The organism is uncultured Bacteroides sp. (assembly GCF_910578895.1).
In the GTDB taxonomy this organism is placed as follows: domain Bacteria; phylum Bacteroidota; class Bacteroidia; order Bacteroidales; family Bacteroidaceae; genus Bacteroides.
This window is the reverse complement of record NZ_CAJTSC010000024.1, coordinates 1-51,680: the sequence shown is the minus strand read 5'-3', so window position 1 is coordinate 51,680 and position 51,680 is coordinate 1. Positions and strand designations below refer to the sequence as shown.

Genomic DNA, 51,680 nt, shown 5'->3' with positions numbered 1-51,680 from the left:
TAGAATTAGGAAGTTTAGCTCCTTTAATATTATATACAATAATCAAAACTGTCATAAAAATATCACCGCAATGCACTTATAATCAGTATATTATAAAATGATTGATTTTTATTAAGAAACAAAACAGAAACAAAATTGTACGTTTATGTATTTTCCTGTTTTTGGATTTGCACTTTGTTCTTTTCTTTTCATTTACTTGTCTTGGGGAGTGCATTTCCTATTATTTTTCCACGACTAATGTTCTCAGGTTTGAGAATCTGAATTGTTGCAGCCAAAAAAGAAAGTACAAATTCTCATTTTTCAAGTTGAACTCACTCTTTCACAAAGATACAAATTTTCACACAGGTATCCAAATATACCTGCCAATATTTAGTTTAATTTAATTTAGCATATATATGAGCTAACAAACTAAACTAAACTGGATTTTCATGTTATCTTTACCATTTTACCATTCACTTTAAAACGCACAATCAAACAGAAGCCTATTTTACCGTATCTTTTATCTTTTCGCTGTTATCCTTTTTATATACTGATTAGCTCCAACATCCTTGCATCCTTACTTTCGGGCTGCCCGATATGAATTGTGTCGCAAAGGTATCTGTCATGTCTTTCTTGTATGCAAGGTCTGTTGCCTGACGGTTCACGACAAAATCTCCACCTCCGGCTTACAGAGGTTGTATTTAGCAGTGAAACCCTGCATAAAGAGCCATGACACCTTTTGAAGCGACATAATTAAATCAAGCCCGGAAGTAGCTGACAAGCTACAAGAGGGAAAAACTAAAAAAATTACATTATGGCTAATTGTGCAACAAACATTTTCCACGCTACGACAGCGAACAAACAAGACCTCGTTAAAATGGAGGCATTTCTGAAAGATCATGTTAACGGTATTGCCAATCAGTACGGTGAGATTATCGGTTTATCCTGTACGCTGCTCATTCCCTATAAAGGTTATACGGAGGGAATAATTGTCGGCGATTTTGGCAACAAAATCGTTGTACGTCTCACCAATGGCAAAGAGATTATTGAATACCGTGACGAAGTAATTATCTACGATTAAAAACATAGAAATCATGAAACAGACAGCAACGAAATTCGTCCAATGGGACGTACCTGAATTAGCAAAACTGAAAGATAGCAAGGTTTACAAATTGAGAGAACGTCTTAATAATGGTGACAAGTTAAGCCGGGAAGAAAAGAACTGGCTCACCCAAAGCGTGAAAAAATGTGGCTATTTCAACAAAGGCATTGCTCTGATGGGTTACCATTTTGACTTTTCCGATGTCCTAAAACGGTATTTCGTAAAACAGTATGGACAGATTAACGAGTATTACGCCATTGACAAAACCGCACTCCGTTCCGTCTTGTCTGGTCAAATTGAAGATATAATTGAGGTAAAATAAAAAAGAATATGAACGTAACAATAGAATACAGTTTTTGCCCCTATTGTGACGAGGTGACAGACCTCTATTTCCGAATCATCAACACAATTCTTTTTTCAAGCAATGAAACGGAATTGCGTGAAAACATGAAGTTGTTGGAGAAAAAAGTACCGTTTGACAAGTATTTTACATACGGTTATGGCGCACACCACCTATGGATCTGCCAAAGACGTCCCAGCGATAAGAACAAAATATTCAAACACCGTATTATGATGGTTGAATTTCAATAACAGACAAATGTCGCTACCGCGAAATAGCATAATAATCGGCTGGTTGGAATGGTACCGTCCATTTCAGCCTTGCCTCGTTTTCCTTTTATAGCTTTCTCTCTTTTAGCTGCGCCATTCCTTTTATAAAGCAGCCATTCGTACAAAGCAACCCGTTGACAGCTTTGTGTACAAAATGCCAACTTTTCGTCATTCCTTCTGTCTTTTCTCTTGTTACCCTTTTTTCGATGTGGATACAGCTATCTCATGATGCTGGGGTCGCTTACGTCCCTATTCATTCTTGACCAGCACGCTCCTATGTGGCAATCTCTTTTTGGGTCGGACGATGTTTCATTTATTGCAGTCTCGACTCAAGACAAGATATGCTGTTTGGGTTTGCCATTCTTCTTTACTGACTTTCAGACGGATATGCTACTATACTTGTGTAGACATTCAGGTTGGATCTTTCCTTTATCTTCCCGATTACTTGCTTTCAACTTTTCATAATCGCTTTTCATCGAAGTAATCATCATTTTTTCGATGCAAAGATAGTATGCAGCCGGGAGTGACTTCTGCAAGTCTTGACCAATGGTATCGCTGTACAATCTTCCTTTATCAAGCCCCAGATTTTGCCTACAGTCAAAAATAAAGCGTATTATATCAGCTATCCCTTGGTGCATCCCTTAAACAGCATCTACTTTTTGTGGCAACGTAAAAATTGATTTAATAACTTCTAAAAGCAATTCAACATGAAAAAGATTGAAAACACTTTCACAGTAACCGGATTTGTAGGTAAAGACGCTGAAATTCGCCAGTTCACCACCGCCAGTGTAGCACGTTTCCCCTTGGCTGTAAGTCGACAGGAAAAGAACGGAGAAAAAACCGACCGCACTTCTGCCTTTATGAACATCGAGGCTTGGCGCAAGAACGAAAACATCGGGGCATTCGACCAATTGACCAAGGGTACAATGCTCACCATCGAGGGCTATTTCAAACCCGAAGAATGGATTAAAAACGGTACAAAGTTCAACCGCATCGTGATGGTAGCCGTCAAGTTCTATCCACCCATCGAAAAGGAGGAAACTCCTAAAAAAGTGACAAAATCAACAAAGAAACGTAAGAAATAGTTCTCGTCTTATCATAACAAAGCGGCCTTTCGGTCGCTTTTGTTTTATTCATGGTCGAACCATTGCCACCATTATATCAGTTATCGGCAACTTCCATCTATATACGAAATTTCGCTTCTGTCTTTTCCATTCACATACATTTACTTTCCTTGTGCCCCATTCCGCGAACCATGTTATTTTTTCTGCAAAGGTCGATTGACGATTATCGCTTCCTGTCAAGGACCACTTTTGTTGGCTGTCGAAAAATCTTCCTCTATGACACATCATAGAGCGTATTTTCCGCACTCTCCTTGCCCGAACCGTTCATCAATTCTGTAAGCAGAAAAATAACCAACCTTCGGTACTGGAAGTATCGGAGGGAAAATAATAAACTTAATTAAATGAATATGAAAGCAACAAGTCAATCAACAGGAGAAATGGCAATAGGCGAAGTTATGCAGCGGGATTTAGAATTTAGATATCTATTATTAGGGCGTTTGCAAGCAGACTGCCAATACTACCTTGGCTATGGGAACAGAAATACCAAACGTTTGTGGGCAGGTAATGAAACGAAACAAATTGAATTGATGATAAAACTCTACAATAGCTTCAAAGAGGATGAAAAGCCGACGTGGATTACAATGGATGAAATTATGGAGTATAGTCAAGAAATGACTACAAAAATGAAAATAGAAACAACAACATCCTGCTTCATTGTCGTATAAATAAACCGTGCAAAAAACGATAGTGAAGGCTAAAATAGAGATTTTGACGTATTTAGGACATAGGAATACAGGACACACAGAGATATCCTGTATTCCTATATCTGGAAAAACGTTTAACCTTTTTTATCAATGCAACTGCACAATTTACTTATCATCTTTGAAACTACTCTTGCTGAATCCGCCAAACACACCTTTCAATAACTTACCCACAACCCAACATACCAGTAGTACAATTATAACATCTTCCATTATTCTTACATTTATACTGTTAATAATTCAATTAAAAACACGAAAAATAGCCGATAAAACAAATTCAAAAATTAGTAATTCCGTCAAACATCACTTTCTTCCGCCTCGTCTTCTTTCGGTTTGGCACGTGGTCCACTACTCCGGCCCCGATCAAGTTTCACATTGTATTTATTCAAAATACGCCAAATCGAGCTTTTACTATTGAAGCCACTGGCAGCATGGATGTCATCAAAAGAATGTCCGTTAATATACATATCCACAATTACTTTATCCCGCTGTGCTTTGGTCAAGACCTGTGGTGTCGTAGGAGCTTTGATGTTCTTTCGCAGTTTTTCTATATGAGCGGAATACTTTCGCAAGGCAGCAATCTCTTCCGGAAATGCTCCTATTAGCCACAGCACATCAGTAATGGTTGTATTTGGGAACAATTCCCCTTGAGTATCTATTTTGTCATGGATAGAGATAATGCGTACAATCTTTATCCGGCATAGTTCAATGAATACAGCCAACTCTCTCAAACCGCGCACAGCATTGCTGAACTTGGTCACTACAATTTCATCACCCCGTTGCAAATTTGACATAAGCTGTTTCCACATCGGTCGCAATGTTTCGTGTTCGAATGTTTCCTCGATGATTTGTACACAGCCATATTGCTGCATCCATTCCATCTCTCTGTCAAAACTGTCATTATTCTCTCTGAATATATAGCCGACTTTTGCCATTTGAATATACACTATTTGGATAACAAGTGCAAATATAGCACTTTCATTTGGAAGCAAAATCATATCAAGTCAAAAATGTGATAAAAAACTTTTTTTAGTCACATTTCTTTCACTTGTTTTCATTGAAAATCATATTGTTAAATATGATAGTACAAAAGATGCAAAAACCTTAACAGAAGAGGTTATGTATTGAAAATTATATATAGTTTTGTGCCATTAAATATAATAACATAAATATGAAAATCTCAAAATCATATTCTAAAACAACATTACGTATGACCGGAATATATGCCGTTTCATTTGTCATGTTTACATTGGCATCATGCGACAGAGAAAGCGGCAAATCAATGTTAGATGTTCAAAGCGAGACAGCCGGAACATACAGAAAGTACCTGTCCGATATACGATGTTTGGAAAAGCCCTCATTCAAAGTATTGACCGAACACGTCCAGCAGTGGCAAATCATCAAAGATTCCGTTTTTACGCGCCTGAGACGGGACACACTCAACCAATCCCACACCGGACTTCGCGAAGAGTGTTACCGCCTGCACGATTCCATCTGCATTGAGTTCTCACGTTTGGTTCTATCAAGACCACGAACCTATCAGGAACTCTTGTCTTTCAAAGGACAGTTCTCATCCTATAATGATGACAACGAATTGCACCATACCGCCGAAGGTATTCGTCCATTCTTTACATCACTGGATAGTTATCCTCCCCACAAGGGCGACAAAGCTCAGATTCTATCAGCATATCGTGCATTACTTGCCAAAACCATCCAAGATGGCATACACAGTCGCGATGACCTTATGGCATACATCACCAAGGAGGATGTCCTCTTCCGGGCATTCCTCACCCATTTACACAACCTTGGCGGCACACACATAGCAGACATAACACATGATACAGAACTGTGCTGTTCGCAGATATTCCTTGCAGCCAAACGTAAAGAGATTACATACCGAGAAGCCATGCTCTATTTGTCAATGCGCACCAACCGTAGACAAATTCAAAATATGCAAACCTGCATCAATGATGTTCGAAACAAGAAAATCAGTACCCCTTCACAGGCACATGCCTATATTTGGATGCTCATACAGCCTTATACCCTACTTGACGGCTTTTCTATGACACTACTTTCCAGTGAGGAACGGAAACAGCTTGATAGAATGGCGGCACAGACCCCTGAAACATTCAACTCCTTAAGCCTTCTCATGCAATCCGAAAGCAAACGACTCTCCGAACTACCAGGAATGCTTATGGAAATCTTTATACACACCCTATAAACCAACCAAAGAGCAATGAATATGTTACGCCACTTTTTTGACGATTTTATGACGTTTATTCCTCTTCAACTGCCGCAGTTGCTTAATGTAACGACAATGGAATCTCCGCAATTTTATGGCGACTATGCCTTGTTGACCTTTCCGTTGAGCGATCCATACGAGTTGGAGGAAGTGATGGATATGTTCGAGGACGACATGGAACTAATAACGCTTTATCATCATATCCCCACACCTGTAGACAAGTTCGGTCATAGTACCTGTGCTTACTCCAACCCTGCATTCGGACAGATGTTCAAAATGAACTGTAAGACGGATATCGATGGCAAGGTAAACAGCATCCTTGTTACTATTTATGATTCTATGGAGCAGATGTATGGGGATTTATGTCTCGATTTGAGGTTACATTCCAAAAACGGCACGTTTAAGTATAAGAAAAACAAAGACGATATCCTATTGAATTTTATATAAATGCAATACCATGCGTAACACATTATACAGACAAATGGTCTATTGGATTAAAGAATACCGTACATGGATAGAGGTTGTTGATGACAATCTCTACAAAGAGTACGCCTTATCAAAAAATGGGCACATCGACTATGTTGCTGTCCGCACGTTAGTATTGCGGGCTTTCAGGGACAGAGGTGCTTATACCAAGGGAACGACATGGACGGTTCCAGAGCACGAACTGGACAAAGCTCTGGCTATCTATCGTAAGCAAGACCATACATTCAGGCAACGTATCAAGAAAGCGGCGATGTACTTCTCACCGCGGGATGCTGAATCCATTATCCTGTTAGCTACCCATAATGTTGTTCGGTTGGAGCTGGTGATACGCCCCATTTTAGTACGCGAAAAACCTTATTACCTATGATTTGGAATATATTACAATATGTTTTCTGCACAATGCCTTTTGTATTACCACTGGCATTGTACAAAAGCCGTCGTCCTTTTATGACAGCATTCTATGTTGCCATGACTCGTAGTAACAAGGCACGCAAACTGTATGTACAGGTATGTTTGATTCTACTGTTACTCTTCCACTACATTTACACGTGTGGACATTCCGGGCAGTTCAGCATCCTGCTCTCTACCACTGTTTGTGCCGCCATGTTCTCGTTTAGACTGACAGATAACTGTTTGCGAAGACTGCAGAGTAGTCCTCGTGCATTTGTCACAATTGCTTTGGCAGTATTGCCTACCATCTTTTCCTCATACTTGCATACGACGGCAGTAACAGCATCCTATCTTCTTTTGGCTGCTATGTTCTATCCCTCTGTTCGAATAATGGCCAGATGTAAACAAACGGATGTACTTTCCGAGTGGGCGAAACATCCCGAACTATTGTCCGAAATTTATCACGACCATCATCACGCAAAGTTGCCGCATGACGCGGACAGCGGCAACCCTGTTACATCCGCGTAATAGTAATCATTAAAAACAGAATAAAAATGAAAAACAAACAAAAGATAGCTGTCCCCATATTGGCGGATAGAGAAGTTTTCGACTATCTCAAAGAAAAAATTGGTGAACGCAAAACAAAGACCGAAGCCTATTGTGACCTGTTGGACAAAGCCATATCAGGTTTTGTTTCCCCTTTTTTAAGAAAACATGACTATGACCTTCTACCCAATCAATGCCATGTGACCGTTTCCGATCTCGCTTTAGAGTGGCATTGGCACCGGGCTACTGTCCGTTCTTTTTTGGATACAATGGAAACGTTCGGTTTACTTAAACGCATCAGACTTCCCAAAAGTGTTGTCATTACCATAACAGTACATTCCGGATTGTCTATAGACTCTTACAATGCTCATAATCATACCAGCGTTTCTGAACAGTTCCGTGATATGTTGTCCGATTGGGTGATTGGCAAAGCATCTGCTACCGATGTTGGCGCAAGGTACGGACAACTCGTGCGGCAGGTGATAACTGCGTCAGCCGATAATGAAGTTTGGCACTGTCCGGACAATCCTCTTAATACAGAACCGGTATATACAAGTAAGAAGGTTACCGACATTCAAAAAATTGCCTTGAGTTGTATTATTCATGCCGCCCTACAAAAAATTTTACGCAAATCAAGATTCGATAACGAATTGCCCCTTGTTGATTTTTTCTGTCATGACCTTGCTGGTGAATGGGCAGATTTCATTGAGGCATCCAAGGACATTGCAGGGCTTATTCTTGATACCGAAGCGAACACTGCGAACATTGCCACGGATGAAGATACAGAATGCCTAAAATCGCTTCGCAAGCCTTTTTTATCGTTTTTAGCAAAAGCGTGCGAGACGGCGGATTGAATCAGTAATCGGAAACAAATTGTATAACTGCGCACAATCCACCTTCGTCCCATTACAGGTATCCTGCCGTTTATAGAAGGCATCCGGGCTTGCCCGTCTGCCACGAAACAAAGGGAAGGGGGAGCCTAATACCCCGACCGACATTCGTCGGCGGGAGCGGTGTCTATACAAGCAGCAAGCTGGGACACGGAGAATTGTCCGCAACAACACGAAAAGAGTATGGCAGATCAAAAACAGGTGCTTGATGTTCAGGTCTCAAAAGGCATCACAGCAGCGCAAAGTAACGAACATATGCGTCAGCGCAGCGAACGGGCAGAAAAATATGCCATGGACAAGGGCAACTATGACCCTACGCGCAAACATCTGAATTTCGAGATTACGCCTGGCGGCAATGTACGTTCTATCGACACGAGCCGCAATATTCCCGAACGAATGGCAGATATATTGAGCCGTCGCGGAATCAAAGACCCTAACGAGGGGCTGGCAGAACCGAAATACCGCACGGTGGTGAACATCATTTTCGGCGGTTCCAGAAGACGAATGTGCGAACTTGCTTTCGGCACGCAGGAAGTGGATTTCAAAAAAGATGCGGACAATACCCACATCAAACGGAAAAGCGAAATAGAACGATGGGCAAAGGACGTTTATTCATTTGTGAGCGGCAGATATGGTGAACAGAACATCGCCGCTTTCATTGTACATTTGGATGAAGTGAATCCGCATATTCACTGTACGCTTCTGCCAATCAAAGATGGCCGTTTTGCGTACAAGGAGATATTCGCCGGAAAGGACAAGTTTGAATATAGTGCGAGGATGAAACAACTTCATACAGACTTTTTCGCCGAAGTCAATACCAAGTGGGGAATGTCGAGAGGAAGCAGCGTATCCGAAACAGGCGCACGTCACAGGTCTACTGAGGAGTATCGCCGAATGCTGTCCGAAGAGTGTACAACCATTGAGGAAAATATCGACCGGCACCGGAAAGCACTCTCGGAGCTTCAGTCAGACATCCGTTTGGCAGAACGCCGGATTAAGGGGCTTACTACAATGGTCGATAACCTTGAAAAGTCGAAAGCTGAAAAAGAGGCTCTGCTGTCGGCAGCAGAGCATGACCTGAAAGCGAATAGCGGTAATGCGGCAGAACTGACAACACAGATTCAAATGTTGGAAAAAGAACTGGGCGATATCAATAAGCAATTGGCAGACAAACAACAGAAACTGCAGGTCGCTGACCAACAACTTGCCGACCTCAAGGAAAACATGGATGCCATTGAGGGGCGCACCGAAGAACTCAAAGAGGAAGCCTATAAGTATTCGCGTGATGTTCACTCCAAAGTGGACACATTGCTCAAGGACGTATTGCTGGAAAGTGTGGTCGGTGAATACCGGAATGTTTCGGCACAGATGGACGTGTCGGAACGGCAGCTATTCGACGGTTCGCTCGTGCAGTCTATCGCGGAACAGGGCGCAGATGTGATGCACTGTGCAACAATGCTTTTCCTTGGAATGCTCGATGACGCCACTTCATTTGCCGAAACACGTGGTGGCGGAGGCGGTGGAAGCGACTTGAAGTGGGGACGCGATGATGACGAGGACAATCGTGCATGGGCACTCCGCTGCATGAGGATGGCGAGCCGTATGATGCGTCCGGCTGTTGGCAAAAAGCCCAAACGCTAAGTGGCACACACTTACGATAAAAAAATGTACGACTAATAAAAACTATTGGAATATGACGAAACAACTCATTTTTATTTTCGCTGTGCTCTGCTCGTTGCAGGCACACGCAAGTGTACAATCAGCACAGGGTGATACTGTACGATCCCTATCATTCTATAATGTCACGGAGGAGCTTCAACCGATACAGCCTGTTTATCTCGACGGAGTGACACTTCCGGCATCCCAGACTGGCAACTGGTTTGTCAGCATAACTGGAGGCGCGATGGCTTTTCTCGGCACACCGATTGGTTGTGAAGACTTGTTCGGACGCTTGAAACCTTCGTACAGCCTTGCCGTCGGTAAGTGGTTCACACCATCGGTCGGTGCGCGTATCAGCTACAGTGGCTTACAGTTCAAGGATGGTACTCTGTCCACTCAGGACTACCATCATATCCATGCGGATCTGCTATGGAATATACTCGGCCGCAGGTATGCCCGGCAAGAGCAGGTGCGTTGGCTTTTTGCGCCATTTGCCGGAGTCGGACTCCTGCATAATGTCACCAACAAGCACAATCCTTTGGCTGTTTCCTACGGGCTACAAGGACAATACAATATTTCCAAACGAGTAAGTGCCATACTGGAACTATCCGGTACAACCACCTTTCAGGATTTCGATGGCTACGGACACCCAAACCGTCTTGGAGACCATATGCTATTGCTGACCGCCGGCTTCACGTTCCATCTTGGAAAAGTCGGCTGGAAACGTACAGTGGATGCAACACCTTATGTCCGTCAAAATGAGTGGCTCGTGGATTATGCCAGCTTTCTATCAAAGGAAAACAAGCATTATGCAAATCTAAACGATCAGAATCATCGAACGTTTGTTGAATTGAAAAAGATTCTGGAAATTGAAGGGTTACTTGATAAGTATGGCCATCTTATCAAAGAGGACAATACCAACGGACACAAAGGCTATCCCATGAATAATTATAGCGGACTGAACTCACTCCTGGCAAGATTAAAGAATCGGCATTGGAATGGCAATTCACCACTTGATTCTATAAATATCCAATCAGGCAATAACGGATGTTCTTTCGCAGAATCGGCTACAATCGGTTCGGGAGGAATGATACCTATGCCGGCTGAAAAATGTATCGGATCACCCGTCTATTTCTTCTTTAACTTGAATACTGTACACTTGACGGATGCTTCACAGATACTCAATCTTGATGAACTGGCTCGTGTGGCGAACAAACACGGGCTGTCCGTGCGAGTAATCGGTGCGGCAGATAGTTCAACAGGAACTCCGGTCCTCAATAATTCATTGAGTATGTCGAGAACAGACTATATCGTTTCTGAATTAGGCAAACGCGATATTCCAACCGAACGGATTGTCAAGGTAAGCAGAGGTGGAATAGCCGATCATATACCAGTTGAAGCCAACCGACACACGAAAGTGGAGTTGTTCTTTGCCGAGTAACAATACTCATATTGCTAAAAAGAGTGCTGATAATCAAATCGGCACTCTTTTCATATAGTAGATAACGGATACAGTAACTTGGATTATTACTTATTCTTGCATCGCTATTTACTATCTTTCACCAAAGGATTATCTATAAACATCCAGGACGAAGATACCCATACAGAATATTCCCCTTTGTTTACAAACTGTCCTTCATTCGTCACTTTGGCTTTTCCGTTCTCAAATTGTATATATTCAAGAATTTTACTTCTGTTATAAATGGCTTCGTTTGTCCTTTTTAACTACAGACTGTTTTCAGACCTCATATATTTTCTGTGTCATTTGTCCTTATCACATTCTTCGCAATTCTTGTCGATTAAGATTTTATATGCAAAAGTACAGAGTCCGGCCGAACGTCAAGTACCGCTACGCTAACGGTTCCCGGATGTTCCCAGCAGCCTTCCGCAAATCACAGATTTGGGTATTCCGCTCCATCACGTACACTGTTTACTGGTCTTATCGTCCTTTTTCCTCTGTTAATCAAGCATAAAAATCATTCCCGACGAGAAACCGAAAAAGTTTCAAGAATAGGGAAACAAAACAATGTTTAACAAACCATTAAAAATTACGATTATGCCGAATTGGTGCAGTACGTCTTATGTAATAGAGGGAGACGCGAAAGAAGTAAAAAACCTCTATGAGTTGATGGCAGATTTACAGGAACGCAAAGAGCCGTCCGTTCCAAACGGCTTTGGAACAACATGGCTGGGCTGCCTCGTGAACGCTTTGGGTGGCGACTGGAAAGAAATCCGTTGTCGAGGGGAATGGAGTGACCTTGAAATGGACGACGGCATTTTGAAATTCACTACTGAAACAGCTTGGGGACCGTGTGATGAAACATTCATGCTGGTATGCAGGAAATTTCCGACCCTACGTTATTTTTATCAGTCGGAAGAGCCGGGTATGGCAGAATATTGGACGAATGATACGGAAAGCAAATATTTTACCGACAAATACATTGCCGACTTATGTACACCTGATGACAAGTGGTACAAAGAATATTTCTCTAAAAAGGAAGATATGTTCAAGTGGTTTAAGGAAATCAGTGGTCACAACGTCAAGTCGGTAGAGGAAATCCTTGCTGTTACCGAAAAGTGGGACAGCCAAAACCCAGATGCTTTCTGCAACATCTACGAATTTTCTGTATCGGACTGATTCGGGAAAATACTGAAACTAAAATGACGATATGCAGAGCGCATTCAGCATTGAATCATTATTTCATAAGTCCCTCCAATCTGTATAACAGGTTGGAGGACTTTGCTTTTTGCGTAGCCGCCAATCCTTTTATATAAAAAATCCTTTTATATCCCCGATTCGGGTATCTCCTTATCTCACCATCGGCACTCTTTGCCGGTGGAATTTTATATGCAAAGGTACAGCGTACGGACTGTCGCCAAGTACCGCTGCGCTAACGGTTCCCGGATGTTCCTGGCAGCCTTCCACAAATCATAGATTTGGGTATTCCATTCCATCACGTACACTGTTTACTGGTCTTATCGTCCTTTTTGCTGTCTGTCCTGCATAAAAATCATCCCGTCAAGAAGCCGAGAGTTTCAAGAAAAGGGAAATAAACAATGTTCAACTAATTAATATCAAAATTATGCACAGTAGGATTTTCCAAATTTCAACAATGGAGATAGGGCAAGACAGCTATCTGAATGAAGACACACTTCTTCAAGGAGATTGCAGCCCTTATGATTATTGTTCGGACATAGACGATGAAACACGCAAGGAGGATATTGCCTATCTGGTCAATCATGCTCTACCCAAAGGGATGTTCGAGCTTATATCTGAAGATACCATGCGCTATAATGGTGGTATAGAGCAATGGAAAGAAGAATATGTCGCCAATATCCGAAAGAATGCGGAGGCTATCACAATGGAGAATATGCTGGAGTGGAGTATAACTTATAACCTACAAAAAGCAATCGAAAACCCATTGGATATCGCTTATCATTTCTATTTGGATGAAGATGGATGCCAGTCATTCGCCGAACAGTCCTTTGCGTTTATGGCGTTTGTTTGCAAACTGGAGCCAGGTACGATACTTTACATCGGAGGAGTTATTGATTATCACTTCTGATGTTTTCCAGCAATATTTGGTAGCCACCCGTTGTTGCGACGGGTGGTTTTATTCGTCCCCATATGGGAAGGTGAATTACTTTTATAACCATGTTCTGCCGAACACCTCCATAACTGGCTCCACTACCTTTTTTATCCATAGCGTTCCCCCAATTTTAACCAGTATAATCCTCTCGTTGCCCTGACCTGCGCCGCAGGTTTGTTTTGCGTGCAAAGGTACGGCAGACGAACACTATTCAAGTACCGCTTTCGCTACCCGAAATGAAATTTGACGGAACCTTCCGCAATCACAGATTACGGTATTCATAAAATTTCACTCCCGGTTACTTGCCTATTGTTCTTGCATCCACCGTCTGAAGTGCACATAAAACAACCCCTTTGGGCGAAGTCAAAAGGCTTCAAGAAAAGGGAAAATAAAAAAATCAAAAGACAATGGGTAAATACGATTACATCAAAAGTGGCAACCTCCTTTACTGTAAAGACCTCGACAATGGTAACTCTGACGGAACTTATAAAGTGATTTCCGCTCCTGAGAAAGTGGATAGTGACAGCATTATTTTGATTGCAAGCGGTTCGGCTGAAGCAGAGGTTCTTGCATCGGAATTATCCCCTATACCCACACCGAGAAGCCACAAAAAGGAGTTTCGGAGATGGAGGGCAAAGCAGGAAAAGGAAGGTATGGAGTTTTTTAACAGGCTGTCGGATGTTATGGAAACAGACAACGATTTGGCTGTAGGTGACATAGTTGCATTCACGAATGACTATGGCGTGGTATTCGGTCCCAAAGAAGTATTAGCTTTTGGGAAGCCGTGGAATGATAAAATATGTGTATATATAGATAGCGATGCTTATTGGTTCCCTAAACGCCCTGATCAACTCACAATATTAAGAAAAGGAGGTGTGAAATGACAGTGAACAACGCTCTTAAACGGCTTTGCGGCAATATAGCCGCAGGCCGTTTCAACTGGCGGAAATATATAGTGTTTGAAACATCGAAAACCGCCGGAATGAAACAGGATGAGAATTACCATAATTTCCGCATCACTCATACGGTTAGGCTTGTTACGATGCTTATGGGATGTATCCTTAATCATATATTTTTCTTGTTGGATAGCAAATTCCTTGCAAAAATCATCTGCCATACAATAAATCTCTGTAATCTTAGCCTCTGAGAACGATAGTGGTATCGTTTAAATGTTATAATTGGACACTATAATTTTAATACTTATATCACTATATTCCTAATATTCAAAAGGATAATTTTAATACTTATATTGAACTAACGTTAAATAACCAATAATAAAAAAACAATATGGCACAGAATTTTTATACCAAATGGCAATCTTCTATCCTTGCAGATGCAGGTATCTATGTTTCAAAGGAATACTGCAATTTCCAAACTGCTTTGGTGCGTGAGATTTCCAAATATGCAGAAGCCGTTGATGCAACGGTAGTATCCAATTCAAAAGGACATTACGACACCTCTTGTTTTGTTGAACGTAACGGCAAATTCGTTTATATCAGCCACTCATCCACATCCTCCCGAATGGGCAGTGGTGTAAGAATAGAACTCGATTCGTTCCTTATACGTACAGCCAAGCACGCAAAGGACTACACCGGCGGACGGAATCAATATTGTGACTTGTCAAACCTACAGTCAATGATTGACCGCTTATTAGACCAATAATATGAACAGCCTGCATCGTATCTATGGCATCGGTGCGGGCTATAAAAACGTGGAGCAGACTTTTATACAGTCCGCTCCACATCGCTTATACATAGCACTCTAACGCCGCATTCCACCGCTATACTCTGCCTCTTGTAGTTCTTCCTGATATTCCTCCATCTCGTTCAGTTTTTCATTTACCTTTTGCAGATTGGCATCCAGCCCGATATTATGGTCATAAGGGAAACGATGCTGTGCTATGATACCTGCATTGGCTGTCTGGCCGACATCCAGCGTATCGGATTCACGGCTATACCCGACATAAAGAACATCACCGTTAGGCATCTCGAACGCAGGAATCTTTTGTTGCGACATGGCGGAGAACTGTTCTGCAGCCATATCCTTGGCAACCTCTTTGATTGTCTCTCCGGCAAGATCGACACCGTAACGTCGGATATGGTCACGCACTTCCTGCTCCGTGAATTTCAGCATCACTTCGTATGTGCCCCCGACACTTCCGTTATATACGACGGCAAAATTTTTATCTTCGATAAGAAGGTTATCACCCCTGTTGTTCGTAGGTGACGGGTATGTATCCTTTTCGTTGATACCATTACCATCGTAATACTCCTTGGCAAGCGTCAACAGTCCCTCATAGTCGCCTTTGTCCTTGAGCTCATCGAGTTGCCTCGTATCATCCGCTGACTGGAGATACGCGACGGAAGAATAAAATATCTTCTCCTTTGCGGCAACTCCGCTTTCCTGTTTCTCACTGACGTCACGTTCCATGTCCTGTGCTATCTTATCCACTCTTTGCGTAATCAGCGATGTCGCTTTTTTCACATCGAGCAGCGTAGTCTTGATGAATTGCGGCGATTCCTTCAACTCATCAAGCCACCCTTTGAGATACGCGCAACTGTCATCCTTGATATGCTTGGTCATACCATAACGTTGGGCGACCAGTGCGCTGCCAAGTTCGGCCACCAGTTCCTCGCGTGCATATTCCGGAGAACCGAATGAAGTCGGCTTGAACCGGTCGAGCATACTTTCCGCACCGGTTGAGTGCGTCATTTCATGGAACAGAGTGCCATAGAACGCTTCTCCCGACTTGAACTGCTCCTTTTCTGGCACGATGATTTCATTCCTTGTGATTGAGTAGTAGGCATTATCCTGATGTTTCGGCGTAATCGGACAAATCCATAGGTTGTCCATTATCATCGTATCGACCGGAGCGAAGTTAAAATCCTCCCCATTCTTGATTTTAGGTTGCGAGTATTCCTGTTCCAGCTTTTCCCACATCTCCGGACGGGCCTCTTTCAGGTTGGTTTGCGCCACGTTGAACACCCTAAACACCTGCATTTTCGGATAGACATTATACTCATCCTTCTCTTTGTCGGACAGCTTCTTATAATCATCATACTTGATTTTCTCTTTCGTTTCTTTGTGAATGCAAGTAAACGTGGTCAGCATGACAGGAAAGGATTTCTCACCACGTAGTACGGAGACACGAGGCTGTTCCTTCCCGTCTTTACCGGGATTGTTGAGCCGCTGCACACAATCGAACGTACAGAAGCGAGGAATCTTGTATCCTTCTTTCTCACAGTGTAGAAGCAACATAAAAGCATTCATGCCGTTATATTCCCGCCCCGAAAGATTTTTCGGCCACTGCAATGCTCCCTCAGTGAACCAGGGTTTTTCCCAGTTTTTGTGGATGCTCTCGATTTTCTCAATCATCATTTCTGCAAAAAGGTCGAGAGCCTTGTCCTCACTGTTCGGCCCATCATTATTTCTATTTCTGTACCCAGCCATAAGTATCATTAATTATAGTTAGACGGCTCTGCTGCATATTCCGAAAGTTCCTCCACCCTGCAGGAGACATTAATCTTCCCATTGTGTGTCGATAGGTTCATTTCTCCTTTGACATCCACCTTCACACCAGCCTGCAACCATTCCTCACGCTCATAGCCGAAGTAGAAGAAGCGCACCCATTGGTACTCAAAGCCGTCAGAGACTTTCTCCGCACTGAATGCCGAGAACATCGTGTAGGGTTGTTCTTTTTTATCCCTCTTTTCCTCGATGTTCTGACCGACCTTGCCACGAAACACCAGCTCTCCTTTGATTACATCCGTATCATCTGCCGGGACATCGTATATTTCATTGGCAAACAGATTGAGATAGAGTTTGTCACCCCGACGTTTGAAGTACAATGTACCTTTTACTCCGACACGCGAGCCCTTCCGATGGTCTGTGGTATCTTCCTGATTGGCATCCTTGCTGACATCCACCTCTACACTCATGTCCTGACCGCCTGTTCCTGAAATCATAACTTGGAGTGGGAACATCAGAAACTTCTTTCCTTCTTTGTTGGTACGTATTGATGCGTCGCGACTGATAGTGCCGCATACTGTAACATTACATTTTATCATTTTATTGTCTTTTTAATGTGATACATAATCACCCGACAACTGTGAATATGGTTAATTGATTGTTGTTGAACTACTATATACCCATCCCTAATCGGGAGCGCGTATCATCGCCCAGACAAGCCATCCGGCGATAAATAGTTGCACGCCCACAATAGCAAGTGTCCCTATCCATCCGAATAGACGATAACAGAACAGGACGTGCAGGGCAAGAATGGAAATCCCAGTCAGACATTTGCATAGCTGTATCATCACGCATTTTACCATATCGCCATGCCTTTATCTTTTCAGGTTTTCTGCCTGTCCCTGCTGTTGGGACATTCCTTGCTCAAAATTCTGTGAGGCCGCTTCCGACAGTATAACCGTGTTCAGCATACCGGCTACACGCATCCGTCTGCTCTCTTCCGGGAGGGTATGGTTGTTCAGCGTGGCCGACAACCGACTCAATTCGGCGGCAGTCAGCTCACGCGAGACACGTAGTTCGCCATTGTCCACCCGTAGAACGACCTTACCATTGTCGCCGATGGTCAGTTCACAGTTTTTCATGTTCGGCAACAACGATTTCAGGTCGATGCTCCGAAGATCCATCGCGGCTGATACCGCCGCCTTCTGTTCTTCGTCGTTCTTGTTGTCTATCTGTACGGCTAAGAGCATCAGAGAGCTGAAAGCAGCCATAGCCATTTCTACAATCGGGTCATTGCATCCCGACAAGCCTACGCCACTGTCCTCCGAAGAAAGCAGTTTCTTCATCCATCCGTCAGGTGAAAGATTCTTTTCGGCAACAGTCTCTTCCGCTCCCTTATATTTGGCAAGCAGGTCATTCCCGTTGTGTAATACTTGCAGCCTGATATTGCTTTTCTGTGCAATTTCTGCCAAGTATGCTGCAGGATCTATATCACGACGCATACCGTCAGTATAGATACTCGACACTCCGAAATGCAGATGTTCACCCGTTGTCCGCGTCCCTGTATTACCCGAAGTGCCGAGCCTCCCGCCAGCTCGAACCGTATCACCGACCTTAACGGATACTTCACTCAGGTGCATATAGGTACACTGTACCTTGCTGCCGTCCGCACGGGCATACTCCACTGTGACAGACTTGCCACCGGGAGTATTCTTATTGTGATTGACGGTGATAACCTTTCCACCGTTCTCTGTTGCCAGTACACTTTCTCCCTTACACCGTATATCAATACCCTTGTGCATCTGCTGCTTCGTACCGTCCATCGGGTCTTGCCGCATACCGAAAGGTGAGGTCACGAAAAGGAACTCTTTGCGTTCAACTGGGAACGAATAGTCGTTTACGTTCGTCACCTCCCCGGATGCGCGGAGCGGATTGTTCTCCACCCCGAACTCCTTGCCTTGTGCCGCCATTTCCTGCATCACCAACTGGTCATATTGCTGCAAGCCGTTCTGTTCAATGATTTTCTGCAGGTTCTCGGCATATTTGCCTCCTGTGGCGTAACCGGCTTTCTCGATGCTTTGCGTCCAGCCCTTGTAATCGTCCGGAGACAGTTTGAAACAACCGGCATAGCGGCTGTTCTCCTTCAAAAAACGGGAATGGTGCTCGTATGAATCACTCACGCTGTCATAGCTGCAAAATTTCTCGTTGGGTTTGTCATCTGAATACAGACCATATCTGCCACCCTCTGCAATCCATGAGGGTGTGGCCTTGATGCCGAAATGGTTGTTCTCGTTCCGTGCCAGCCGGCTTCGTCCGTTGCTACTCTCCAAAATACCTTGTGCCAATGTCACCGAAGCGGGTATTCCGTACCGTCGCATCTGTTCCATCGCACATTCTGCATACTGTGCTGCATATTCCTGATTCTTGCTCATGTTCTTTATTGATTATCTACGAATACTCCGATGTGTTTCCTGTTCGGCTTCATTCTGTTCACTATTTTGTTGTTCGGTCTCCCGTACATTTTCCGACACCATATCACAGATGGCGACACGTTCACCCGCCCTAACCAGTTTCGGCAGGTAAGTGTCAAGCAGGCTGCTATGAAATTCCACCGAATCAGTGAATCCTTTCTGAATTTTGTTTCGATCTTCCAGTGCCAAATCCAATAACTCCGCACCGCGCACGGCATCCTCATTATAGAGCCGATACACATCATTCGTGCGGATTAGGTACAGGGCATCAGGATGTTTTTCTTTAAGCTCGTTCCATAATTTCCGTTGTGGAGAAACAGTTTCCTCTTTGACTTCTGCCTGTTTCTGAGCCGTCGCTTCACCCTGTCGTTGTTCATGCTCTTTCTCCTGTTTCTCGCTGGTGTGTTTCTCCTGCGACTGCCCTTTACTCAGCACATCAGCAAAGAGCGTAGCCGCCAAATGACGTTTGTAGTCATCGCGGTTTTCCGCAACCCACATACGTTGCCACTGTTGTGTGGTGACGCTCCTGGCCGGCTGTTTCTCACCGTCAATGGTCGCTACACACAGAATGCCATCCTGCTTGCTCTTGAATATGGAAATACGCTGAATACGGTTCAGGTCGGTTTCCTGTGTTTCACTGCCAAACAAATCCACCTTCAGGTCTGGCTTGACCTCGGCCAAAGCATAATATTTATGAGCCAGTTCCATCCGCAACTTATCTATGTTATCCATCGACTGCTTGAGTGTCGAGAAGAAGCGGTTCACATCCTCTTTGTCAGGATAAACGCTATAGCCGTTCCCATTTTCGGGTTTGATGTAAAGTGCCCACCGCTTTTTATCGTCCTGAATCATTTCCACTTTGTTGAAGCCAATTTCATTCGCCCGCTTGACTGCCGACTCCACATCCAACGTAGAGAGTTTTTCCATAGTCCAGTTTTTCAGTCGTGCCAATGTAATCATCTTCTCGGCAAAATAACTGTCATCGGGGCAGTATCCCAGTGCGCCATCCGTATTGTAGAAATGTACCTGATCAATACCCTCTTTCTGCAAGGCACGGATGATGCGCCCCTTGTTCATACCTGGTATCTCGTTATCTACTTCCGTTGAAGCCCCAGCCGGAAGAATCACATCCGCTGTTTTCGTCTGCGGGTCTATGACGACTACTATTTTTTTCTCCTCCCTGTCCGGATGTTGCCGTATCTCGTTCGCCACAAAATAATGTTTGGGCATTTGCTCCTGCATGATTGAAGTATCCCGCCGGTTACGCAAGGTGGCATATTCGAGCTTTTCGCCACGTTCCGCTTTGTTGATTACTTCGATGGCATTGTTCACATCGCTTTCGATGGCATCCATCAGGCACGGATTCTCTTTCAGTTCACGGCACCAGTATTCCACCGTTTTCAGACTTTCGTCAGACAGTCGTGCAGGCAGTCCTAACTCCAGCATTTTGATTCCCGAAGCAATTTCCACTACTAATCGTTCCTGTTTGACGGCATCCTCCGAGGGTGCTACACCGTTTTTCATTACCATACCTTCACGCGCCAACCGCTGCTGGTGTCCTGTGGCACTCACAATCTGCCGTAAGGCTTCATGTACATAGTCGTGGTAATGCTCGAACTCCCTTTGCCTCGGCATATAAACCGCATCTTTATCTGTTTCGTAATGAGGGACACCGCTTCCGTCCGAACGTACCGGGACAAGATTGTTTTTCATCTTCAAAAGGAAATCATTGAAGCGGATATGCAGTTGCCGTTCGTCTGCCTCTGTATATCCTCTTTCCGCAGCATTGCCATGTCGCCGTACCGACTCGTCATAACGTTCCTTATCCACATAAGGCAGTGTCGTTTGGTCAATATTGAACAGTGTCCGGATTTCACGGTTGTGCACACCCTTGTACGACTTTTGTTCATCTTCATCCAATTTCATGTAATCGTCCCGGCTGATGATTTGCTCCGGATTGTTACGATGTACATACTTGTTCCAATTGTAGAACAGGAACGGAACCCCCTGTTCGTGCTCACGCACAGCCGCACCTTGTATCTTGGCTTCGCTGAATAACGTGAACTGGTTTGTTTTGCACCCGTGTTTGTCAGAGTGCAATGCCATGAACAGCGCGTTGAACGGACTGACAGCAATACCTTTCGGATAGAAGCGCGGATACCACTTTCCCGATGCGTTGAGCCAGTGTCCTCTCGCATTCAAGGCTTCACTCAAAGCCGCAGAGAGCAAGGCTGTCTGCTTCTGTTCGGCATTCTTTTCGATTTTCGATTTCTCTTTCATATTGTATATTTTTTGATTACAGAATTATTGGATACCTCGTGTCCGTACAAAGGTTTCCTGTTGTCCGTTGTCATAGTTCTGCGCGGCGGTCTGACGGAGCTGGTCACTCTTGGCAAGCACGGCATTGGCCAATGTATTCAAGGGCAAAGTTCCGGTATGATAGGCCTCTGCTACTGTCGGCGGGAGCTGTATGGAACAAGGCACACGATCAATCGTGGCGATTAGCGTACTGCCTTGCAGCAACGGACTTATGATGCGCGGATTCAGCGGTTCATCTGCATAGCAACGGTACTGCACATCCTTTTTGCAAGTCCCTTGCAATTTCCCCTCCGTCCGTTCTCGTAAAGCCTCGTGCCCGGCCTTGTTCATCAGGTTTGCACCGCCAAGACCGATTAGCAGCATTTTCAGTAACGGATTACGCACGAACATACCGGCCACGATGCTCGCTATCGGTAACAGATTGTCCCCTAAGCGCAACGATTCTGACTTACCCGTAAACGCACCCAACAGCACATCGGGCAACATCGCCATCACATAGCCGAGATTACTTCCAACATCCCTCATGCCGTCCAACCCGAACAGACCAAGCAACCCGTCCCATCCGTTCATGTTGGCCTGTTCCGTCTGTGCTCCCTGTGGCTTTTCTTCGATGGGAAGAATGGTTTGCCCTTTCTCATTTTCCACCTCTTCCTTCTGTCCCTTTTCCGATTGCGTTTGCTCCTTCTCCGGTTTGACAGCCGCCGTACTTTTCTTTTTTGCCAAATCCTTCAGGTAGGCTTCTTCCTGTCCCGGCGCGACAATCAGCGGTACATTCTTGTACCGCGCATCCTTCTCACGTTTCTGTTCATTGAATCCGCTTACTCCAAGTTCACGGAAACCCTTTATCCCGAAAGAGGTGCGATCCTGGGAGTGCATCCACTCTGAAAAATCAAAATTCATGACAGGTATTTTCTTCTTCAACTGCTCATTGGCTCCTGCTATAAATTCACTCTTTCCCGTATGTATCTTTACAGCTTCTTTACGGAAAACATCGAACACATTCCGTTCGCTACCGAAAACCCCCTTACTGATGCACCGTTCTACAGACAGCGGTTCAGTTTTTTTCTGTTCAAAGTGCGATGTAACCGCCGAAACGGCCACATCAGCACCGATAAACCTTGCCAGTGAGACCCACGACCCGGCACCGCCCGTCATGACGGCATCCGCAGACACACCTAATACGCGACCTGCTCCTTTTTCCAGTTTGCCGGGACGGTAAGCTGCTTCGCCACGCGCTTCGATTTCTTCGGATAACGGTGAACGGTTCAACGTTTGTGACAATCCCAACAGGCTTGATTCGGCAGCCTTACGGATGATGTAATCGGCAGACGACTTAGGCATTCGCTCCTTCACCATTCTGTCTATCATCAGCTCTTCCATGCGATAATCCATGTAGGCGTATGCAAGGTCGCCGCCCAGTTGTCCGGATAGTTTGTCATACTGCGCACGGCCGATTTCCTGTATGACTGTATCTCGCCATTGTCCGGCGATATATGCAAGATCCTGTTGTATCTCTTTGGAACCGACAATCTCTGTCTTGCACATTCCGAGATAATCCTCCGTTGTCTTCGAGTTCCATTCACCCGTTACCTTAAGTGTTTGGTAAGGGTTATTCATCGGTTGCGCCGCAGACGCCATTGTGCTCAATATGCCACCCAAAGAGGTGGAATACTCCTTCATTTCCTCGCCCTGTCTTTTCGCGAGGTAAGCCTGTGTCTTTGACATGACGGGTGCGATGTGGCAATGGAAATAGTCACTCATGAGACGTTCCGTCTCTGCAAACCGTGCGCTATGTTTAATTCCATCCATAATATATCTATATGTTTATCCTATTCAACAATAATTGCTCTTTTGTCTGCTCGATGGCACTGTGGTACACCTCCATTTGTTTGGGGTAAAACTCTTCCAGCCATGCGTCTTTCTCTATATTGTCATTCAAAAAACGTATTGCCTGTTCCCGTTCAATCTCCACCGATGCTTCGCCCTCTTCACGGTTGTTGAACCATGCTTTCGTCCACCATCTGATTCCTGCACGGTCAGGATAGACCGTGACCATTCTTGGTATGTCAAAACTCTGTATGTCAATATCCAACTCTGCCAACGGGTCTATGACACCGCCATAGGTCAGGGCTTCGTCATAAAGTTTTTTTTTACGCCGCCACCGTCCACCGTGGGGAGGCACACCTCATGCCGCATGGCAAGGTAGTTCAGAAAATCCCCGATAAGTAGGTTCTGCACCTTGCAGGCAAGAGGCATGGCCTTGTGTCCCAGCCCGAGCGGATTCGCCATACTCGGCATACGCTCGTAGAAATACTCCTTCATTGCGCCCATTGTGAAGATGTTTCGGAGCGATTGCTCCGTATGTCCCGGCAATGTGTATGCGCCACGTTGCAGATCCTCCATATAATGTGGCAGGAAGCGCAGCATCAGTTCCTCTATTTCTCTCTTATCTTTTTCATAATCGGTCTGTAGCGTCATTTCCAAGTCGGAGAAACCGGCTGTGTCACGTCCTGCGGCCTGACGTATCGCACGGATATTTCCGTATAGCATCGTCAGAAATTCGATAGGGTTCAGTTCCTCCCCCTTGAAGCGGACTTCAAGATGCAGCCTGTCACCGCTCAGGGCAACCGTCTGTCCGGCCTTGACGCGCTGCCCGAATTGTGCAAAGACATTCGACAGGTGTCCGTATGTCACTTCATACAATCCATAGCGGATAGTCTGGCAGATACCGTGTGCCGGGTCGTTGCCCACACCCGACACGATACCGCTGGCTATGGCCGAAAGCATATAGCACCGGATGTTGAAGTCGATACCGTGATGAAAGAATTTCTCTCCTGTTGCCGGATCTGCCTGCTCGCCGTAACCGAGCGACAGTTCCACATCCTTGCCTTGAGGTTCCTCGAACGGCATACTGTAACCGCTCTCGGAGTGCAGTATCATTTCTTCTGTATATTTCATTTTTCGTCTGATATTGATGTTGTTACTCTATCTTTTCATCCCTCCGCTTCGGTTCTGTTCTTCCACCGGGATAGCCGAAGCCTGAACCTTTGGCGCGTTATCCGGATTCGAGGTGCGTAGCACATTATTGGCATTGTTGCCGATAAGCATCATACCGAGGAACGCGCCGGCAATCTTTCCTAACCACCCGAAACGTCCGAAGATAAGGAATGCAGCGGCAATCAGTCCTGCCATACTCAATCCCGACACGTTGCCGTTGCCGAGGTTACGGAAAAATCCCCCTAACATATCGGTGATACCTCCGTTGGATGCACTGTGCAGGAAGTTCGATACTCCGCTCAGTTTGTTGTCGAGACCGGCTACTGCGCCGCTCATATTGTCTAAGGCTTTACCGGCTTTGTCTTTCATTTCACGCACGTTGTCTGCCGTTCCTGCGAGGGTGTTCGTTACCGATTCGCCGACTACGGCGTCACTTACGATGCGTACCACACTTTTGTCGGTGGTCAGCTTTTCCCATCCCACATAGCCGACCGCGCCGCCGATGGTTGCCGTTTTGACGGCCTGACCTGCGCCGCGTAATGTCTGCGATGGGTTCAGCACCGCTTTTCCCATACTCTTGCCGGTCGCCGTTGTCGCTGTACCGACATTCTTTGCGGCCTTGCCGCCGTATTTCAATATTGTATTCCAAGCTCCCATATCATTCTATTTTTTTAAGGTCTTACATTCTTTCCTATCTGCCGCCAGCGTCTCTTGGAGGCTTCCACGATGTCCCGCTTGTCGATGATGGGGCGGGCACCTTCATCAATTTCTCTCCATATATCACCCATTGTGGTATATTTCACCGCTTTGGTCAATCGCTGTAGCTTCTTGTTCATCATCTTTAGCTTCGGCCGGATACCGAATACAATCTCCATGCGTTCCTTTTCCGTCATCTTGTTATTGGACAGGCAGGCAATACGGATATCATTCACAATCTCCACGCTATTTATAAGCAGCTCCCGGTAAATCCTGTTACGTTGTGTCGAGAGGGCGACGGCCAACGCATTTGCAGGGTTTTGCCCCAACTGTCTGGAAAAGTCCCCCATATTGTCCGTCATCCTTGATACCTCATAATAGAACCCGTAAGTTTGCGCCGCGTAGCACACTATCGAGCGGAAGGAGTCGAGATAATTGTTGAACTCTCGTTGCAGGTCGGTGGTGGCTTTCACTTCCTCTTTCGTCCACAGATGGCCGGTGGTCTGCATCAGCATGACCTTTTCCTGATTCTTCAGTTCCTTTTCCGCCTTGTTGGTGTAGAGCAGAATCATTCCTGCCAGCACAGGATCATTCTGTGCCTGTGCCTTGCCGATACCGATGTAGAACAGCAATACACCTATTCCAATAATCCGTTTCATATAATCTGATTGATTTTATCGGGCGAGGGCGGCAGCTCTGCGCCAACGAGACAAGGCTATGCGTGCCGCCTCTCCGTTGTTGCGGTCGAGCATCCCGGCCGTCACATTGTTCCACACGTCATTGAGGTTGTAATATCGTATGCTCAGGTACAGCAGGTGCAGTTTCCGGCTGAAAGCGGAAAGCTGGTCGTTGAGTGCCCACAGCGTCTTGCTGCGTTCGGCCCCTGTCAGCATATTCTCAGTGCCCCCTTTGGCTACTGCGTCATTAAGGAGCGTGAATACCGATACCAGTTCCGTTGCCGTTTCGATATACAGGTTGTTCATGCTCATTCCGGCGATGATGCCCTGCGGATTGTTCCTGATAGCCTTGCCTAATTTCCCCAGTGTGAGGAAGATTCTCACGCCGTCATTGTAAAGATGGGTGCAGGCTTTCAGCGACGAAGCATAGCCGCTTGCCGTCTTGAGGTAGCTGTTATACTGTTTCTCCCACTTGCGTATGCTGTTGAACTCTGCAGCGATGCTGTTTTGCAGCAACGCCGTCTGCGTCTGTCCCTTTATCTGTCTTTCTATCTGGTCGTTTATCAGTTCGTTACCCTCTGCCAATGCCATCCACTCCAAAGGATTGGATGCCGCGATCTGCGCTTTGCCGAGTTGCGGAAACAGACAGATGGCAACTAAAACCAGACTAATGATTCGTAATCTCATATATTCCCTTTTTTCGTTTATTGTATTCTACACGTTCACGGATGAGCGTCACGACATCGAAGCCGCGCCTGATACCTATCAGATCCAGCCGGGGAGTGTTCCTGTCCATTGAGAAGATGCGTACCGTTTTCAATCCGCAAAGCTGTTGCATAAGGCTCTGGTGTTCCACAAAATCCACAATGCGGTATTGCTCCATATAGTCCGTCTTTCGGGACAGTACGCCATGCTTGCTGATAATCTGTTCTCTGCCGATATAATACCGTGTCCGGCGCAGATAGACGAACCGGTACAGCAGCACAAGGGTGAGCAGCAGGGCAGCCGATATGGCGAATGCGGTGAATGGCCGTCCTTCCATGCCGCCGTAAATCCACCCTGCACCGCAGACCGCGATGGCAGGCAGCTCGTCAATGACGAACTGCATCCGTCGGGGTTGCAGCACGATATGTTCAAAATCTCTTATGGGCAGTGGCTTTGTCATCGGCGGAAACGTGCTTGGTGTTCTTCCTCGGATTGCTGTTCTCTCGCCTGCGTTTCATCGACCGATTCTTTCTGTTTTTGTTCAGCCAGCAGTTGCTCGTTCCAGTCCTTGTTGGGATGGGTCGGTTCCTCACGGACACAGGAACCGTCCTTTGCCCTGTCCAGACCGAGAAATTCCCGTAATCCGTCACGGAACTCCTCGTAATGCTTGTTCATGACATCCACTTGTTCCTGTATGTCGTCCGGATGGCAAAGGCCGCTCGAACGCATAGACATGGCTTCTTCCCAAGCGGATTCGTACTTTCCGTAAACTGACTGTAATTTGTCGGGCAACAGTTCGATTTCTCCGCTATCCAAGTCCTTGTCATTGCGGACAGTATCGAGATAGGGCTTCCGTTCGGGCGTTTCTTCGATAAAGGAACGAATCACCCGGCATTTCTCATCAATCAGGTTTTTGCTGAACTCCATTCCGGCCTGATCCATATCGAAGCATAGATGTTGCTTTGCCTGGAGTGAGTTTGCAAGCACGCCGCGCATCTGTTCCACCGTCGGATTTCCGCCTGTAGATATGAAAACCGCTTTTCTCAGCTCCTTTTTATCCTTCTGATACAGTTGGTAATAGGCCATTGCGTCGTATGCGCTCTCGAACCAGTAAACGTGTTTGGCTTCCAGGAGTGGTGTTCGGGCCGGACTGGCAATCCACAGACCTTTGCTCGAATTGCTGCCCTCTGCTTTGCCCTTATAGCTCCCTCCGTCCGTGCGTTGCCGTCCGCGTTCTTCAAACCCTACCACCGTGCCGTCCCCTTGTGGCAGAAGCATGGGAAACGACAGGTTGGTATAGGATGTGCCGTCCGCACGATGCTTTGTCGCCAGACAGAAGTCCCGGTGAAAGGCGTACTGCGTGTAAAGGTCGATGCCGCGATGCTTGAAAAAAGGATAAAATTTTTTCTGCGTACTCTTGTCCTGCGGATTGAACTTGTGGATATCGTAGTCCTCGATATTGAACGGCTTTATATCCCTTTTGGGCTGTATGATGCGTGTTTCACGTTCTGCGATAGGATGGTGCAGCAGCCTGTTGCAGACAAGGTTCACAAGACGGTCGGGCGAGACGCCTGCCCGGTATTCCGCGAAAAAGTGCGGATGCTCCTTGATAAAGGAGATGATGTTATATACTTTCTGCTGTTGCGGTTTGAAACAGCACTTGCCCTGCTGGGTCACGATGAACTTGTCGTTGCGGATGCGCCGTCCGTCGCTGTCCAGCCGGACATACGAGGGATAACGCAGTCCGTCACGCCGGTTCAGATGATAGCCTGCGTCGATAAGCACATCCTGAATGTTCAGCCTGCGCAAAAAATCGTCGTATGTAAGGTCTCCGTCTCTCATAGGCTTATCTCCCCCTTCTCATTTCATTAATATCTTGGTTCATTTGCGCTTCGAAGTTGCGGATGGCGACATCCCTCGGTGTGTCCACACCGGGCTTGAAGTACGGACGCGGCGAACCGCCGAACCGTTCGCCATAGCACTCCGGTGCATAGTGATTATGATGGTGGAAGCCGTGTGCGACATCCGAGGCGACCACCACACCTGCGGTAAGAGCCGCAAATATCTTCGTGCCGATGCCTCTCTGTGCTTCCGGACGTGTCTTCATATCCACTTCGCTGAAAATCTTCGAAAAGAGTTTCATCCGGTGATAATCATCCACTGCAAGGAATTTGTCGTAGTCCTTTTGGCTGATTTCGTGACTGATAACCTGTCCGTCGATAACGGCGGTCATCTTATATTTCCCCTCTGTTTGTGCCGGTTGCACGGCAATCTCGCCAACCTCGACCTCCCGGCCGTGCTTCTCTTCCCGATACCACCCCTTGCCCTCATTGAGCAGTTGCAGGTCACGCCCATCCACGGCCGCCCCGATATTTCCCTGTATGGTTTCCTGTTGCACCGAAGATTCCAATGGCACGAATACTTCCTGTTCCTGCCGTTGCCGTTCTTCCAAATCCTGTTGCACCTCGGGATGGAGGCCGATAGCGATGCGCTGTGCGCTATCAAGCTGTTCCATCGTTATTTTATCAGCGAAGTCCGTCCCGATAACTCCGTTCAGCAGTTCCACCCGCTTCTCTATGGATTGTTCCTCAATGGAAGCGGTAACCAGTTTTTTCACTTCCTCTTCCGTCAGGTCATAGACCATATCGGCATTGACACTTTCCGATTGCACGGTCAGCGTCCTTCTTTCCGCATCTACGATAAGACCGTGAGATTCGAGACATTCCGTCCATTTCTCATTGGAGAAATAGACAGGTGAGGCAATCAGCTCTTTGTACGGTCGTGCCGGTTCCTGACTGCGCGGACGGCTTACAAGCGGAGTGATAACCGCCTGCAAGTCCTGCAGCACATCCGTCTGTTGCCCGGACTGTACAGGATGTGTCCGTTGCCCTCCCTTGTAATAAAAGCCGTAGCCACCTGATTGCATTTCACCGGGTTTCATGCGTCCGTCGGGGCGTTCGGGAACGATGGACGGTCCCGGAAAGAAAAGCTGTCCACCGACCCTGCGCAAGTGGAATCCCCATTGCTGGCGCGGGGTCCAGCCGAGAAACGGCGGGGGCATCCCCAAACGTCCCGTATGTCCGTACTCGCCGATACCGATGCGGTAGCCGTGCAGCCCCATCGCCACGCGCCCGTTGGCATTGCGGGCATGGACAAAATTCTTCGGCAGGTGGAAATCCTGGCCCACAATACTTGTAAGCACATTGTAGGCTTTCTTGTTGGCCGCATTTGTTCCCCAGTCTGTCAGAGCCAACATCTGACGTTCGGTAATCGGATAAGTCAAGAGCGGCGAATCATGTCCCTGCACAATCAGCCGGTACCCGCCACCGTCAAACGCAACATGGGCTTGCAGCCCGTTGCGCATCAATATGTCGCGCAGTTCGGGTTGCAAATCCATTTGCCGGGGATTGGTATTTGTTCGTATCGCCATAATATGATAGTATAATGATTGTTTTCATTATGCGTCGCCGCGTTCCATAGCCGTCTCCAGTTGTTCGTCTTTGAAACGGACAAAACTGGCAGCGGAATCATCGCCGACCATGAGTCCTCTTTCCTCGCAATAACGGGCATATTCCTCCTGCCACTCGGCAGAGAAATGGTTCACGTAGTCAAGCCAGCCATATTCGCCGCTTTGCATTTTCTCAACAAGTACCTCTTCAGGATAAAAAGTAGGTTGTTCCATATTTTACAGGTTGAATGTTTTTACTTATGAAGGTTTGCCGCACGGTTACGCTCGCCGGTTTTCTTCTGTTCGTTCCACAGCTCTTCGGTGTATTCTTCTTCCGGGATATAATCAAGATTGCCGTCATCATCCATTACCCAGCAGCCATAGCAGCCAAAAGTGTATTTGTCCCACTCGCGCTTGGGTTGTTCTTTCCACTTCTGCGCATCACCATTGCAGAAGCGGATGCCTGTCTTGTTATGCAGGTCGATACCCACCGTGACGGGTTCGCCATCCACAGCTACCGTCAACGGGTCTCCATGCTGCATACCGTTTACTTCTATCGCTCCAAGGTGCATGACCTCGGCAAGCACCTTCAGGTTACGGGCAATGATGGGGGTAGGTACATACATCACCTGTTTTGTCCCATCGTCAATCTGCACGAATGCCTTGCTGTGCCGTCCACCCGCAGTCTCCACATCCGCAATGATTGCCTTGCCGTCGAGCAACTGTTTCTGTTGCCCCTCGTTATATCGATCCAATGGCGAGGATTTCAGTGCGGGATAGAATACCACATCCACCTCACCGTTATCCATACGGATAAGGGTGAACCGGCTACGGCTCTCGATTACTTCGCCATTTTCATCGGACACACGTATAGGCAATACCGGCGAGTAGCCTCCTTGTTCGATTTCATGGAGGACACGCATAGGCAAGTCTTCAATCATTTCTTGGGTAAGCCCGAAGCGGGTCAATGTCTGATAAGGCAGTTCATTGAACTCAAATTGTTCTTTTTTCATATTCTAAATAATATTATAAATTATATTCCGCAAATATAGATTGATTTCATTCGTATAAGCAAAAATGCACTTATTTAAGTGAATATAGAACGTGTTTTTTACGTTTAGAATATGATTTTGCACAAAAAATCATATTCTGAACAATAAAAATAATCATATTCTAAAAGAAAACAGTTGACGGTAGGAAAGTCTTAAAAAGAGTATGTTAACTTTGCCGTCATGAGAAAGGTTTTACTTACAGTCGTGTCGGGATTTTCGCTCTGTGCAACGTCCCTTCACGCGCAATTCAACACGATTGCACCGATACCGGTACGCTACAAGGTGGAAGCCTTACGTATGGATATGAAAAATCAGGAGCCGACACCCGAAAGTACGATTCCCATACAGGATACATCGGAGAATGCTCTTGCCTTGGCGACACCCTTCGATGTTCATAAAAAGCAATGGATCGAACGTTATCTCAGCGTTGCCTATCCGCTTCCTGCCATCAAGGTCACTTCTCCCTACGGATACCGCAAAGATCCGTTTACCGGAAAGAAGCGGTTTCATGGCGGTCTTGACCTGCGTGCACGCGGCAATAAGGCATTAGCGATGATGGAGGGTGTCGTTATAAAGGTCGGTCAGGACAAAACGTCCGGCAAGTATGTGACCATGCGGCATGGCGGTTACGTCGTCAGTTATTGCCATCTGTCGCGGGTGCTTGTTTCCACGGGGATGGTGGTACATCCGCGCGATGCCGTAGGCATTACCGGCTCTACCGGACGCAGCACGGGCGAGCACTTGCATATTACCTGTACTCTCGACGGTAAGAGCATCGACCCCTCAGTCGTGCTTGATTACATCAAATCCATCCGGCAGGAGTGTGTGGAAGCATTGGCAGAACTGCCTCGGCTCAGGATGTGAGGCACTTCCCCCAGACTCCCAGTTTTATCAGCCACAACGGCGGCATGGTAACGGTTTTGCCATAGAATATGGCTCCCGCCACCTTGCCGCCGCACTGTTCTATTTCCTCTTTATAATCGTTCACGCTTTGGCCGGTTGTCAGCACATCATCCACAATGATTACTTCTTTCCCTTTGATATTTCTGATGATGCGGTAATTACGCTCCAATACACGCTTTTCACCGTCCTTGGCTTTGTGCAGGCTCTCACGCGGTTCGAACACATCCACGTCATACAGTCCCGATGTCAGTTCCGGCCAGTGCGTACAGATATACCAGTCGAGCCGTTTGAAACGTCGCATATACTTGAACTCATCGCTGCAAGGCATGAACATGATATGATAAGAACGTCCGTCTGCTTGCAAAACATCCATGCACGCCTTGAAGAACTCGATACCGTGGATTTCGCCCTCCTTGAACTTGTAGAGCGAGCGGCAGAACGTCCGCTGTTCCTCATTGAGCAGTGTATCGTACCGTGACGGATAATAATATCCGTAAAATACCATTCGGATGCCATTCGACTTGAACGGCTTGAGTGGCGTATGATTCTCGAACAGGTCGGGACGTGAGAGACAGTACATCCGACACGCTTCCCGTTGACCGGCCATTACCGCCAGACGGCAGTACCGGTCGCGTTCTTCTTCCTTGTCGGCCATCCGCGCAGCAGCGAATGCCGCTTCCCCGGCTTTTCGCCGCCAGTAGCCGATGATATGGCACAATGCCCCGATGACACAGAGCAGAAGTATGAACAATAGCCTTGCACTCATCCCTGTTTTATTTGAATGAAACAGCCACCGTTAACCGGTCATTACAGTTTATGCCTCCGGTATGTCGTTGTTCCATTGCGTATTATCATTTCTGTTTTAAAACCGCAAAATTAGCAAAATTCCGGTATTCATTCAATTCTCTACTTGCCAGCCAGCTCTGCGACAGTCATATTTTCCGCAAAGTAAGCCGCCCTCACCAAACACCAAACCACCACTGTAGTTGGAACAAAAAATCTTCCTCTGACACGTCACAGTGTATTTCTTGTTCCCGGTTTGTCTGATTGGTAGTCTTGTGCGGCAGTTGATGGCAGAAAATATCCCTCCACAGGCTGAACAGCCTTCAAAAAGAGGGAAAAAAACAATCAGAGTTATGGCAAAGATGATAGACATTGAACTTCAAAAGCAGTTGGATAAACCGCAAACATGGTTCTGCAAATATTTCCCTGCACGCATACGCAACGTGGGAGAACGTGAGATAGCCGACCGCAAGATGGTATTTGATTTCAAGGATGGACGGGCTTACGAAGAAGTGGCACAACGCACGGCAGCCGCCATGACCGAACGTTACGGCACATCATGCAACAGTATCGTGTTTTCTCCCGTGCCTGCATCCACCGGCGAGAAAAACGAGATACGCTACAAAGCATTCTGTCAGAGGGTGTGCGAACTGACCGGAGCCATCAATGGCTACGACCATGTATCGGTATGTGGTGGGAGACTGGCCATTCACGAGAACCGCAAAGCGGAAAAAGAAGTCCGCAAGACTAATGTCGTTGAGTTTGACTCGGCTTTTTTTAACGGCAAGATAGTGGTAATCTTTGACGATGTGATAACCAAAGGATTGAGTTATGCCATCTATGCCAACCAGTTGGAAAATCTTGGTGCCAATGTACTCGGAGGTGTATTCCTTGCAAGAACTCATTACAAAGTGAAATAATATGACCCAAACAAAGTATGACAAGGCAGTGTCCGTCTGCTTCAGCGGACACCGTAACATTCCATTCCTGTATTGGAAGCAACTAAAGCGGCAATTAAAGGCAGAGATAATCAAGGCGTACACTGACGGTTACCGTCATTTCTACTGCGGTATGGCTATGGGGTTTGACTTGCTGGCAGCGGAAGTTGTTCTCTCGTTACAACCGGATTTGCCAGACCTGCAACTGATTGCCGTGATACCGTATCGCGGACAGACCGAACGGTGGAGCGATACGATGAAAGCCAAATATGATAACATCCTGCGTAGTTCGGATGATGTTCTCATTCTGAGCGAGCACTACTATCATGGCTGTTTGCTTCGGCGCAACGACTATATGGTTATCCACAGTTCGCGACTTATCACCTGGTATGACGGCAAACCTAAGGGCGGCACGTTTTACACTTGCCGTAAGGCTACAGCGAATGGACTGGCAGTGACAAACCTCTATGGCAGCCACCAAGAATCAAAGACCGTAAACAAAACAATGAAATAAAAGAATATATGAAAGATGAAATCAGACAGAATGGTATAACGGTGCTGTCAAGCACCGACGGATTTTCAATGCCCATGTTTTTCAATAACCTGTGCGGCAAGAACTTTTCAGGCAAAGAGTACCGTGACTATATCCGAAACATCGCTTTGGGAGAAATGGGCTTCAAGCCCGGAGAAATCTCATTGTACCGTAACGGCAAACAGGTCAGAACCGGCATCATTCCGAACCCCTGATATAGTATCGGCTGATAGCTCCCACAGTCTTAAAATTTGACTCAAAAAAAATAAGTCCCCAATGGTTGGGGACTTATATATGTGTCTGGAAGAAAATTAATCGTACAATCGTTGACGTATCATCCATTCATTAAGCCCATCCGGGTCCACACGGTCTGCGAAATTCACATTCTTGGATAAAAAGCCTGCTTTCTCACCTCTTAAGTAAATAACCGGTGGAGTTAATGTATTTGGATTATATGGGCTTAGGGATGAACCGGGACTGCCATATATGGAATATGGGTTTTTGAAGGATATGGCCGAATAGTCATTTCCATATATACCCTTATTGTTCGATATGGAATCCGGAACGGATGTACTCAATGACAATCTGCCTAAATACAAGCCGTCATTTGCCAATAGGAAAGATTCTTTCCCTGCAATTCTGATATCCAAATCTGTTTTATCCATTTCCTGCAATTCAATGTCCTTATTCTATTATACCATAACGCCTTTTAGTGACATTATCAAACACATCCGTCTCTTTCAGAAATTTTATCACTCGTTCCCTGTCTTCGGAAATCAGGCAACCTTTCAGTTTGCCGTTCTTCTCCGTGATTTTAGATTTTGAAAGTTCGAATATATCGGAACAGTCCAGCCAACTGTCATAATCCAGAATATCGCGATAATTGCGTACCATCAAAGGATACTGGCAGTTTAACAACTCCTCTGACCTCTTGGAAGAGTCTATCTCCGAATTTATCAGCAAGGCACCGATGGCAACACCTTCCGGAGTAAAGCCGATAATGACGATGTATTTATTACGGTCTTTATATCCGTCTTTCAGTATCAGTCCGTCCTCTTCGTCTAATGGGACATAAATAATGTCACCAATTTTGACTGATGACATATCTACTTGCTCAGCTTTGGCCATTGCAGCTTTCAGCTTCTCCAATGCACCGGTTTTATCGTCCATTTGATTTAAGATAAAGCGTTCTTGACAATCTGCTTTTCGCGGATATAATCTACCATGTCTTTGGTTGCTTTTCCTGCCCGGGCTATATCTATAATGGTAATAAAGTTCTTTTGAGGATCATCCTGAATGCGGGTCATCGCTTCTTCCCATGCCGAGTCATGCGACAAGTCGGACAAATCATAAGGGTCTGCATCCTTATATTTAGCGATAGCGGCATCCAGACAACGCTTGTTGGCACCAGATATGTAATCCATATCGGGAGTAGCGGAAGTATATACTTTCTTGTCACGAACCTCTATACCTGAAAGGAACGCGTTGAAATCTCCGTCCAAAGGTTTGCCTTCTGCTATTTGCAGAGCCTTATAGGTATAAGCAGGCACGGGACCGTGCTTCAATGCCCTGAAGGAATCATCGACAATCACCTTGCCATATTTCACAAGATGATCCTGTTGGGCAAAATAGAGTATTTTGAACAACTTTATGTAGTCCACTCCCTGAGTGAAACTCTGCATGATGTAGAGTACCACTGCTTTTATTTTTGCTATCTGTATAGAAGTCTTCATTTCATCCGTTTCTATGATTTCACAAAGATACAACTAATTTGCTGAATAATATGTTCATAACATTAAAAAAATACAATCTTCAACTATATTTCCCCGCTTCAGACCTGTCGCCGTCCCTTTTTACTTTGCCATTCCCTTTTATACCTTACGCCCCCGATATAGTGCGGACAGTTTGCCTCAAGCCGCTTGCGCATTTTGTGTAACACGTTACATAAAGTGCGCCAAGCCGCTTTTGCAAAAGGACGGACGCGGACAGACTTGGAGTTACGGAGGACGATATGAATATTGCCCTCCACAGTTCCAAGACAGTCCGCTGTGAAGTCCGTCCTGGCTGTCCGTTTCCCCGTTTTAGCACTCCGGTTATATTATTCCATTCATCCTTTTCTACTTGTTCCATTGACCGCTTTTCCGCAGTTGTGCAACCTGCCGGGGATTGAATTTTTCCGCAAAGGTAACCGGCCGTCCCAATCTTGCCAATGCCGGCATTCTGCCGCGAGTGAGGCGTAAAAATCTTCCTCTCCGTTGTCGAGCGTATTTTTCCGCTTCAGCATTGTCCGATTGCTCCTGCCACCTTAGAATGCAGAAAAAATCATCCCGGCGGTCGAACAAAGGGAAACAAAACAAGGTTAAATATGAGTTACGACAAGTTGAAATCACTGGTGGCAAATGTGGAAGCCATCGAAACTGCAATGAAAATCAAGATGCAGGGCAGAAAGGCCACCCAAGAGGAAAAAGCCGTACTATCCCGGTATTCGGGTTTCGGAGGCATCAAGGAAGTATTGAACATTGGCACAGACCGACCTATTGGCGGCAACATGGATGAACCAGTCCGTAGGTTGCAGGAGCTTATCGGCGCATATCCCTATTTCACTGAACCGATGCGCCAAGCCGTCACAGAGAGCATCAAGGCATCCGTCCTGACAGCGTTTTACACACCGAAATTCATTGTCGATGCAGTGGCAAGGCAGATACACACGACGTTCAAGCAAAACAATCTGCGAATGCACTCATTCCTCGAACCGTCCGCAGGGATTGGCGGTTTCCTGCCTGTGGCAATGTCAGATACGTATGATTACGCCATTGAGAAAGACCATCTTTCTGGGCTGATACTCTCGTTGTTGTATGACGATACGATAACAAGTACAGGCGGATTTGAGACAATCGGCGAAATGGATTTCGAGCATACGAAATTCGATGTCATAGCGTCTAACATCCCGTTCGGGAATTTCCGTGTGTTCGATGCGGAGCTTTGGAGGAAAGGAGGCACATACGAACAGGCAACCAAGACGATACACAATTATTTCTTTGTCAAGGCTATGGAGCTGTTGAATGAGGGCGGTCTGCTGGCTTTTATCACATCAAGGGGTATAGCGGACACGGCAGGCAACAAGTTCGTGCGCGAGTACCTCGTAAACAATGCCGACCTGATTAGTGCAATCCGTCTGCCGGACACGCTTTTCATGCAGACAGGCGGTATCGAGGTTGGCAGTGACTTGCTTGTATTCCAAAAGCATACACACAAAGCGTCATTGTCGCTCCGTGAGCGGTCATTTTTGCAGACCTATAAGGAAAAGGTCGAGACCGCAGGAACAATGACAGAGAACACCAACCGGATTTTCACCATGCCCAAAACTGCATTGGCGACAGGAAGCCGCATTGTGATGAACCAGTACGGCAAGTATGTACGCAAGTACCAGTGGCTCGGCGATGAAAATGCCATGTTTCAATACCTTTCGGCACTGCTCAAGCATGATTTCGACCGCTATTTCCGCAAAGGGCTTTTCATGGGCGGCGAAGCTCCGGCGCAGATGTCGCTTTTCGGCAGCATGGCTGTTGAGACAGCGAACAGAGGCAGACGTGCCTATACCGAACCAATGGCCGAATGGATGAAAGACGGCGCAATGGTGACGTTTGAGGGACAGGTGGGTGTTGTCAGTTTCCGCAAGTCAAGCCATTATGAAGAAGTGGCTGTTGATTTCGTGCCAGTGGACGAGGGCAAGGTAAACACGGACAGGGCAAACGACTATTTTCCCATCCGCAAAGCATACTTTGAACTGTCTGCAAAGGAACAAGCGGAACAAACGGAGCAACCGCATTTGCGTGAACGGCTGAATGCGTTGTATGACGCTTTTGTTGCCAAATGGGGCTGTTTCCATGCCAACGACAACAGGGAGTTTATTATGCTTGACAGTCTCGGAGTAGAGGTGTTTACGATTGAAATGCAGCTCGGCAAGGACATTCTCAAAGCCGACATCATGCGCGAACCCATAGCATTTAAGAGGATAGACACCGACAGGAAACTGACCCCTGCCGAGGCGTTGGCAAGCAGTCTGAACTTTTACGGCTGTGTGGATATGGATTATCTGATACAGACCACCGCACAGGACGAGGACGGGATTGTCGGCGACCTCAAAGGTGAAATTTTCTATAATCCCGTCCGTGACGCATGGGAACACAAAGGCAGTTTCCTTGCTGGCAATGTCATAGACAAGTGCAAGGAGATTGTTTCCTGTCTGCCCGACCTCTCGGACAAAAGAAAAGAGTGGACGGAAGCCGCCATTGAAGCGTTGGAAGCCGCCGTACCCGAACCGATACCGTTTGAAGAACTCGACATCAACATGGGCGAGCGTTGGATTGACACGGCTTTGTATGCTGAGTTTGCAGCGGAACTTTTCGGAACGGCAACCGATGTGATGTACTTCGATGTGAACGACACCTATTTGGTGCGTCTGCAAGGCTATTCCCCCATAGCCTACAACACCTATTCCGTGCGTAATTACAACGGTGAGGAATTGTTCGTACACGCCTTGCAGGACACCGTGCCCGAAATCACGAAAGAGATAGAGCGCAACGGTGACAAGGTGCGTGTTCCGGACGAGGAAGCCATACAGGAAGCGGCGGCCAAAATCCAAGAGATAAGAACTCGTTTCAATGAATGGCTTGATAACCAACCGGCAGAAGTACGCAACGAACTTGCAAGAGTGTACAACGAGCGTTTCAACTGCTATGTCCGTCCGCATTATGACGGTTCGGTGCAGACTTTTCCCGGACTTTCTTTCGAGCAGTTCCCATACGACAGCCTCTATCCCTCGCAGAAAGACGCTATTTGGATGATTAAACAAAACGGCGGTGGTATCTGTTGGCACGAGGTAGGCACAGGCAAGACGATGATTATGTGTGTCGCTGCCTACGAAATGAAACGTCTCGGCTTGGTGCGGAAGCCAATGATTATTGGACTTAAAGCCAATGTTCACGAGATTGCCGATACGTTCCGCAAGGCTTATCCTTCAGCGAAGATACTCTATCCGGGAAAAGAGGATTTTACCCCTGCAAACCGCAAAGAAGTGTTTTCCAAGATAAAAAACAACAATTGGGATTGTATCATCCTGACACACGACCAGTTCGCCAAAATACCCCAGTCGGAGGAAACGATGATTGACATCTTCACGGAAGAACTTCGCGATGTTGAGCGCAATCTGGAAGTTCTGGAAAAATCCACGATGCGCTACCGTAGCGGCAAGATGCAAAAGGGGCTGGAAAAGCGCAAGCAGAACCTTTCGGCCAAACTGCAGGGGTTACGGATGAAAATCAATAAAAAGAAAGATGAAACTGTGGATTTCCATTCAATGGGCATAGACCACATATTTGTCGATGAATCGCACTCGCACAAAAACTTGATGTTTCAGACAAGGCATTCAAGAGTAGCAGGTATCGGTAACATACAAGGTTCCCAAAAATCAATGAACCTGTTGTTCGCCATTCGCGATATTCAGCACCGCACAGGGCGCGACCTCGGCGCGACATTTCTTTCGGGCACGGTAATCGTAAATGCTTTAACTGAACTTTACGTGATGTTCAAGTACCTTAGACCACACGAACTGCAGCGTCAGCAGATTTCGTGCTTCGATGCGTGGGCGGCGATATTCACGCAAAAGACCGCTGACTATGAGCTGAACGTGACAGGTGCAATCAAGCGCAAAGAGCGTTTCCGCACCTACATCAAAGTGCCGGAACTGGCTATGTTTTTGCGGGAAATCACGGATTATCGCACTGCCGATATGATAAACCTCGATGCACCCGAGAAGAACGTGCGTTTCCTCTCTCATGCACCGACTATCCAACAGGAGGAAATGATTGGACGGCTGGTTTCCTTTGCACATAGCGGCCAGTGGGAAGATTTGGGTCTTGATACACCCGAGCCTGACAATCTCGATAAGGCGAAGATGCTGATTGCCACTAACGTAGCCCGAAAAATGGCTCTCGATATGCGTTTGTTAGGCGGTAAGTTCAGTGACGATGCCGGAAACAAGGCCTCCATTTGCGCAAATACCATCTATGATTATTATATGCGCTCGAATGCCAACCGGGGCACGCAGTTCGTGTTCAGCGACCTTTCCACGTACAAGCCGAACGAATGGAACATCTACAGCGACATCAAGGAGAAACTGGTGCGGTTGGGTATTCCGGCTGACGAGATACAGTTTATCCAGTGCGCCACGACCGAGCGGGCAAGGAAACGGCTGTTCGAGGACATGAACAACGGCAAGGTGCGTGTGCTTTTCGGCAGCACTACCATGTTGGGTACAGGCGTTAACGCCCAACAAAGGGCTGTGGCAGTGCATCATCTTGAGATACCCTGGCGACCTGCCGATATGGAGCAACGGAATGGGCGCGCAGTGAGAAAAGGCAATACGGTTAAACTATGGGGCGACAACGTGGTTGACATTATAATTTACGGCACGGAAAAGACACTTGACGCTTATAAGTTCAACCTGCTTAAAAACAAGCAGATGTTCATATCTCAAATCAACAACGGCACAATCGCAGTGCGCCGCATCGACGAGGGCGGCATGGACGAGAACAGCGGTATGAACTTCACCGAATTTATCGCTATCCTCTCCGGCAATACCGACCTGTTGAACAAGGCCAAGCTCGACAATAAGATTATGCAGCTTGAAAAGGAACAGGCTATTTTCAAGAAAGAACGCATCCGCGCCGAGCGTAAGATTGCCGCCTTTCGTGAGGATATTGAAAAAGCGAAGCGCACAAAGGATTGTTTCACAAAGGATTTGGAATACATTACCTCGTACAAGGGTACAAAGGCAACGATGCTTCTGAACCTGCCGCAAGCGACTGCCGAGGAAATCGGGCGTGAACTTCACCGTATATCCAAGACCTACCGAAGCGGAGCATACGGCACTGTCGGCACTTATGCAGGGCTTGACCTGTTGGTGCGTAGCGAGTATAATATGAATGGGGCATTCGAGCGTAACACGTTCTTTGTCGAGGGCATAAGCGGACTGAAATACCAATGCGGACTAAGCGGTGCATTACCTCTCGGCTTCGTGGATGCGTCACTCTATCCGCAAGGCGCATTGGGCAAATTGCCCTCACTTATCGAGAAGCAGCAGAAAGCGGTAGAGCGGGCTGAAAACGAAATCCCGGTATTGCAGGACATCGTTGGCCGCAAATGGGGCAAGGCCGAAGAACTGGCAAGGTTCAAACTGGAGTGCAAGGAACTGCAGCGAAAGATTGACGAAAGTCTCAAAGAGGCTGAACGCTCACACACCGCACCCGGAACACCGTCTGCCGGGTATGAGGATGCTCCTAAGGCTGCCTGATACAATTTATATTTAACCTTTTCCCTCTGTTTGGTTGTGACAACCGGACAGGGGGATTTTTCCGTTCCGGTCTGCCGACGGCCCTGTCCCGTTATAACTGCCCGATCCGCATTTATACCTGAATAGACATCCATTTTTACCATTGATTACTCAAGTATGCGTCTCCTATCATAATAATGTCGGCAGAAAACGTGATGGTAGAGTACATCTGACGTTTCCTGTCGACATTGAAAACTTCCTTATAGTGTACAATGTACGAATACTTGAACTCCACAACACGAAATACCGAATTGTCTTCAGTATTGTAATATATCACCTTGCCACTTATAGCCTTGAAGGGACTGTTCACCATCGCTTCAAGAAGGATGGTTTCTTTGGTCGATTCAATGGTGATGGTAATACGACCGCCGGTAACATTCGTCACCGGTCTTCCTTTTGTATCTGTCTTGCGACTAAATTCAATATGTGATGAAATCACTTCTATATCCTTTCCTTGCAAGCACACGGTTGCCCTTAATTCTGCCATGCTGTTCTTGGTATTTTATGGTGAAACCAAAACCATCGTCTTGGTTAAAGCAGCAGAACCGCTTTCAAGAGAAGAAGAAGGATATCATATTTCGCAAAAATAGCGTTTTTCCATGAACTTAACAAACAATCAATTAAAAATTTATAGCCAATAAATTAGAACAAAATCAATTTACAGGCTGTATTCTTTATAAAACGTCATTTCATGGGGTGTTTGTCGGATATGTGAATAACCCGAACAATGCTGATTGGGATAATGTCACATTCTGCCTGAGACTTACGATGAAGATACCGATACTTACCGCTATTCTGTGCATCCGGTAAACTCGTTATATGCGAAAGTGATGTATGCCGTAGCAATGTAAGGAGAATCTTCTAAATCGGAATATATCATTAAAGCGAGGCAATCACAATGGGTTGCTTCGCTTTAATGTATCGGATTTGTTGGCGGTTAGCAGTTCAACAGTTTGTTGATATTTGGCAACTATCTTTTCGTTTCATAGTATGCCGTCAATTTGACTTTACTGTATAGATGCCCGCTATATTTTAGAGGCTTTTTAGCAAAAATTGTCCAACTTCGCTCGCAAGTGCATTCAAAAACAGTGACATCAAAACTTCGAAATTCGCTTTTACACCGTACGTAATTCCGTGAAATTGTATGTCTACATCTGCTATAACTATGATTCACAGTTTACCATTTACCTGATTCACAAACATTAAGAAACCTATTCAGTACTATATCTGATTTTTTATCATTCCCTAAATCTATTGCAATTCTTTTTATATTTGGCAATTTGTCAGGAGTTAATTCCGACAAACATTGAATTTCTAATTTTGAGAGATTCCCAGATAGTTTAACAAACTCCATATATTCATTAAGTATAGGAAAATACTCCAGATTTTTCATATTATTTAGCCACAAACAACGTAAATAAACAAGATTATTTAAATCGGGAATTTTTTGAATATGACTCAATCCATCTATTTCTAAACAAACTAAACATACTAAATCCGATAGAAAATCAAGATTAAGATTTTTCGAAGACTTATGAATTGATAAAGTTTGCAATTGTGGCAATTTTTCACATATAGTTTTACCACTTTTTAAATTATAACACTCTAATTGTTTTACATTTGGCAATGGCATTAGTAAATCAACATCAAGACCTTTTACTTCTAAACCCTCTAACTGCTTTAAATCACTAATAAGCAGATGTTGACTTCTTGTCAAATTATTGTATAATAAGCATAATTCTTTCAAAGAATTAATTAGTTTAAGTTCAGATAAATCTATACTTTTACTATATAAATCGGTTATAATTATTTTTTTTAAATGACCGAATATAGAAATTCCTGAAATACTTTTTAATTCAGTTTTTCTATTGTATGATTCAATAGCAACAACATTGTCTTTTATACATTCAAATTGTTGATAATTTATGTTATTATCATCTGCTGCAAACACTAAGGTAATAGTAGTATTTGGATTGACAAGAGAATCTTTCAATATTTCAATTTTAATTGGATCAAGTTCATCCTTGATTATTAAACGAATAGTATTCTCAGGATTCTCTAAAGACTCAATTTGATTGCATCTATATTTGTTTAGATTTTCGATAACCATAATATTTTTGATATTTTAGAGCCTGTTTAAAAATGACTGAAATCTTTTTCTAAAGAGGTTTCCGTATCCGCCAGATTATTTCTTTCTATGAAGCGACCAAACTTAAAAAAAGATGTATCAGACAGATTTAACGGAAACCGAGTGGCAATATATAACAAAAGTATTGAACCTGCAAGAAAGAAAGCGAAAATATGATTTGCGATTGATTTGGAACGCTATATTTTACCTGGTAAAGACAGGTTGTCAATGGCGGATGCTTCCTCTTGACTTTCCCAAGTGGCAGTTGGTCTATTACTACTATCGCAAATGGGCCTCTCAATTGGATTTTGACTTGTTGTTAGAGAAATTGCGTGGGCATGTACGTGTGAAACGCGGTCAAAGCATGGAACCCAGTGTAGGAATTATGGACAGTCAAAGCGTCAGATGTGGGAACAATGCTTCTTTGAACGGTATTGATGGAAACAAAAAGGTAAAAGGCATAAAACGGCATGTCATAGTGGATAAGAATGGCTTTCTTATTGCCGTTATGGTCACCATAGCTAATGTGCATGACAGTAAAGCCGCTTATTTGCTGATGAGGGTTCTTAAGGAGATGTGCTCCAGTGTAAAAAACATTCTTGCCGATGGAGGTTACCGAGGAGAACTTGTCGATAACATAAGAAAGAAATTCGGATATGTCATTCAGGTTGTTATCAGTGCGTACAAGGAACAGGGATTCAGACCCATTCAAAAGAGATGGATTGTGGAAAGAACATTCTCATGGATGGATTACAATAGAAGGCTCTGCCGAAACTATGAACTAACATTCGACTCGGCAGAGGAAATGGTCAAATTAGCCACTATAAGATTATTATTGAGGAAAATTTAAACAAGCTCTTAAAAGCCAAAAGATTCATCAATGACGTTAAGCCAATCCTCTCCATATTGTTCCTTCATAACTTCTTTAGCTTTTTCTGTTCGATAGGTGTATTTATCCATATTATCTTTATATATTTTATTTCCTTTGGCATGAGCTGGTGAAACCGGATTATACTTGTTAGCCCAATAATCCTTACCCTTTTTTTCTATGCCTCGTTCATATATCAATTGCTCTAAACCTCTGGATGTATCATGGTTTAATCCATCAAATACGTCTTTCCCATCTGCTCCTTCTAAATCTTTGGAGGTATATCGTTTATGGATTCCATATTTTGCACTACCAACATATGGCTTTTCTGTTCCATCTCTTGCTCGTTTTTTTCTACTATATACAGTGTCAAGCCCCCAAATATCAAAGGAATTATTAGGGTTACTAACATATCCATAAAGTGTAGGATTCTTTCCTGCCAATCTAATTAAATCCTGCGAGATATACGCCCCTGTCTTCGGATCATAGTACCTGAACCTGTTGTACGCCAACCCCGTCTCCCGGTCATAGTACTGTCCTTGGAACAAGAACGGTATCATACCCTTATTGCCGGTCTCCTCAATGACGTTGCCGTCCATGTCGAGCACACGGCTCCACACCTCGTTACCCTCAGTGTCGTATGCCTCTGTCGGTGTTCCGAGCTGGTCGGTCAGTATCGAGTAGGATTTGCCGCCCCTGAGCATCGCCATTGGCACGAATGACTCCTCGTCGAAGAGCCACACCGTCATGTCGCAGCGTTCAGGGTCGGTGTGCCAACGGTTTTCCGCGAAAGAGTATTCACGGTACTCCCGCCACTGGTGCAATGGGACGTTGCCATTCCAAATCCACTGGGTGACAACCGCGCCGAAACTCTTGCTGAGCCTGCGCCCCAGCGCATCATACGTGAACTCCACCTCCCTCTTGTCGGGACGAATAACCTTTACAAGCGAGCCGTCGGCATTCCATCGGTATCTCCAACGCTCTTTCTTGCCGTCAAGCCATTTTCCGGTTCCACGGTATCGTTCGGTCAGATTACCGTCCGCATCGTACTCGCAGTGCCACTCGCCGTCCTGCTCCAGACGGCCGCCGCTCAGATACCGGCGCACCTTCATGTCAGGATCGGGGTACAGGTTGCCCAGCGCGTCGCTCTTTCGCCAACGCTCGCTGCCGTCAGAGTACACAGCCCTGTCAAGCTGACCAGTAGGGGTATATGAGTAGCGGGTCTCGCCATACTTACTGTCATCCACGGACAGCAGCCTGTCTGCGACGCCCCAGCGGTAGCGGCGCGTATGCCGCGTACGCGCGTCTTTGCGTGTGCGGACGTCCACGAGACGGCCGATGTCGTCGTATGCGAACGAACGCACGACACCGCCCGGGAGAATACGCTCCACCTCGAAGCCCAGCGTGTCGTGGCGGTGGGAGGACTCCCACGTGCCCGCGCCGTCGGCATCGGTTCCGTCCGTAGCGGAGAACCCCTCCAGTTCACCGTAGGAGTTGCGGGTATAGCGCAGCGAGGCACCCGACGTGCTCTCAAGCGTCAGTATCCTGCCGGTTTGGTCGTAGGTGCGCTGTATGGTATTGCCGTCGGCTGTCTCCTGTATCGGAAGGCCGAGGGAGTTGTAGGCGAACTCGACCGTGCTGTCTCCCCGCGAAGCCATCGCAAGCCTGCCGGAAAGCCCGTAGGCATAGCTTTGGGCGGGGGCGTCGGAGGTCGGGTAAGATACGTGCGTCACACGCGAGCAGGCGTCATAGCTGTATTCGCGCTCCGTGCCCGAAGGAAGCGTCTCCCGCACGACACGGCCCCCGCGGTCACGCAGGTATCGCCGCACTTCGCCGTCGAAGCCTTTCTCTGCTGTGACGTTGCCAATGGCGTCAAGGTCGAACTCGTAGGTGCGAAGACGCTCGTTGACCACGCCCCACAGACGTTCCTCACGGTCGTAGCGGAACAGGACGACCCCACGGGAATCGCGGCGGCGAGTCAGCTTCCACATACCCGAGTAGCCGTACTCCACGCGTTGCACGTTGTCACGGTACTCCGTCAAGTTATCTATCCCGTCGTAGGACAGGTGTATATCGTTGCCGTCGAAGTCAAGCACGTGCGTCACGCGCCCGATAAGGTCGTATTCCCTTTCCTGCACCGCGCCCTTGGGGTTGGTCACGTGCACGCAACGGCCGAGCAGGTCGTAGCCGTAGCGGGAGGTGTTGCCCCGGCTGTCGGTGGCTTCCGTCAGGTTGCCGAAACGGTCATAGGCGAGTTTCGTCACAACACCGTAGGGGTCTTTCACCGAGGAAACGAGGCCGTCACTGTAGGACAACTTCGTGACCGCCCCCTCCGGGTTGGTGCGGCTCACAAGGTTACCCGAGCGGTTGTACCCGAACTCCCACGTGCCCCCGTCTGGGGTAGTCACGGAGATAGGACGGTTACGCAGGTCGCCCTTCTTGGGATAGACGGCACTGACACTTCCACCGCAAGGATCGGAACTGTCGGTGCAATTGCCCCAAACGTCGTATTTGTACAGGGTGCTGTTACCCAACGGGTCGGTCTGTTCGAGGAGCTGGCGGCTGTCGTTGTAACGCCAAAGGTGCTCGCCGCCGTTGGCGTCCACCTTCTTCCACACAAGGCCGCTCCGGTGGTGGTACACCGTAAGTGCGTCGTGGCTGTCGAGCACCTCGGTAACACCTTCGCGGAAGGTCAGCTTGTGGTTATAGATGCCGCCGTCGCCCCAGGTGTGGACACAGCGAGAGCCGATGCCCGTGCCATCATACTCGAAGTACCACGAGAGGCCGTTGCGCCACGTCTCCTTCACGATAAGACGTCCGGCATACTCGTAGGACATCGCGTCACCCACGGCATTGCGCTGCCGGGTCATGTTGCCGTTAGCATCGTATTCGTAGGAGGCGAGGACAACCTCTTTTCCCGGTTCATCAGGGTGCGGCCCCCATATCTCAAGGATACGCCCGCTACGCGTGTCGGGCACGACACGCAACTCGCGCCCAGCACTGTCGGTGATGGACGAGAGCCATCCCTCCCGGGTGTAACCGAAGCGGATACCAAGCCCGTTACAGTCCGTGACACTTTCCAGCAGACGAACAGAGTCGTACTCGCGGCGAGTGAAGCGGTAGTAGAGATCTTCTGCCATATCCCACACGCAGTAGCCGCCGTCACCCTCCAGACGCGCCTCCTTGCGCTCGGACAGGATGAACGAAGGCTTGCCCGCAGTAGGCAACGGGAACGTCACGGGTATGCCGTCGCTCATGCGTAGCGTGAGCGTGCCCTCTTCAGGCTCCACCACGATACCCATGTCGTAGGCATGGTGCCAGCCGTTGCCGAGAGGCCCGCGGTAGTCGCTGCGGCTATACCACGTGCGTTCCCAGGAGAGCGGCACGGGGCCGTCCAGCCAGAAGTCTTCTTCGTCGGTGAAGAAAGTACCGCTTGCGACGTCTACGGGGTGTCCCGTAACGGTACAGATGGCCTTGTGGAGCATCCCTTTCAGGGAGCTGCTCTTTATCTTATTGTTGACCTTGCTGTGCAGTTTGTCTGCTATCTTCTGGGTCTTTTTCTTGTAGAACCGGCCCAACGCGCCCTTGCACTTGCGTGTGAGAGCGGCCATCGGGTTGACGGGCACGGGAACAGGGCTGGTGAGTATCTGTTTCGCGGGTGGTATCGGGTTGATGACACCCGTGGGCAGGAACAGGCCCGGAACCTTGTGTACGCTCGGGATGCCGAGATCGTTGCAGTCAAGGTGCAGATGCGCACCGCCGCCCGAGAGAGGCATACCATCGGCGAGCACCGTAAGGCTCCCCATAAAAGCGTGGCCGTTGTTCTTGGGAATCGCAGCAGAGGGAGCAGCCCAGCCGGCCCCCATCGGGATGTGAGGGACGCTCTGCGTAGGCGTGGAAGCCACGGCACGCGGGATGAAGCCTCCGATCTTGACGGTGGCTCCCAACATCCCCACCACCATGGTCAGTACCGTGTGACCGACCTCGGCGAGTTTCGCAGCGTCGGCACTGCCGGCCTCTTCCACCGTAGGGGGTGGAGGGATGAACGAAGACACTGCGGCAGCGATGAAGTCCTGCGGACGGAGAAGCACGCCCACATAGGGATGTGGCATAGGGACGACAGGAGACGGGGGGATGTTCACAAGATGGATGTCCACACCGATGACGGGATCGAGCTGCTTCGAAATGGGGAGGCAGGCCTGGCCCTTCATACCCATCGCTCCCAATAGGGGAAGCATGGCAGCTTCGCTCAAGCCGTCGGCAAGACCGCTGATGGCAGCAGCAGCCTTCACGCCCGTGTCGAGGGCGTTCACTGACGGAGAAACACCGGCTTCGGAGTTCGCCGTCACACCGTTTGCGATGCCCTCGGCTTGCGCACCGATGCCCGCCTTAAGATTCGCACTCACGCTATCGAAATAACCTGTGTCTGCCATAGCCGTCTTTATTTAAGTCGTTATTTAATCCGAAAATACAAATAAGTGGATGCAAGGATGGCAATTACGATTATGACCCCGAGCCAAAAACGGAACCCGGCTGGTCCTAACAGTTCAAGCAAGAAATTTCCTCCCCAGCTTCCGGGCCTGAAATAAGTCCATTTCCAGTCGAATATCAGCCCCGCAAGCCATACCAAAAGCAGGAGGATAACTACCAGGTATCCCGCCTTGGGATTCGCGTAGGTATATTCGGTCGCATCCGTGAACATCCTCTCAAGATTCCTGAATATGTTGTTCAGCCATACCATTGTATTTCCCTAAATTTCTTTTATACTCATATAAATAATTCTCCCATCCCTCTCCGAACATCCGGGTCAGCACCTCGTTTATCTCATCATCGCTGACCAGTTTGGAACGTTCCTGACAGTTCAGCAGGCTTAACAGCAGAAGAGGATAAGAAGAGTTCCTGACAAGCTCTGCGGAAAGTTTGTCGGAGAGCCTAAACCCTTCCACATAACACTCCGCAGCCAATGACTTTTCATAATTTTTCTCCCGGCACCAGCCGCTCAATCTCAGTGATTCGCCCTGCATCAGATAGTCGTTGCACTTCGAATAGGCTTCGGCACCGCGATAGTATGTCTCGGCGGCCTCTTTCCAATGCGTTTCCCGCACATAGATGGAAGCCTTCCCCAACAGGGTGTTGCCGAGCAATCTGCAAGCCAGCGAGGGGTCTAATTTCTCTGCCCCGATTTCGGCGGCTTCCACGGCTTTATCCGCAAAGTACATGGCCATCTTATAATCCTTACGGGCCAACTGGTCGGTATACAGGATGGTATATACGGTTACAAACTGGCTGATCCAGTGGATATCTCTCTTTACATTATCAAGAGCGATATCAAGGCACTGCTTGGCGAATTTCTCCGTCTCCGGCACATTCCCTTTTTTCACACTGTTCATCAGTTTGATTAACACCAGTCTGAAATTGGAAGCTGCCGGATCGCTTTTATCTTCATTCGCCGCTTGTTCGGCGAGTTGTTCCATCGCTTCGCCCAAATCAATCGGTGGATAAATGGACTCCGTGTCATCGGAGTGCCTGCCCATGAGTTTACCGAACTGTTCATAGCCCTTTATATCAGATATGCCCCATACCATCTGCGGATGGAACGGCAAGGCAAGGGCTTTTCCAAACCATTCACGGCATCCGTCATAATCGGATGTGTTTTTCAGGTTGAACACAAAACTGCATTTCATATCGGTTCCGCTCACAAGGACTTCTGTCAGCCGGTTCAAGTTGGCGACTGCGACGGAAGCCTCGTTTTCTTGCATCACGACCGTATAGTCCGGAACCCAATCGACATACTCGGAGACGATTTCTTCGGGCTTTTCCGAATGGTTCCAGTATTCTATCTGTTGTGCGATATACGCCACAACATCTTTTGAGAAATCGGAGATGGAACTGAACGGAAGTTCTATCACGAATACCATATCCTCCTCTTCGCTGTCTACGGCAAGCATATAGTCATAGAAAGCCTCGAGCATACTTTCGTCTCCCGGCTGTATGACGATACGTATTAGCTTGACCGGTTTTCCTACTGCATCTTCCCATTGGTAGAGCATCCTGTCTGCTATTTGTTGTATGGCATTGCTCATAGACTGCTAATTCAATTTAACGATTGTTCCGGTTACCGCAGTAGTTCCGGAAGAATCTACCGTGGCTTTTGTTGTTCCGCTGACCAAGGCACTGCTGCTTCCTGTGGCTGTAAAATCGGTACTGGAGATATTGTAGGCTTCATTTGCCGTGCAATCAATATTTTTTGCCGATTGGGCGATGTTTTCACCGGCCGACTCTGTTATGGCTTTTTGGGCATTTGATGATATATTGCCGTCACTATCAATTGTGACGCTGTTTTCACCGACACACAAGGTAATGCTCTTAGAAGCGGAGATAGTGATATTTCCTTCTCCGTCTGCCACATAGCTGTTGCCTTCCTTGTCTTTCATCGTAATGCTTCCTTTCTCATCATCGAGCGTCACTGTACACCCGCTGCGGGTCGTCAGGCTCTTCGTCTTGTTAGAGCTGCCGCCGCCGGTGCCCGACTTCCCGTGGAAAAGGCTGCCCAACACGAACGGACGGTTGGGGTCGTCATAACGGAATGCGACCATAACCTGGTCACCCTTCTCGGGGATGAAAACGAACCCCCTGTTTGTTGACACCTTGTCGCTCGTGCCGGCGTCAGGCGTAAGCACGCGTATCCAGGAGGTCTGCATCGAACCGCTCTGCCAGTTCATACGGACCTGGACGCGCCCCAGCTTCTTCGGGTCGTCGTTGCTCAAGACAACCGCCTGCTGCGTATGGGCAACCGGAAGGGGGACGTCAGGGCACGGAAGCGAGGGAATCGAGGAAGGGAGGGCCGTGAAGTAGTTCTGGTAACTACCGCCCATACCCGCAATGTGCGTGATCTCGGTGACGATATAGGTGCCGATGCTGTTCTTCACATGGACGCCAATTCCCGTATGGATGGCAGAGTGCACGTCTATCACGCTGCCGACC

At 46.9% G+C, this 51,680-nt stretch carries 48 protein-coding genes and 1 pseudogene; 22 read left to right on the top strand and 27 right to left on the bottom strand.

The window, feature by feature from the left end; all coding sequences use genetic code 11:
• The first annotated feature begins 889 nt into the window (after positions 1–889).
• From QZ327_RS07980 to QZ327_RS07960, 5 genes are all read left to right on the top strand, one after another.
• Positions 890–1,060: a ribonuclease P gene (locus QZ327_RS07980; protein WP_294618547.1), complete on the top strand. Its 171-nt coding sequence runs from the start codon at positions 890–892 to the stop codon at positions 1,058–1,060.
• Positions 1,061–1,073: 13 nt separating this feature from the next.
• Positions 1,074–1,403, top strand: coding sequence for a molybdenum ABC transporter ATP-binding protein (locus tag QZ327_RS07975; RefSeq protein WP_120470878.1), 330 nt, complete (start codon positions 1,074–1,076; stop codon positions 1,401–1,403).
• 8 nt (positions 1,404–1,411) lie between these two features.
• Entirely contained in the window at positions 1,412–1,672 is a 261-nt protein-coding gene (locus QZ327_RS07970) for a hypothetical protein (protein WP_120470880.1), read from the top strand.
• A 725-nt stretch (positions 1,673–2,397) separates the two neighbouring features.
• Entirely contained in the window at positions 2,398–2,775 is a 378-nt protein-coding gene (locus tag QZ327_RS07965) for a single-stranded DNA-binding protein (RefSeq protein ID WP_120470884.1), read from the top strand.
• A gap of 386 nt (positions 2,776–3,161) precedes the next feature.
• Positions 3,162–3,479: an LPD11 domain-containing protein gene (locus QZ327_RS07960; RefSeq protein WP_120470890.1), complete on the top strand. Its 318-nt coding sequence runs from the start codon at positions 3,162–3,164 to the stop codon at positions 3,477–3,479.
• A 332-nt stretch (positions 3,480–3,811) separates the two neighbouring features.
• On the opposite strand, the gene QZ327_RS07955 is transcribed toward QZ327_RS07960, so the two are convergent.
• Positions 3,812–4,450, bottom strand: coding sequence for a recombinase family protein (locus tag QZ327_RS07955; protein ID WP_294618544.1), 639 nt, complete (start codon positions 4,448–4,450; stop codon positions 3,812–3,814).
• 236 nt (positions 4,451–4,686) lie between these two features.
• Between QZ327_RS07955 and QZ327_RS07950 the strand changes: the two genes are divergently transcribed.
• The 10 genes from QZ327_RS07950 to QZ327_RS07905 all read left to right on the top strand — a co-directional run bounded on the left by QZ327_RS07950 (position 4,687) and on the right by QZ327_RS07905 (position 14,202).
• Positions 4,687–5,736 (top strand): hypothetical protein, encoded by a 1,050-nt coding sequence (locus QZ327_RS07950; protein ID WP_294618543.1) that lies wholly within the window; start codon positions 4,687–4,689, stop codon positions 5,734–5,736.
• Positions 5,737–5,757: 21 nt separating this feature from the next.
• Positions 5,758–6,204: a hypothetical protein gene (locus QZ327_RS07945; protein ID WP_294618546.1), complete on the top strand. Its 447-nt coding sequence runs from the start codon at positions 5,758–5,760 to the stop codon at positions 6,202–6,204.
• 10 nt (positions 6,205–6,214) lie between these two features.
• The gene (locus QZ327_RS07940; protein WP_294618542.1) at positions 6,215–6,610 is read left to right on the top strand and encodes a hypothetical protein; all 396 of its coding nucleotides are present in this window, start codon (positions 6,215–6,217) and stop codon (positions 6,608–6,610) included.
• The gene (locus tag QZ327_RS07935; RefSeq protein WP_120471078.1) at positions 6,607–7,161 is read left to right on the top strand and encodes a hypothetical protein; all 555 of its coding nucleotides are present in this window, start codon (positions 6,607–6,609) and stop codon (positions 7,159–7,161) included. The genes QZ327_RS07940 and QZ327_RS07935 overlap by 4 nt, the downstream gene beginning before the upstream one ends.
• Positions 7,162–7,187: 26 nt before the next feature.
• Entirely contained in the window at positions 7,188–8,033 is an 846-nt protein-coding gene (locus QZ327_RS07930; protein WP_294618541.1) for a MarR family transcriptional regulator, read from the top strand.
• Between the two features lie 219 nt (positions 8,034–8,252).
• The gene (mobV, locus tag QZ327_RS07925) at positions 8,253–9,710 is read left to right on the top strand and encodes a MobV family relaxase (protein ID WP_294618540.1); all 1,458 of its coding nucleotides are present in this window, start codon (positions 8,253–8,255) and stop codon (positions 9,708–9,710) included.
• A 52-nt stretch (positions 9,711–9,762) separates the two neighbouring features.
• Complete coding sequence (locus QZ327_RS07920) at positions 9,763–11,169, top strand: hypothetical protein (RefSeq protein WP_294618539.1); 1,407 nt, start codon at positions 9,763–9,765, stop codon at positions 11,167–11,169.
• Positions 11,170–11,784: 615 nt separating this feature from the next.
• Complete coding sequence (locus tag QZ327_RS07915; protein ID WP_120470505.1) at positions 11,785–12,366, top strand: hypothetical protein; 582 nt, start codon at positions 11,785–11,787, stop codon at positions 12,364–12,366.
• A gap of 445 nt (positions 12,367–12,811) precedes the next feature.
• Positions 12,812–13,294, top strand: coding sequence for a hypothetical protein (locus QZ327_RS07910; RefSeq protein WP_294618538.1), 483 nt, complete (start codon positions 12,812–12,814; stop codon positions 13,292–13,294).
• A 431-nt stretch (positions 13,295–13,725) separates the two neighbouring features.
• Entirely contained in the window at positions 13,726–14,202 is a 477-nt protein-coding gene (locus QZ327_RS07905) for a hypothetical protein (RefSeq protein ID WP_294618537.1), read from the top strand.
• Between the two features lie 68 nt (positions 14,203–14,270).
• Here QZ327_RS07905 and QZ327_RS07900 read toward each other — a convergent pair.
• Positions 14,271–14,435: pseudogene (locus tag QZ327_RS07900) on the bottom strand (IS982 family transposase); the annotation flags it as partial.
• Between the two features lie 170 nt (positions 14,436–14,605).
• On the opposite strand from QZ327_RS07900, the gene QZ327_RS07895 reads away from it, so the two are divergent.
• On the top strand, positions 14,606–14,980 hold the full coding sequence (locus QZ327_RS07895; RefSeq protein ID WP_120470513.1) for a hypothetical protein: 375 nt from the start codon (positions 14,606–14,608) through the stop codon (positions 14,978–14,980).
• 99 nt (positions 14,981–15,079) lie between these two features.
• Here the strand turns inward: QZ327_RS07895 and QZ327_RS07890 are convergent, their stop codons facing one another.
• From QZ327_RS07890 to QZ327_RS07815, 16 genes are all read right to left on the bottom strand, one after another.
• Entirely contained in the window at positions 15,080–16,768 is a 1,689-nt protein-coding gene (locus QZ327_RS07890; protein ID WP_294618536.1) for a zincin-like metallopeptidase domain-containing protein, read from the bottom strand.
• An 8-nt stretch (positions 16,769–16,776) separates the two neighbouring features.
• The gene (locus tag QZ327_RS07885; protein WP_120470515.1) at positions 16,777–17,385 is read right to left on the bottom strand and encodes a hypothetical protein; all 609 of its coding nucleotides are present in this window, start codon (positions 17,383–17,385) and stop codon (positions 16,777–16,779) included.
• Between the two features lie 87 nt (positions 17,386–17,472).
• Positions 17,473–17,649, bottom strand: coding sequence for a hypothetical protein (locus tag QZ327_RS07880; RefSeq protein WP_120470517.1), 177 nt, complete (start codon positions 17,647–17,649; stop codon positions 17,473–17,475).
• A gap of 12 nt (positions 17,650–17,661) precedes the next feature.
• Positions 17,662–19,218: a glucosaminidase domain-containing protein gene (locus QZ327_RS07875; RefSeq protein WP_294618535.1), complete on the bottom strand. Its 1,557-nt coding sequence runs from the start codon at positions 19,216–19,218 to the stop codon at positions 17,662–17,664.
• 12 nt (positions 19,219–19,230) lie between these two features.
• Positions 19,231–21,537, bottom strand: coding sequence for an ArdC-like ssDNA-binding domain-containing protein (locus QZ327_RS07870; protein ID WP_294618534.1), 2,307 nt, complete (start codon positions 21,535–21,537; stop codon positions 19,231–19,233).
• 24 nt (positions 21,538–21,561) lie between these two features.
• The gene (locus QZ327_RS07865) at positions 21,562–23,385 is read right to left on the bottom strand and encodes a hypothetical protein (RefSeq protein WP_294618533.1); all 1,824 of its coding nucleotides are present in this window, start codon (positions 23,383–23,385) and stop codon (positions 21,562–21,564) included.
• A gap of 7 nt (positions 23,386–23,392) precedes the next feature.
• Positions 23,393–23,677 carry a hypothetical protein gene (locus tag QZ327_RS07860; protein WP_294618545.1) on the bottom strand — a complete coding sequence of 95 codons (285 nt, stop codon included), beginning with the start codon at positions 23,675–23,677 and terminating at the stop codon, positions 23,393–23,395.
• A 23-nt stretch (positions 23,678–23,700) separates the two neighbouring features.
• Positions 23,701–24,534 (bottom strand): M23 family metallopeptidase, encoded by an 834-nt coding sequence (locus QZ327_RS07855; protein ID WP_294618532.1) that lies wholly within the window; start codon positions 24,532–24,534, stop codon positions 23,701–23,703.
• Between the two features lie 27 nt (positions 24,535–24,561).
• Positions 24,562–25,230, bottom strand: coding sequence for a hypothetical protein (locus QZ327_RS07850; protein WP_294618531.1), 669 nt, complete (start codon positions 25,228–25,230; stop codon positions 24,562–24,564).
• Positions 25,231–25,244: 14 nt separating this feature from the next.
• Positions 25,245–25,928, bottom strand: a complete 684-nt coding sequence (locus tag QZ327_RS07845; RefSeq protein ID WP_294618530.1) for a hypothetical protein — start codon at positions 25,926–25,928, stop codon at positions 25,245–25,247.
• 15 nt (positions 25,929–25,943) lie between these two features.
• Positions 25,944–26,633 (bottom strand): hypothetical protein, encoded by a 690-nt coding sequence (locus QZ327_RS07840; RefSeq protein WP_294618529.1) that lies wholly within the window; start codon positions 26,631–26,633, stop codon positions 25,944–25,946.
• Positions 26,614–27,111, bottom strand: a complete 498-nt coding sequence (locus QZ327_RS07835) for a PH domain-containing protein (RefSeq protein WP_288911765.1) — start codon at positions 27,109–27,111, stop codon at positions 26,614–26,616. Before QZ327_RS07835 ends, QZ327_RS07840 begins: the two co-directional genes overlap by 20 nt.
• Positions 27,108–28,493, bottom strand: a complete 1,386-nt coding sequence (locus tag QZ327_RS07830) for a toprim domain-containing protein (RefSeq protein WP_294618528.1) — start codon at positions 28,491–28,493, stop codon at positions 27,108–27,110. Before QZ327_RS07830 ends, QZ327_RS07835 begins: the two co-directional genes overlap by 4 nt.
• A 4-nt stretch (positions 28,494–28,497) precedes the next feature.
• Positions 28,498–30,081, bottom strand: a complete 1,584-nt coding sequence (locus tag QZ327_RS07825) for a hypothetical protein (protein ID WP_294618527.1) — start codon at positions 30,079–30,081, stop codon at positions 28,498–28,500.
• A 27-nt stretch (positions 30,082–30,108) separates the two neighbouring features.
• A complete protein-coding gene (locus QZ327_RS07820; protein WP_294618526.1) occupies positions 30,109–30,333 on the bottom strand; it encodes a hypothetical protein in 225 nt (74 codons plus the stop codon).
• 20 nt (positions 30,334–30,353) lie between these two features.
• Positions 30,354–31,112, bottom strand: coding sequence for a DUF4099 domain-containing protein (locus tag QZ327_RS07815; protein WP_294618525.1), 759 nt, complete (start codon positions 31,110–31,112; stop codon positions 30,354–30,356).
• 219 nt (positions 31,113–31,331) lie between these two features.
• Between QZ327_RS07815 and QZ327_RS07810 the strand changes: the two genes are divergently transcribed.
• Complete coding sequence (locus QZ327_RS07810; protein ID WP_294618524.1) at positions 31,332–32,015, top strand: M23 family metallopeptidase; 684 nt, start codon at positions 31,332–31,334, stop codon at positions 32,013–32,015.
• Here QZ327_RS07810 and QZ327_RS07805 read toward each other — a convergent pair.
• Positions 32,005–32,820, bottom strand: a complete 816-nt coding sequence (locus QZ327_RS07805) for a phosphoribosyltransferase family protein (RefSeq protein WP_294618523.1) — start codon at positions 32,818–32,820, stop codon at positions 32,005–32,007. The genes QZ327_RS07810 and QZ327_RS07805 overlap by 11 nt on opposite strands.
• Positions 32,821–33,190: 370 nt before the next feature.
• On the opposite strand from QZ327_RS07805, the gene QZ327_RS07800 reads away from it, so the two are divergent.
• The 3 genes from QZ327_RS07800 to QZ327_RS07790 are packed head-to-tail and all read left to right on the top strand — an operon-like array spanning position 33,191 to position 34,522.
• Positions 33,191–33,757 carry a ribonucleotide-diphosphate reductase subunit alpha gene (locus tag QZ327_RS07800; RefSeq protein ID WP_294618522.1) on the top strand — a complete coding sequence of 189 codons (567 nt, stop codon included), beginning with the start codon at positions 33,191–33,193 and terminating at the stop codon, positions 33,755–33,757.
• A 1-nt stretch (position 33,758) separates the two neighbouring features.
• Positions 33,759–34,289 carry an SLOG family protein gene (locus QZ327_RS07795; protein ID WP_294618521.1) on the top strand — a complete coding sequence of 177 codons (531 nt, stop codon included), beginning with the start codon at positions 33,759–33,761 and terminating at the stop codon, positions 34,287–34,289.
• A gap of 8 nt (positions 34,290–34,297) precedes the next feature.
• A complete protein-coding gene (locus tag QZ327_RS07790; RefSeq protein WP_294618520.1) occupies positions 34,298–34,522 on the top strand; it encodes a hypothetical protein in 225 nt (74 codons plus the stop codon).
• Between the two features lie 469 nt (positions 34,523–34,991).
• On the opposite strand, the gene QZ327_RS07785 is transcribed toward QZ327_RS07790, so the two are convergent.
• Together QZ327_RS07785 and QZ327_RS07780 are read right to left on the bottom strand one after the other, a co-directional pair.
• Complete coding sequence (locus QZ327_RS07785; RefSeq protein ID WP_294618519.1) at positions 34,992–35,477, bottom strand: hypothetical protein; 486 nt, start codon at positions 35,475–35,477, stop codon at positions 34,992–34,994.
• Positions 35,478–35,482: 5 nt separating this feature from the next.
• Complete coding sequence (locus QZ327_RS07780; RefSeq protein ID WP_294618518.1) at positions 35,483–36,040, bottom strand: Panacea domain-containing protein; 558 nt, start codon at positions 36,038–36,040, stop codon at positions 35,483–35,485.
• Between the two features lie 632 nt (positions 36,041–36,672).
• Here QZ327_RS07780 and QZ327_RS07775 point away from each other — a divergent pair.
• The gene (locus QZ327_RS07775; RefSeq protein WP_294618517.1) at positions 36,673–41,661 is read left to right on the top strand and encodes an N-6 DNA methylase; all 4,989 of its coding nucleotides are present in this window, start codon (positions 36,673–36,675) and stop codon (positions 41,659–41,661) included.
• Between the two features lie 136 nt (positions 41,662–41,797).
• Here the strand turns inward: QZ327_RS07775 and tssD are convergent, their stop codons facing one another.
• Positions 41,798–42,187 carry a type VI secretion system tube protein TssD gene (gene tssD / locus QZ327_RS07770; RefSeq protein WP_294618516.1) on the bottom strand — a complete coding sequence of 130 codons (390 nt, stop codon included), beginning with the start codon at positions 42,185–42,187 and terminating at the stop codon, positions 41,798–41,800.
• Positions 42,188–42,877: 690 nt separating this feature from the next.
• Entirely contained in the window at positions 42,878–43,810 is a 933-nt protein-coding gene (locus QZ327_RS07765) for a hypothetical protein (RefSeq protein WP_294618515.1), read from the bottom strand.
• Between the two features lie 112 nt (positions 43,811–43,922).
• On the opposite strand from QZ327_RS07765, the gene QZ327_RS07760 reads away from it, so the two are divergent.
• Entirely contained in the window at positions 43,923–44,678 is a 756-nt protein-coding gene (locus QZ327_RS07760) for an IS5 family transposase (protein ID WP_294618514.1), read from the top strand.
• 8 nt (positions 44,679–44,686) lie between these two features.
• Here QZ327_RS07760 and QZ327_RS07755 read toward each other — a convergent pair whose 3' ends face one another.
• The 4 genes from QZ327_RS07755 to QZ327_RS07740 all read right to left on the bottom strand — a co-directional run.
• Entirely contained in the window at positions 44,687–49,129 is a 4,443-nt protein-coding gene (locus tag QZ327_RS07755; protein WP_294618513.1) for a DUF6531 domain-containing protein, read from the bottom strand.
• 20 nt (positions 49,130–49,149) lie between these two features.
• Positions 49,150–49,437, bottom strand: coding sequence for an immunity 17 family protein (locus QZ327_RS07750; RefSeq protein ID WP_294618512.1), 288 nt, complete (start codon positions 49,435–49,437; stop codon positions 49,150–49,152).
• Positions 49,403–50,779, bottom strand: coding sequence for a hypothetical protein (locus QZ327_RS07745; protein WP_294618511.1), 1,377 nt, complete (start codon positions 50,777–50,779; stop codon positions 49,403–49,405). Before QZ327_RS07745 ends, QZ327_RS07750 begins: the two co-directional genes overlap by 35 nt.
• Before the next feature lie 6 nt (positions 50,780–50,785).
• A partial coding sequence (locus QZ327_RS07740; RefSeq protein WP_294618510.1) for a phage baseplate assembly protein V occupies positions 50,786–51,680 on the bottom strand: 895 nt, incomplete at its 5' end.

What these genes read in the sequence shown, in the direction of transcription:
- tssD (WP_294618516.1), bottom strand. Translation starts at nt 42,187, where the DNA reads ATGGCAGAATTAAGGGCAACCGTGTGCTTGCAAGGAAAGGATATAGAA.
- QZ327_RS07915 (WP_120470505.1), top strand. Translation starts at nt 11,785, where the DNA reads ATGCCGAATTGGTGCAGTACGTCTTATGTAATAGAGGGAGACGCGAAA.
- mobV (WP_294618540.1), top strand. Translation starts at nt 8,253, where the DNA reads ATGGCAGATCAAAAACAGGTGCTTGATGTTCAGGTCTCAAAAGGCATC.
- QZ327_RS07845 (WP_294618530.1), bottom strand. Translation starts at nt 25,928, where the DNA reads ATGAAACGGATTATTGGAATAGGTGTATTGCTGTTCTACATCGGTATC.
- QZ327_RS07745 (WP_294618511.1), bottom strand. Translation starts at nt 50,779, where the DNA reads ATGAGCAATGCCATACAACAAATAGCAGACAGGATGCTCTACCAATGG.
- QZ327_RS07760 (WP_294618514.1), top strand. Translation starts at nt 43,923, where the DNA reads ATGTATCAGACAGATTTAACGGAAACCGAGTGGCAATATATAACAAAA.
- QZ327_RS07840 (WP_294618529.1), bottom strand. Translation starts at nt 26,633, where the DNA reads ATGAGATTACGAATCATTAGTCTGGTTTTAGTTGCCATCTGTCTGTTT.
- QZ327_RS07905 (WP_294618537.1), top strand. Translation starts at nt 13,726, where the DNA reads ATGGGTAAATACGATTACATCAAAAGTGGCAACCTCCTTTACTGTAAA.
- QZ327_RS07960 (WP_120470890.1), top strand. Translation starts at nt 3,162, where the DNA reads ATGAAAGCAACAAGTCAATCAACAGGAGAAATGGCAATAGGCGAAGTT.
- QZ327_RS07775 (WP_294618517.1), top strand. Translation starts at nt 36,673, where the DNA reads ATGAGTTACGACAAGTTGAAATCACTGGTGGCAAATGTGGAAGCCATC.
- QZ327_RS07755 (WP_294618513.1), bottom strand. Translation starts at nt 49,129, where the DNA reads ATGGCAGACACAGGTTATTTCGATAGCGTGAGTGCGAATCTTAAGGCG.
- QZ327_RS07855 (WP_294618532.1), bottom strand. Translation starts at nt 24,534, where the DNA reads ATGAAATATACAGAAGAAATGATACTGCACTCCGAGAGCGGTTACAGT.
- QZ327_RS07815 (WP_294618525.1), bottom strand. Translation starts at nt 31,112, where the DNA reads ATGAAAAAAGAACAATTTGAGTTCAATGAACTGCCTTATCAGACATTG.
- QZ327_RS07910 (WP_294618538.1), top strand. Translation starts at nt 12,812, where the DNA reads ATGCACAGTAGGATTTTCCAAATTTCAACAATGGAGATAGGGCAAGAC.
- QZ327_RS07865 (WP_294618533.1), bottom strand. Translation starts at nt 23,385, where the DNA reads ATGGATGGAATTAAACATAGCGCACGGTTTGCAGAGACGGAACGTCTC.
- QZ327_RS07930 (WP_294618541.1), top strand. Translation starts at nt 7,188, where the DNA reads ATGAAAAACAAACAAAAGATAGCTGTCCCCATATTGGCGGATAGAGAA.
- QZ327_RS07955 (WP_294618544.1), bottom strand. Translation starts at nt 4,450, where the DNA reads ATGGCAAAAGTCGGCTATATATTCAGAGAGAATAATGACAGTTTTGAC.
- QZ327_RS07820 (WP_294618526.1), bottom strand. Translation starts at nt 30,333, where the DNA reads ATGGAACAACCTACTTTTTATCCTGAAGAGGTACTTGTTGAGAAAATG.
- QZ327_RS07800 (WP_294618522.1), top strand. Translation starts at nt 33,191, where the DNA reads ATGGCAAAGATGATAGACATTGAACTTCAAAAGCAGTTGGATAAACCG.
- QZ327_RS07765 (WP_294618515.1), bottom strand. Translation starts at nt 43,810, where the DNA reads ATGGTTATCGAAAATCTAAACAAATATAGATGCAATCAAATTGAGTCT.
- QZ327_RS07750 (WP_294618512.1), bottom strand. Translation starts at nt 49,437, where the DNA reads ATGGTATGGCTGAACAACATATTCAGGAATCTTGAGAGGATGTTCACG.
- QZ327_RS07975 (WP_120470878.1), top strand. Translation starts at nt 1,074, where the DNA reads ATGAAACAGACAGCAACGAAATTCGTCCAATGGGACGTACCTGAATTA.
- QZ327_RS07825 (WP_294618527.1), bottom strand. Translation starts at nt 30,081, where the DNA reads ATGGCGATACGAACAAATACCAATCCCCGGCAAATGGATTTGCAACCC.
- QZ327_RS07920 (WP_294618539.1), top strand. Translation starts at nt 9,763, where the DNA reads ATGACGAAACAACTCATTTTTATTTTCGCTGTGCTCTGCTCGTTGCAG.
- QZ327_RS07970 (WP_120470880.1), top strand. Translation starts at nt 1,412, where the DNA reads ATGAACGTAACAATAGAATACAGTTTTTGCCCCTATTGTGACGAGGTG.
- QZ327_RS07780 (WP_294618518.1), bottom strand. Translation starts at nt 36,040, where the DNA reads ATGAAGACTTCTATACAGATAGCAAAAATAAAAGCAGTGGTACTCTAC.
- QZ327_RS07870 (WP_294618534.1), bottom strand. Translation starts at nt 21,537, where the DNA reads ATGAAAGAGAAATCGAAAATCGAAAAGAATGCCGAACAGAAGCAGACA.
- QZ327_RS07875 (WP_294618535.1), bottom strand. Translation starts at nt 19,218, where the DNA reads ATGAGCAAGAATCAGGAATATGCAGCACAGTATGCAGAATGTGCGATG.
- QZ327_RS07805 (WP_294618523.1), bottom strand. Translation starts at nt 32,820, where the DNA reads ATGAGTGCAAGGCTATTGTTCATACTTCTGCTCTGTGTCATCGGGGCA.
- QZ327_RS07965 (WP_120470884.1), top strand. Translation starts at nt 2,398, where the DNA reads ATGAAAAAGATTGAAAACACTTTCACAGTAACCGGATTTGTAGGTAAA.
- QZ327_RS07895 (WP_120470513.1), top strand. Translation starts at nt 14,606, where the DNA reads ATGGCACAGAATTTTTATACCAAATGGCAATCTTCTATCCTTGCAGAT.
- QZ327_RS07940 (WP_294618542.1), top strand. Translation starts at nt 6,215, where the DNA reads ATGCGTAACACATTATACAGACAAATGGTCTATTGGATTAAAGAATAC.
- QZ327_RS07795 (WP_294618521.1), top strand. Translation starts at nt 33,759, where the DNA reads ATGACCCAAACAAAGTATGACAAGGCAGTGTCCGTCTGCTTCAGCGGA.
- QZ327_RS07810 (WP_294618524.1), top strand. Translation starts at nt 31,332, where the DNA reads ATGAGAAAGGTTTTACTTACAGTCGTGTCGGGATTTTCGCTCTGTGCA.
- QZ327_RS07790 (WP_294618520.1), top strand. Translation starts at nt 34,298, where the DNA reads ATGAAAGATGAAATCAGACAGAATGGTATAACGGTGCTGTCAAGCACC.
- QZ327_RS07830 (WP_294618528.1), bottom strand. Translation starts at nt 28,493, where the DNA reads ATGAGAGACGGAGACCTTACATACGACGATTTTTTGCGCAGGCTGAAC.
- QZ327_RS07835 (WP_288911765.1), bottom strand. Translation starts at nt 27,111, where the DNA reads ATGACAAAGCCACTGCCCATAAGAGATTTTGAACATATCGTGCTGCAA.
- QZ327_RS07890 (WP_294618536.1), bottom strand. Translation starts at nt 16,768, where the DNA reads ATGGCTGGGTACAGAAATAGAAATAATGATGGGCCGAACAGTGAGGAC.
- QZ327_RS07950 (WP_294618543.1), top strand. Translation starts at nt 4,687, where the DNA reads ATGAAAATCTCAAAATCATATTCTAAAACAACATTACGTATGACCGGA.
- QZ327_RS07785 (WP_294618519.1), bottom strand. Translation starts at nt 35,477, where the DNA reads ATGGACGATAAAACCGGTGCATTGGAGAAGCTGAAAGCTGCAATGGCC.
- QZ327_RS07880 (WP_120470517.1), bottom strand. Translation starts at nt 17,649, where the DNA reads ATGGTAAAATGCGTGATGATACAGCTATGCAAATGTCTGACTGGGATT.
- QZ327_RS07945 (WP_294618546.1), top strand. Translation starts at nt 5,758, where the DNA reads ATGTTACGCCACTTTTTTGACGATTTTATGACGTTTATTCCTCTTCAA.
- QZ327_RS07935 (WP_120471078.1), top strand. Translation starts at nt 6,607, where the DNA reads ATGATTTGGAATATATTACAATATGTTTTCTGCACAATGCCTTTTGTA.
- QZ327_RS07850 (WP_294618531.1), bottom strand. Translation starts at nt 25,230, where the DNA reads ATGGGAGCTTGGAATACAATATTGAAATACGGCGGCAAGGCCGCAAAG.
- QZ327_RS07885 (WP_120470515.1), bottom strand. Translation starts at nt 17,385, where the DNA reads ATGATAAAATGTAATGTTACAGTATGCGGCACTATCAGTCGCGACGCA.